This window comes from Streptomyces sp. NPDC003393 (assembly GCF_053589015.1).
In genome coordinates, this window is the sequence record NZ_JBSFRB010000035.1 from 55,842 (window position 1) to 96,919 (window position 41,078).

Annotated in this window: 29 protein-coding genes and 3 pseudogenes (1 of these 32 only partly in view); 12 read left to right on the top strand and 20 right to left on the bottom strand. The window is 69.9% G+C overall.

The annotated features are described in order from the left end of the window. Positions 1 to 480 carry the 5' portion of a MarR family winged helix-turn-helix transcriptional regulator gene (locus tag ACWDUZ_RS28085; RefSeq protein ID WP_451634582.1) on the bottom strand. Its footprint begins 9 nt before the window's first position, so only the first 480 of its 489 coding nucleotides appear in the window; the start codon lies at positions 478 to 480; its stop codon lies beyond the left edge, outside the window. 428 nt (positions 481 to 908) lie between these two features. On the opposite strand from ACWDUZ_RS28085, the gene ACWDUZ_RS28090 reads away from it, so the two are divergent. The 4 genes and pseudogenes from ACWDUZ_RS28090 to ACWDUZ_RS28105 all read left to right on the top strand — a co-directional run bounded on the left by ACWDUZ_RS28090 (position 909) and on the right by ACWDUZ_RS28105 (position 5,230). Continuing rightward, positions 909 to 1,220: a hypothetical protein gene (locus tag ACWDUZ_RS28090; RefSeq protein ID WP_451634583.1), complete on the top strand. Its 312-nt coding sequence runs from the start codon at positions 909 to 911 to the stop codon at positions 1,218 to 1,220. A 374-nt stretch (positions 1,221 to 1,594) separates the two neighbouring features. Then, positions 1,595 to 1,948: pseudogene (locus ACWDUZ_RS28095) on the top strand (VOC family protein); the annotation flags it as partial. 3 nt (positions 1,949 to 1,951) lie between these two features. Then, positions 1,952 to 2,443 (top strand): RidA family protein, encoded by a 492-nt coding sequence (locus ACWDUZ_RS28100; protein ID WP_451634613.1) that lies wholly within the window; start codon positions 1,952 to 1,954, stop codon positions 2,441 to 2,443. Between the two features lie 1,476 nt (positions 2,444 to 3,919). Beyond that, positions 3,920 to 5,230 (top strand): eCIS core domain-containing protein, encoded by a 1,311-nt coding sequence (locus ACWDUZ_RS28105; protein WP_451634584.1) that lies wholly within the window; start codon positions 3,920 to 3,922, stop codon positions 5,228 to 5,230. Positions 5,231 to 5,756: 526 nt separating this feature from the next. Here the strand turns inward: ACWDUZ_RS28105 and ACWDUZ_RS28110 are convergent. The 11 genes from ACWDUZ_RS28110 to ACWDUZ_RS28160 form a co-directional block, all read right to left on the bottom strand. Then, positions 5,757 to 7,205: an NADase-type glycan-binding domain-containing protein gene (locus ACWDUZ_RS28110; RefSeq protein ID WP_451634585.1), complete on the bottom strand. Its 1,449-nt coding sequence runs from the start codon at positions 7,203 to 7,205 to the stop codon at positions 5,757 to 5,759. Then, a complete protein-coding gene (locus ACWDUZ_RS28115; RefSeq protein ID WP_451634586.1) occupies positions 7,202 to 7,795 on the bottom strand; it encodes a phage tail protein in 594 nt (197 codons plus the stop codon). Before ACWDUZ_RS28115 ends, ACWDUZ_RS28110 begins: the two co-directional genes overlap by 4 nt. Continuing rightward, positions 7,795 to 9,756: a putative baseplate assembly protein gene (locus tag ACWDUZ_RS28120; RefSeq protein ID WP_451634587.1), complete on the bottom strand. Its 1,962-nt coding sequence runs from the start codon at positions 9,754 to 9,756 to the stop codon at positions 7,795 to 7,797. The genes ACWDUZ_RS28115 and ACWDUZ_RS28120 overlap by 1 nt, the downstream gene beginning before the upstream one ends. After that, positions 9,756 to 10,196, bottom strand: coding sequence for a GPW/gp25 family protein (locus ACWDUZ_RS28125; protein WP_451634588.1), 441 nt, complete (start codon positions 10,194 to 10,196; stop codon positions 9,756 to 9,758). The genes ACWDUZ_RS28120 and ACWDUZ_RS28125 overlap by 1 nt, the downstream gene beginning before the upstream one ends. Before the next feature lie 31 nt (positions 10,197 to 10,227). Next, complete coding sequence (locus ACWDUZ_RS28130) at positions 10,228 to 12,129, bottom strand: VgrG-related protein (protein ID WP_451634589.1); 1,902 nt, start codon at positions 12,127 to 12,129, stop codon at positions 10,228 to 10,230. Next, on the bottom strand, positions 12,129 to 12,854 hold the full coding sequence (locus tag ACWDUZ_RS28135; RefSeq protein ID WP_451634590.1) for a CIS tube protein: 726 nt from the start codon (positions 12,852 to 12,854) through the stop codon (positions 12,129 to 12,131). The genes ACWDUZ_RS28130 and ACWDUZ_RS28135 overlap by 1 nt, the downstream gene beginning before the upstream one ends. A 17-nt stretch (positions 12,855 to 12,871) precedes the next feature. Next, positions 12,872 to 13,294, bottom strand: coding sequence for a phage tail protein (locus tag ACWDUZ_RS28140; protein WP_451634591.1), 423 nt, complete (start codon positions 13,292 to 13,294; stop codon positions 12,872 to 12,874). A 3,357-nt stretch (positions 13,295 to 16,651) separates the two neighbouring features. Beyond that, positions 16,652 to 16,810, bottom strand: a complete 159-nt coding sequence (locus tag ACWDUZ_RS28145) for a DUF6760 family protein (RefSeq protein WP_451634592.1) — start codon at positions 16,808 to 16,810, stop codon at positions 16,652 to 16,654. Next, entirely contained in the window at positions 16,807 to 17,310 is a 504-nt protein-coding gene (locus tag ACWDUZ_RS28150; protein WP_451634593.1) for a hypothetical protein, read from the bottom strand. The genes ACWDUZ_RS28145 and ACWDUZ_RS28150 overlap by 4 nt, the downstream gene beginning before the upstream one ends. Continuing rightward, positions 17,310 to 17,756: a phage tail protein gene (locus ACWDUZ_RS28155; RefSeq protein WP_451634594.1), complete on the bottom strand. Its 447-nt coding sequence runs from the start codon at positions 17,754 to 17,756 to the stop codon at positions 17,310 to 17,312. Before ACWDUZ_RS28155 ends, ACWDUZ_RS28150 begins: the two co-directional genes overlap by 1 nt. Positions 17,757 to 17,810: 54 nt before the next feature. Then, positions 17,811 to 19,400, bottom strand: a complete 1,590-nt coding sequence (locus ACWDUZ_RS28160) for a phage tail sheath subtilisin-like domain-containing protein (protein ID WP_451634595.1) — start codon at positions 19,398 to 19,400, stop codon at positions 17,811 to 17,813. Between the two features lie 488 nt (positions 19,401 to 19,888). On the opposite strand from ACWDUZ_RS28160, the gene ACWDUZ_RS28165 reads away from it, so the two are divergent. Continuing rightward, a complete protein-coding gene (locus ACWDUZ_RS28165; RefSeq protein ID WP_451634596.1) occupies positions 19,889 to 21,334 on the top strand; it encodes an RICIN domain-containing protein in 1,446 nt (481 codons plus the stop codon). 69 nt (positions 21,335 to 21,403) lie between these two features. On the opposite strand, the gene ACWDUZ_RS28170 is transcribed toward ACWDUZ_RS28165, so the two are convergent. The 3 genes from ACWDUZ_RS28170 to ACWDUZ_RS28180 form a co-directional block, all read right to left on the bottom strand. After that, on the bottom strand, positions 21,404 to 23,407 hold the full coding sequence (locus ACWDUZ_RS28170; protein ID WP_451634597.1) for an ATP-binding protein: 2,004 nt from the start codon (positions 23,405 to 23,407) through the stop codon (positions 21,404 to 21,406). Then, complete coding sequence (locus tag ACWDUZ_RS28175) at positions 23,404 to 24,087, bottom strand: DUF4255 domain-containing protein (protein WP_451634598.1); 684 nt, start codon at positions 24,085 to 24,087, stop codon at positions 23,404 to 23,406. The genes ACWDUZ_RS28170 and ACWDUZ_RS28175 overlap by 4 nt, the downstream gene beginning before the upstream one ends. 142 nt (positions 24,088 to 24,229) lie before the next feature. Beyond that, positions 24,230 to 24,838, bottom strand: a complete 609-nt coding sequence (locus ACWDUZ_RS28180; protein WP_451634599.1) for a response regulator transcription factor — start codon at positions 24,836 to 24,838, stop codon at positions 24,230 to 24,232. A gap of 320 nt (positions 24,839 to 25,158) precedes the next feature. Here ACWDUZ_RS28180 and ACWDUZ_RS28185 point away from each other — a divergent pair, with 320 nt between their 5' ends. The 3 genes from ACWDUZ_RS28185 (at position 25,159) to ACWDUZ_RS28195 (ending at position 33,233) form a co-directional block, all read left to right on the top strand. Continuing rightward, entirely contained in the window at positions 25,159 to 27,933 is a 2,775-nt protein-coding gene (locus tag ACWDUZ_RS28185) for a LuxR C-terminal-related transcriptional regulator (RefSeq protein ID WP_451634600.1), read from the top strand. Between the two features lie 622 nt (positions 27,934 to 28,555). Further along, positions 28,556 to 29,542 (top strand): M23 family metallopeptidase, encoded by a 987-nt coding sequence (locus tag ACWDUZ_RS28190; RefSeq protein WP_451634614.1) that lies wholly within the window; start codon positions 28,556 to 28,558, stop codon positions 29,540 to 29,542. A 1,183-nt stretch (positions 29,543 to 30,725) separates the two neighbouring features. Next, positions 30,726 to 33,233 (top strand): DUF1963 domain-containing protein, encoded by a 2,508-nt coding sequence (locus ACWDUZ_RS28195; protein ID WP_451634601.1) that lies wholly within the window; start codon positions 30,726 to 30,728, stop codon positions 33,231 to 33,233. 1 nt (position 33,234) lies between these two features. Here ACWDUZ_RS28195 and ACWDUZ_RS28200 read toward each other — a convergent pair. Next, positions 33,235 to 33,399: pseudogene (locus ACWDUZ_RS28200) on the bottom strand (IS630 family transposase); the annotation flags it as partial. Between the two features lie 240 nt (positions 33,400 to 33,639). Between ACWDUZ_RS28200 and ACWDUZ_RS28205 the strand changes: the two are divergent. The 3 genes from ACWDUZ_RS28205 (at position 33,640) to ACWDUZ_RS28215 (ending at position 36,218) form a co-directional block, all read left to right on the top strand. Beyond that, complete coding sequence (locus tag ACWDUZ_RS28205) at positions 33,640 to 33,927, top strand: hypothetical protein (protein ID WP_451634602.1); 288 nt, start codon at positions 33,640 to 33,642, stop codon at positions 33,925 to 33,927. A 68-nt stretch (positions 33,928 to 33,995) separates the two neighbouring features. Further along, a complete protein-coding gene (locus tag ACWDUZ_RS28210) occupies positions 33,996 to 34,109 on the top strand; it encodes an excalibur calcium-binding domain-containing protein (RefSeq protein ID WP_451634603.1) in 114 nt (37 codons plus the stop codon). A gap of 198 nt (positions 34,110 to 34,307) precedes the next feature. Then, positions 34,308 to 36,218, top strand: a complete 1,911-nt coding sequence (locus tag ACWDUZ_RS28215) for a SpoIIE family protein phosphatase (protein ID WP_451634604.1) — start codon at positions 34,308 to 34,310, stop codon at positions 36,216 to 36,218. Here ACWDUZ_RS28215 and ACWDUZ_RS28220 read toward each other — a convergent pair. From ACWDUZ_RS28220 to ACWDUZ_RS28230, 3 genes and pseudogenes are all read right to left on the bottom strand, one after another. Next, a pseudogene (locus ACWDUZ_RS28220) lies at positions 36,212 to 37,079 on the bottom strand (IS630 family transposase); the annotation flags it as partial. The gene ACWDUZ_RS28215 and the pseudogene ACWDUZ_RS28220 overlap by 7 nt on opposite strands. Positions 37,080 to 37,133: 54 nt before the next feature. Next, positions 37,134 to 39,530, bottom strand: coding sequence for a SpoIIE family protein phosphatase (locus ACWDUZ_RS28225; protein WP_451634605.1), 2,397 nt, complete (start codon positions 39,528 to 39,530; stop codon positions 37,134 to 37,136). A gap of 51 nt (positions 39,531 to 39,581) precedes the next feature. After that, positions 39,582 to 39,767, bottom strand: coding sequence for a hypothetical protein (locus ACWDUZ_RS28230; RefSeq protein ID WP_451634606.1), 186 nt, complete (start codon positions 39,765 to 39,767; stop codon positions 39,582 to 39,584). 229 nt (positions 39,768 to 39,996) lie between these two features. Here ACWDUZ_RS28230 and ACWDUZ_RS28235 point away from each other — a divergent pair, with 229 nt between their 5' ends. Then, complete coding sequence (locus ACWDUZ_RS28235; protein WP_451634607.1) at positions 39,997 to 40,428, top strand: DUF3592 domain-containing protein; 432 nt, start codon at positions 39,997 to 39,999, stop codon at positions 40,426 to 40,428. Positions 40,429 to 40,587: 159 nt separating this feature from the next. Here the strand turns inward: ACWDUZ_RS28235 and ACWDUZ_RS28240 are convergent. After that, positions 40,588 to 41,078: family 1 glycosylhydrolase (locus ACWDUZ_RS28240; RefSeq protein WP_451634608.1), on the bottom strand; the 491-nt coding region annotated here is incomplete at its 5' end.

A 41,078-nucleotide genomic window follows, 5' to 3' on the forward strand; every position in this document is an offset into this window, starting at 1 on the left:
TGAGCGCAGGCCGTCCGCGGCGATCAGGAGGTTGCGCTCCACAACGAGCAAGTGGTCCAGGATCTGGGCCTGCTGATCGGGGGCGGCATCGCCGACCGTCAACTGCTCCAGACGACCCCACACCTCCTCCACCTGCCTGCGGAGCACCTGGCTGGCCGCTGTGGGTTCGATGAGGGAAGCGCGCTTGTCGGTGGGATCCGGGCTGCGTCGCACGAACCCGGACTTCTCAAGGCGCTGGATCGTTCGCGTCATCGTGGCGGCGTCGGAGTCGAGCACCTTGGCAAGAGCCGTCTGGCGCTGCGGCCCTGTCTCCCACAGATGCATCATGACCAGCTCTTGGCCGGGATACAGGCCCACATTCCGCAGCAGGGCGCCGGCGAGCATGCGGTGAAGGCGCGCGACACGAAAGATCGCATGACTGATTGGGCCACTCACTGCACTGCTTGGCTGATCAATTTCCTGATCAGGTGCATCGGCCATGACCACATCTCCCTCAGGACGATGACGTCCACCGTTCCGCGCTACCGGATAAAAATGTCCGGACAGGTAATTTACCTCAGTCTCTCATGGATGCGCCACCCCCTGTCACCGCCGCCACGGGAGGCACGCCCTGCCGTCAAGGAGCCCAGCGTCCCGACGTCGCGCACGTGCAGCTCTGTGGCCTGTGGTATCTGCGTCTCCGTGCCTTTGCGTACAGGCAGCTCACCCCCACCTCATTTACTTGCTTGAACATATAATGTACGTTTGCTTCGCGTGAGCATGCCGTTCCTGGTGCCGGCGGACGAGCGGCGGACGCTCGAACGGCTCGACGAAGGCACTTTTCCGTTCTGCTCGACAGCCGGGCGAACCAGGGGAATCTGACCGTCGGCCGCTTCCGGGTGGGTAAGGGGGAGGCTCCGCCCTTCCACATGCACACGTGTGAGGACGAGGTCTTCATGCTCATCAGCGGCACGTGCCCTGCTGTGGGCAGGGAGGAGCAGATGGAGATGACCGAGCGCGGCATCGTCTACCTCCCACGCAACATCCCGCACAGCTGTCGCATCACGTTCGGCACCGCCGATCTGCTCATGATCGCCACGCCCGGGGGCATCGAGGGCATGTTCCGCCACGCCGGACGTGACATCGGACGCCCCGGCCCGAAGACTTCAAACCGGATCCCGTCAAGATGGCCGAGGCTGCCGGCCTCTACGGCCAAGTCGTCCTCGGTCCGTTCCCGCTGAGAGGACAGACGACGCCCCCCGGCAGGCCTGCTTCGCCGGCCGGACCGGGGCCGGGATCACCCGGTCGACCGCCTGATCCACTGTGATGGCTGCCAGGCCAAGGCTGCCGCAGGTGTGCAGCAGTCGATGGGGGACGGCGCCTCGCCGGGAAGCGGCCCAGGAATCCGACGGATGGTCCTCGTCCCGGCGATGGTAGGGCTGGTGATCGGCGCTCTGTTCGTGGCCGTCTTCCCCACCATGATGTCGCCGAGCCGGGACCGTCGGGCATTCCATGAGAGTGCCCTCCAGGTCAGCGGCGACCCTTGGTCAGATTACCGTATTACGCTAATATCAAGTTCGAATCTGGCCGGTCAGTCCATAGAAGGTGGCACGTCATGCAGGTGGATCACTTTGACCACATAGTTCTGGTTGTCCGCGACCTTGACGTCACAACGGACTTCTACACCCGCGTCCTTGGCATGGAGTCCGTGACCTTCGGCGGCGGGCGGCGCGCCCTCGTCTTCGGGTCCAGCAAGATCAACCTGCACCAAGCGGGGAAGGAATTCGAGCCCAAGGCGCACCGCCCCGTACCTGGCAGCGCTGATGTCTGCCTGATCGTGCGTCAACCGATCGACGACGTCGTGACGGAGCTGGGGCAGCTGGGCGTGGAAGTCGAGGAAGGGCCTGTACGGAGGACAGGTGCTGGCGGACCCATCACCAGCGTCTACATTCGTGACCCGGACGGCAACCTTGTGGAACTCAGTACTTACAACGGTGTCAGCGCGGTGGAGGAGAGGATCGCGGCACTCGGCATGAAGCTGCCGGATGTTGTGCCGGCGCTGGCCGCGTACCAACCCGCCGTGCGCTCGGGTGCGTATGTCTTCACTTCCGGCCAATTGCCCATGGTAGATGGCGCACTGTCCATCACCGGCAAGGTCGGAGCCGAGGTCAGCGCGGAGCAGGCCAAGGAGCTCGCGACGGTGAGCGTGCTCAACGCGCTCGCCGCGGTGAAGTCCGTCCTGGGTGACCTCGACAGAATCGTGCGTGTGGTGAAGGTCGTCGGTTTCGTTGCCTCAGCTCCGGGCTTCACCGAGCAGCCCGGCGTTGTCAACGGCGCCAGTGAGTTGCTCGGGAAGGTGCTGGGCGAGAATGGCGTCCATGCCCGCTCCGCGGTCGGTGTGGCTGTGCTGCCCCTTGACGCCCCGGTGGAGATAGAGATCCAGGTCGAGGTTCGGGACCGGTGACATGTCCGACGGCTCCCTCTCGCGTCTCCAGCCGGGCGAGGGCGACCGTTCGCGCACAAGGCAGGAACACCCCACTCTTCGCCGACCCGAGGTTCATGCCTTCAGACTTCCCCGTTTGAGCTGGCTCGATGACGTTGCGCTGGAGCTCGTTGGTGCTCTCACCTACGTCATCAACGGGGTCTCACCGAAGTGGCATTTCGACATCGGCCTCGGTCGACCAGCCGTAACCGCCTGGAACGCGGACGGCGTTACCACAAGCGCTCGGCGGCGGTGTCCAGGTGTCAGGAGATGATCTTGTCGGTGTTCGGTCGGTGCGGATGAGCCGGTCGTTGTGGGCCCAGTAGCAGAGTTCGCGCGGTGAGGCTGCTGAGGGGGCGTTCCGAAGGGGGAGCTCGAGTCGAGATGCCGCGAGATGTTCCGGGTGTGCATGGCCTGGTTGGAGTTCGCGGCCAAGAGCTGGCAGACCTGGCCACAGCGGCCGGGGAGGACCCGGCCCGGGTCCTGCGCGCTGGGCAGGGCTGGTGGGTACACGGTGATTTCGATGGCGGTGATCGGGGTGCTGTCGCGTGGGCGCCCGTCGCGGTTCCAGATGTTGTGGCGGGAGGTTCCGCACCTGACGATGCGGGCGGACAGTCGCCTGCGGCACCCGGGAAGCAGCGCGTGCAGGACGCGGGCGCCGATGTGTCCCACCCGGTCGGAGCGGCTGCTCGGCCCTGAGGCCGTGGTTGCTCCGAGCAGACCGACCACCGTGTCGGGGCCCGCTCGTGTGTGTCCCATGGGCTTGACGTCACTGTCCGGCCCGGTCCCATCCGATGTACACGAAAGGAGTACTCCTGTGTCGTGCGCGGAGCACCTGCCCGGTGGTGAGGACGTCTGCCGGGAGCTCATTGATCGGCCCTCTGCGGGGCGTGTCCCTGATGCCGGTCAGACGGCCTCGGCCCGGCGGGGCTGGCACAACTCACAGTGGCCATCGAATGGCTCGCGCCACAAGCCATGCACCCGCCGGGACCGAGAGGTCACAACCCTACCGAAGAGGGCTGCAGAAGGGATGGTCCTCTCATGAGCGCCGCTCAGCAGACCCTCCTCGCAGCGCAGGACCCGGGCAGCGACCCCGAGGGGTCGACAGCGATGACGACACCAGTGGTGAATCCGGAGAACTGCAGCCGAAGGCCACGAAGCAGCAACTGAACGTGGCCGACGCCGCACTCTCGGCGGCCCGTGCGGTGCCGTGGCGGAGCGACCTCGAGGCGGCGGCGTCCCAGGCAGCACCAGCCGCCGGTGTGCACGGGCACCCATGAATGGCCTATTCCGCTGCCCTGATAGCCCTTCCAGCCCGCCGCTTCCCGTGCTTCGATCACCGCTTGACCGAAGCACGAGGACAGAGGGAACCCCATGCATTCCCACGAGCTTTCCCGCGATGCCGCGAGAGCGGCACCCCGCGCCCGGCCGCTGCCCGGGTCCCGCGCTGGTGCCACGATGAACATTCATCCAGACCGGACGATCACCCCTGACAACGTGCTTGCTCTGCAACGGTTCGCAGGAAATGCGGCGGTGGCCAGGTCACTGGAGGGAGAGCGTCACCGTCACGACGAGGGCTGCGGGCATGCACCAGCCGTACAGCGTTCGGCCGTGCACGAGGTGCTGCGCTCAGGCGGAACGCCTCTGGGCGGGCCTCTCCGCGCAGAGATGGAGGCACGGCTCGGAGCGGACTTCTCCGATGTGAGGATCCACTCCGGCCTCACCGCGCAGCGCTCCGCGGAGGAAATCGGCGCGCGCGCCTATACCTCGGGCAGCCATGTCGTCATCGGTGCGGGGGGCACGGACAAGCACACCCTCGCGCACGAGTTGACGCATGTCATCCAGCAGCGCAAGGGTCCGGTCTCGGGCACTGACAACGGAAGCGGACTGCGCGTCAGCGACCCCGGGGACCGCTTCGAGCGAGCGGCTGAAGACAACGCCAGGCGAGTGATGGCCGGCCCCGTGCCAGTGCGGAATGCCTTGGAGGCCGGCCTGGCCGCGCAGGGCGGCAGCAGCGAAGGCGCCGCGTGGAAAGAAGTTGAACCTGCTGTCGCCTCCACGGTGCAAAGGAGGCCGTCTGGTGACAGGAGGAACGAGCACTGGCGCAAGATGAACGATCCGTATCGAGGCCGGCCGGAGGACGAGGAGAAACCGTATGTGATTCGCCAGATATCGGCGGTGAATAAGCCGTACAACACCGACGCGATCACGCGGTTGCAAGAGCAGCATGCTCCGGGTAGCGCCCCGTTTGTGGTCGATCCTCAGCGTATCCGTACCATGCATGCGGGAATCGCCGACAGGTTCGCCGACGGTAGAAGCATGGATTCCACAACGGAATGGTTGAAGGAGGACCCGAAGCGAGCGAGGCACTTGCCCCCGATCGGGCTCGTCGCGACCGACATGCGACGGCATAAATGGGACAGCGACAGCGAACACAGTTCCCGGGAAAGTTCCCCTGCCCGACTCCCTGCCACAGGGACCAAGGATCCTGGGCTTGGTGTCAAGCCGGAACGCAGGAAGCGCCTCTTCTCTTCTGATCACCGGCGGGTGATCGCAGCACGAAATGCGGGCATCACCGAAATTCCGGCACAGTTCATGACGGAACCCACAGTCGGTTCGAAATTTACAACGCAGAACAACGGTCGCTCGGTGGAGGTGCGTAGCTACTTCAATCGGGAAGAGGGGGCGCACCAGGGGGGAAACCGTTCCACGTTTCCCAGTTCCGCGTACGTATACAAGGGCAAGAGTGCCCACGACGGCGAGGTCTGAGACGCCATCCTCTCACCTCCGGGTAGACCTGATCGGTCGCACACGGGTCCTCCTGTCCGGGCGATCTCTCGGTGGTCGGGGCATAAGGGAGGAGGCCGAATGGCAGATCGTCCTGGTGCTGCGGCCGGTCCCTGCGTAATGTGACTTTCCATCTGTCCAAACGCCGGCCCTCGCATGATGATTCGAGGCGCTGCCGACCGTCGTCCGGCTCTCGTCTGCGAACCCGGTCCGTCCGGGTCCCGCCCCACAATCAAGGACCTGGGAGCCGCCGCCGGGACGGGCACCCAGCGATCACCCACATCCACCAGCACAGACCCGCGCCGGACCAACCAGGTGGCCCAGGTATCCGAGGCCATCCGCGGATACCTCGTGCCGCACGCCCACGGAGCCGTTGGCGTGCGGCACGAAGTCCTCCTCGTCACCGACCGGAAGCCGCCCTCGCCGTCATTCTCCGGCAAGGACGGATCCCCCCGGGTTTGGAGCAGGAACAGGGAGTTGGTCCGGTCCGGTCGGTGGCGGCCTCGGATCAAGTCCTGCCGCTGTGCGACGGACCGAAGAACTCGATTTCGGCGATGGCCACCTGCTTCTGTGCGGAGATCCCGTAAGAGGACTCGATGGTGAAGCGGACCGCGATGACCTCGCCGACCCGGAAGGCGCGCCGCTGAGGACCCGCACCCTGGTCGAGGGTGATGCCACGCGTCTCGGTCTTTCCGCTGGGGTGCGTGATCCGGGCCTCGATGCGGTGCGGGAGAGCCGAGTGGGAGATCTTGTCGGCCCGGGGCGACTCTCCCGGCGTGATGATCAGGTCGAGCAGCCGGGTGGGCTGGTCGAACCGCGCTTCGATCCACTGGCCCTGCCCGGACTGGGACACCCCGGGGCCCCACCACGTGTTGTTGATATTGTCGAACGCCGACGCGGGCTTGTGGCCCGGGAAGGAGCGGGACGCGGCCCAGCGGTCCGGTGCGACCGGCGCACGCCTGGCGAAGTGGTCGCGGGTCGCTTGGACCCCCTTGGGGATGTTGACGGCCAGCACGATCAGCAGGGTCAGCACGACCGCCGCACCCAACCACCCGAGGATGCGGTCGAAAGCGCGGCGCAGCGGGGGACGCTCTCCCGCCCACGGGGCGTCACGATCGCCGCGGGCCAGGATCCGCCGCCACCAGGGCAGCCGCCCCGCGACCTGCCCGTCCCCGGCCATGGGCAGCGCACACCGGACACAGAAGTGCCGATCGGGCCGGTTGGGTGTGGCACACCAGGGGCACGGGATCCCGCCCAGCGCGCCCGGTTCCTCGCCCGGCCCCTGTACGACCTGCGGGCGCCGGGGGACCGGGCGGCCGGGCAGTACCGGGGTGACGGAGACGGGTTCATCGGGACGGGGCTCGGGGTCGGCGACGGGGACGAGCAGGCGGCGGGCACGGGTGGTCATGCCTTCCGGTTCGCCGGTGTGCGATGCCGGGCGCGCGGGTGCGACGGGCACGGTGGGGGAGGTGTCGTCCGAGGTCAGGGTGCCGGTGGGGTCGGGGAAGGTGTCACCGGGGCTGTCGGGACCGGAGGGGGCCGGTGACACCGAACCGCCGCCGGGATGCGGGGGTGCCGTGTCCGGGCTCAGCGGGTCGCGGGAGGGGGGAGACGGGTCCGTACCGCTGCGCGGGGAAACGCCGCCTCGGGCCGGTGACGAGTCGGACGAGTCCGGCGAGGCGGGGGCGGCAGGCTCGGTCGGTGACGCCACGGGAGACGTCTCGCCGGGGTCACCGCCGACCGAGCCGGAACCGCCCACGGCATCCACGGCGCGCACGTCCGAAGCCGCCACGGACGCGTGGGCCGTGGCGTGCGTAGGAGCGGCCCCGCCCCGGCCGGCCGCTGCCGCGGCGCGTTCCTGTTCTCCCCAGCTCAGCACTGCCCCGCAGGCCTCGCAGAACGACTGGCCCGGTTCCGCGCGGCTGCCGCATTCGGCGCAGCTCTGGGTGGTCGTCATCTCTCCGGTGTCCTTTCGGCAGATCCGGCGCGCGGGGCCGGTGGGGCAGGTTCGCCGGCGGTCACCTGGACCGTGTACGGCATGTGGGCGGGCCGGGCGGCGGCCACCAGGACGTTCAGGCGGTGCAGATCCGCGGGAGTCGGGTCGGACGTTTGGAGGCGCACGTGGAGCCGGGGACGGGGTTCGCCCGGTACCGGGCCGAGCGGGCGGGCGCTCCAGGCGGCGCCCCCGCTCTCGATGATCTCCGGTTCCACGCCGAAGGCGAGCCGTATCGCCTCAGCCAGCCCGTGCCGGGTACCGCGGACCCGGTGCAGATACGCGGCGGCGGCCACGGCGGCCCGCAGCCGCGGATCCGGTTCCGTGCCGTCCGTCTCGGCCCCGACCCAACCGCCCAGCCACTGCACGAAGTCGAGCGGGGCCAGGGACGGCCGGAAGTAGGTGTCGAGACAGTCGAGCACGTTCAGCAGCGGCGCGATCACGTCGTCGAGGCCGGCGACGAACCGCTGTGCGAGGCCGTCGTCGGCGAACACGCTGGGCAGCATTGCCCCGATCGGCATGGACGAGCCCAGACCGTCGATGGAGCCGCGCATCAGGAGTCGTCCCCGATCACGCGTACCCGGTGGTCGAAGGAGAACACCAGCGACGGCGGTGACAGATCGATCCGGTCGGTCGCCTCGCCGCGTTTGCCGGTCAGCGGATCGGCAGGGTGCAGCACCACCTGGTCGACCAGCTCCACCCCCGGTACGCGCTGCAGCACAGCGAACACCTCGCCGGACTGAACCGGGCGGCCGAACGGCCACCCGGTGCCGTCCGCACCGCCGGTGAGGGGGTCGAGGTGGCGGTAGAGGGCGTCGTGCGCCTCCCGCCGCACCCGTTCGCTCTCCACGCCGCGGAAAGCGTGCACCGTGGCCACCACCGTGACGCCCTGGTAGTACGGCGGCCCCACCGCCAGCCGCGTACCGATCAGCCGCCGTTCGTCCAGGTACCGAGTGATCCGGCTCAACAAGCCATCGCCGGGGACCAGTTGCTCGAAGCGGAGCCGGCCGCCCGGGTCCGGGACTGCCTGCGGCACCACCAGCACCCGTACGGCGTACGCCCCGTGCTCCTCTTCCTCGCCCTCCAGACAGGTGATACGGGCGGTCTCCGGTGCCGCACGGCGCGCCAGTTCCTCGTAATCGCGCAGGGTCACCGCGCGCTCCTGGGCGCGCAGCGTGATCGGCGCACGGACCTTCGCCTCGGCCACGGTCTCCCCGTCCACCCCGCCACGCGCCGCCTCGCGGTTGACGACCTCGGAGATGTACGGAATGGAGCTGCGCATGATCTGTACGGCGCCCCGGGCCACGTTGCCGGCGCGGCCGCCGCCGATGCGGTAGCGGCGGGCGCGGATCGGCGAACCCTTCGGGGCGACCATCCCGTACTGCCGCAGGGAGCCGTCCGGTTCGCGCACGGCCGGACCGAAGGCGATCTCTCCGGTCGTGGCGTCCAGGGTGATGTGCCGGTCGTGCGGTCCCGAGGCCGCGAAGTGCGGAACGACCTCCCAGTCGGTCCAGCCGTCGTGTTCGGCGGTCTGCAGCAGCACCGGTGGATCGTCACCCACCACGGGCGCGTGCGCCAGGCGCAGCCGCTGCCCGGGCAGCCCGGTGGACTCACCCAGCGCCTCGTCGTACACCGTCTCGGCGTGTATGACACCGGTGGTGCCGCCGATGGTGAAGGCTTCCGCCGAGCGGATCGTCGGGGAGGTGGTGTAGAAGGGCTGGCCCGGCAGCGGCTCGGTGACCCGGCAGCGCAGCCAGCCTGCCTCCTGACCGGCGTTGCGTGACAGCATGTGCCCGCCGGGCACGTGCAGGACCACCTCACCCGGGCGGTTGAGGCCGCCTGTGCCGTCCCGGTCGACCTCGCAGGGCCGCCAGCCGTCCGCCGTCCATGCCTCCCACACCAGCGGCGGCTGACGCGGGTCCACACCGACACCGTCCACCCGGCTGTCCAGGTCCAGCACGACAGCACAGTGCGGTACGGCGGCGGACAGGCCCAGCAGCATGCAGTCGCCGGGGTCGGGCGACTCGGCGAAGCACAGCACGTCCTTGTCCTGCTCGCCCAGGTCGTGGGTCCGCTGGACCGGCGACTCGCCCTTGTGCTGCACCAGCAGATGGCCCAACTCGCAGGGCACGATGGTCAGGTGCCGCTCGGTGGCGAAGACGACCGCGTCGTCACTTTCGGTCCGCACGGTGGCGACCTCGGTGGCGACCGGCACGGCCACGGGCTCCTCCTGAGGCGCCGACAGCCAGAACGTCACCTCCGTGCGGGCGGCGCTCGGCGGGAACAGGGTGATCCCCACCAGGTCCAGGAACGCCAGATGGTTCTTCTCCGGCACCCGGTTGAGCCGGTAGACGATCTGGTCGGCCATGTGGGCGACCGTCTCGACCAGGGTGACCCCGGGGTCGGATACGTTGTGGTCGGTCCACTCGGGGGCACGCTGCTGGATGTAGCGCTTGGCGTCGTCGACGAACTGCTGGAAGCGGCGGTCGTCGAGATTGGGGGAGGGCAGGGCCATCAGCGGTCGCTTTCAGGGGAGTCGCCCGCGCCGGGGGCGTCGGGATCCTCGTGGGACGGAATGACGTAGAACGGGAAGACGAGGGAGCGCGGGTTGTTGGTGCCGCGGATCGAGTAGTGGACATCGATGTAGAGAACGCTCTGGTCGGAGCCCGCCGTGACCTCGACGTCGTCGACCTCGATACGCGGCTCCCAGCGGTCCAGGCTCTCGTACACCTCGTGCTGGATGCGGCCCGCGGTCTGCTCGTTGACCGGAGCGAACACCAGGTCGTGGATCGCGCAGCCGAAGTCCGGCCGCATCGGCCGTTCGCCCGGCGCGGTGGACAACACCAGCCGGATCGCCTCCTCGACCTCCTTCTCTCCGCTGACCAGGGCGATCCCCCCGGTGGGCCCGATGCGCAGCGGGAACGACCAACCGGATCCCACGAACTGCTCGGCCATCAGAACCGCACCTGCCTTCTCTCACCACGGTTCACGGGATCACCATCGGCACGGGGATGGTGGTGACGCCGAAGACGGGGGACCCGACAAGGGTGGTCGGCGCCTTGATCGTCGTGTTGGCGGCCGAGGTGATCTGGACCGTGCCGCCGCCGGTGAGACTGGCCATGCCGGCGGCCGTCAGGTTCAGGACGCCCGCAGCGTTGACGCCGATCCGGCCCGCGGCGCGTACGTTGACCATGCCGCCGCCCTGGATGCTGAGCGGTCCGCCGCTCTTGATGGTCAGGCTGCGCCGGGCGGTCAGTGACAGGTCGGTGCCGGCCTCCACCGACACCGAACGGCTGCCCTTGATCGTGACCGTCCCCTTGCTGTCCACGACGATCTCGGTTTTCGTCCGGTCCAGGTTGATGGTCAGCTGCTTGTCGCCGGAGATCAGCCGGACCCCCTGTTTGCGCAGGCCGGTCTTCTGGCTGAGCAGGTCCATACGGTTCCCGTCCCGGTCGGAGATGGTGTGCCGGCTCGCCTTCTTGCGTGTGGCGTCGTGGAGCGGCTCACTGACGGCCGTCGGTTTGGCGTCGCCGTTGTACAGGCCGCCGATCACGAACGGATGATCGAGCGCCCCCCGGTCGAACGCGACCAGCACCTCGTCCTTGACGTCCAGCGGGAAGACCCCGCCGCCGTAGCTGCCCATCTGCACGGTCCGTGTCCAGTCGCTGATGTAGTTGTCGTCCAGCCACGGAAACCGCAACTTGACCCGCCCCTGCTTGAGAGGGTCGTTCACGTCGGTGACCACCGCGTTGGCCACGCTGGGCAACCGGGGGGTGGTGTCCGCGCCCCCGGAGGCCAGTCCGTAGAGCGAACGCCACTGCCGCCCGCTGACGGTGACCCACACCTCGTAGTGCTTGCCGTCGCCGAAGACGTGCCGTACGGAGGTGACGGTGTACTTGCCCTCGAAGGGCTTCCCGACGTGTGCCAGTGCCACCGGGACTCCCGGGCGCAGCTTGGGATTCCCCCGCGCGACGACCTCCAGTTCGGCGAAGGAACCGGTCACGTCGTCGGCAAGGGCCTCGGCGGCGAAGTTCACCTCGCTCTGCTTGTCGTAGGGCGTGCTCGTCTCGACGAGAGTGGCCGCCTTGAACCTGCCGGCTGCCGTGCCCGGCGTGGTGCCGATGCTGATGCCGGGGTTGGCGGTCGCGGGCGAGGTGGCGGTGAGCTGCTTCCCCGTGGTCACGTCCCACCCGCGGGCCCGGACCTTGGCCACCTGGTCGGCGGCGGTGACCGACGCCCGCAGCCGCAGGATGTCGTGACCGGCCTCCAGGACGAACGGGCTCTTGTCACCGTCGGTGTTGGGCGAGGGCGCGCCGGAGGCCGGCTTGGGACGGACGAACTGGAACTTGCCCATCGCGTCGATGGACATCACCATCTCGTTCTCGTCGGCGAGCCGCGCGAGGAAGTCCCAGTCGGTGACGTTGGACTGGCTGATGAACTCGTACACCGTCTTCGTCGGCTGGATCCGCCCGATCGGCACGCCGTCCATGGCGGCCAGTTTGCGGGCGATGTCGGACGCCTTCTGGTTGCGGTAGGCGGCCACCCGGCGCTGGCGCAGCAGGCGGTGCCCCAGATCGTAGCCGCGGACGACGGTGAAGGATCCGGTGCCGTCGTAGTCGGCCTCGAGGGCGGTGACCTCACCGGTCAGCAGCGGATCGGCGGCCCCCGCTCCGTCGGCCACCGGCGCGAGCACCACCTTGGTGCCGAAGGTGATGTTCAGCTTGCCGAGGAGCAGCCGGTAGGGGTCCCGGAAGGTGAGCCGGAAGGCGGCCGGGACTCCGGCGCCCTGGTCGACGTAACAGTCCACCAGGTCCGAGGCGAACTCCGTGGGCAGCTTGGCACCGCCGAGCCTCACCTCGACGACATTGGAATAAGCGGACTGCACCATCAGAGGAGCACCTCCTCACCGGCCGGCAGCACCAGTTCCCGGCCGGCCGGCAGGTGCGTCGGGTCGTCGATGTCGTTGGCCTCGGCGATGGCGCGCCAGGCAGCCGCGTCGCCGTACTCCCGCCAGGCCAGTGACTGCAGCGAGTCGCCCGCCACGACCCGGTGCACGCGCTGCGCGGTGAGCGCGCCGGAGGTCGGGTTCTGCCCCTTGGTCCGGCTGGGAATCTCGTGCAGCTGGAGCCGGCAGGTGGCCCGGATCGGGACACCGGTCGTCGAGAACAGCGTGTAGTTGGCCTCCACGGAACTGACGTACGCCGTGAACCGGGCCGTCGAGAACGCTCCCCACTGGAAGACGACCCACGGGGGCGAGGGCTGCTTGGCGCCCACGCTCGCGGTCGTCACTTCGCAGCAGGCGAGCAGCGACTCGACCCTCTTCAGGACGGTGTTGCTGCTCGGATCGTCGGAGGAGTCGAGGAAGATCTCGACGCTCATCTCACGTGGATCCGAGCCCATGAACTCCGGTAGCGGACCGCTCCGTTCGATCTGGGCCGGGGTGACCTTCCACTGGGCGCGGCGGGTCATCGACAACTGCGCCGGGTTGAAGTCGAAGCTGAATGTCTCGATCCTCCCGCCGGGCTTGCGGCTCTTGCCCTTCGGCGGTTGGCGGATCGCGAGCGTGGCGCGCACCAGGCTCTTGCCCGCTCCGTCCTTGCTGCCCTTGGCCATGTCTGCTGACTCTTCCCTCAGTCCGTGAACCCGTGGTGGGCGATCTCCAGCACCTCGTTGGCGACGGCCGGGGAGCCGGGGTCGAGGGTGGGGCCCGTCCAGCTCACCGGCAGCACCTCGATCAGTCCCCAGCGGGCCACTTCGGAGCCGTCCGCGCGTAGCGCCGCGATCTGGGCGGTCGGCCGCTTGATCCCGGTCTGTACGGACGAGATCCACCTGGCGACCTTGGCGGTGTCCGGGGTGAGCGGGCGGGTCAGCCGGATGGTGGAGAACGTGACCCGGGTGGGCAGCGCCCAGACGAAGCCGTTGTTGCCACCCTCCTGGCGGTGCTCCACCTCCACCTGGGACGCCAGCCCCTCGCATCCGTTGAAGTAGCCGAGGCTCTCGCCGTCGATGCTGAGGCTGAACCAGACGGTTGAGCCCGGGTCCTGGCGGGACATCGCGGATAGGCCTTTCTGTCGATGCTGTCTTGATCCTGGTCAGCGGCGGGGGTCGCGGAGCCGCCCGATCCGCTCCCGGTCCAGGCGCAGTTCGGTGCGCATCAGGCGGGTGATGCGGCCGGTGATCCGGTGCACGAGTTCGTCGAGCTGAAAGTCGGTGAGCTCGCGGGGGTCGAATCCGGCCGCCGGGATTTCCGCGTAGCCCGGTGGTCCGTCCTCGGACGGCGAGTGCGGGGGTGGTTCGTGCGCCGGTGGTGAGTACGGGAGTGGGACGTGGGGGCGGGACGGGGAGGCGCGCGAGGGCGTGATTCGTCGGGCGACGGTGACCGGTCCGGTCGGGCCGCCGGTGCCGGGGGCTCCGATAGCCGAGTGCGGTGCCGGGGACCTGGGCTCTTGGGGGGCTTCGCTGAGGCGCTGGGCGACCGGGAGCGGGGCGGGGGGTGCTGCGGGGTGCGGAGAGAGAGGGGCTACCGGACGACGTGATGCGCCGGTGCGACCGGACCTCTGCGTGAGGGGTGGCAGTGGCGCCGGGAGCGAGGGCAGCGGGGGGTGCACGGGCGCCTGCACGCCGGGTGCCGTCGCACGCTGAACTGCAGGAGTGCCGGGTGCCGTCGCATGCTGAACGGCAGGAGTGCCGGGTGCCGACGACGCCGGCCGCGGCGTGACAGGTGGGGGAGCCGCGGGTGTGAGAGACGAGGGGGCCGTGAGGAGGGCGGGCTGGGGCGTCGGGGGAAGGGCGCGTTCCACTCCTGCCGGAAGGACCCGAGCCGGTGTGCGGGGTGCCGGGGCGGGAGTGTGGGCCGCCGGAAGGGAGGGATCGGCCACGGGCACGGCTCGGGCGGGCCGCGTGAGCAGGGGAGCGCCGAGGCGCGAGCGGGGGCGAGTGGGCCTGGTCGTGTCCGTGGTCGTGGTGAGTGTCGTGGTCGTGGTCGTGGTGGGCGTGCGCTGGACGGGGGGAGCCGCGTGTGCGGGATGGGGGGCAGCAAATCCGGCGGGCGGAGAGACGGGAGCGCCGGCCTGCGATGCGGGCATGGCGGGCGTGCCCGGGTCGGAGGAAGGGGTCCGTGAGGTCGACGGGTTCCTCGGACCGGGGCCGGCCGAGAGGGCCGGCCGCCCCGGAACGTTCAGTCGGGTGGACGGCTGCCGCCGGGCCGGAGCGCCGGGCTGGACCGGTGAGGTCGTCCGGGTCGCGGGGGCGGGCTGGACCGGTGAGGTCGTCCGGGTCGCGGGGGCGCGCTGGACCGGTGAGGTCGTCCGGGTCGCGGGGGCGCGCTGGACCGGTGCTGTGGATCCGGTCGTGGGCGTTGTCCGGGACGGCGTCATCCGCTGGACCGCCCCGCCGGGACCGGACAGCGGAGCAGCCTGCGCAGCCGGGTGGCCGGTTGGATGTCCATGGGGGTTCTGCCGGGGCGCGGGGGACGGGCGAGGGGAGTGGAGTCGCTGGATCGTGGGGTCCGGTCGGGCCGGGGTACTCGGCTGCGCTGGTGGGATCGTTCCCGTTGCGGGGGGCGACGGGATCTGTGCGTTCGTTCTGGCCGAAGGACTCGGTCGGTTCGAAGAGGGGCTTGGCCGGGGCGACGCCGTCGGCTGAGCGGGCTGGGCCGGGCGAACCGGCGGGCTTTCGGCGGCGGGCCCTGCGGAGATCGGCGCCCCGAGGCCCAGGCGAGGGACCGGGCGGCGGGTGGCGCTTCGTTGAATAGACCGTGTCGGGGCGGCCGGAGCGGCGGCCGGCTCCTCGGCCGGACGACGTCCGGCCGAGGACCCGCTGCCGCTGCCGGAGTCCGTCGGTGTGGCTGGAGTTGTCCGAGCAGCCGATGTGTTTGCTGTGTTCACCGTGCGTGCGGAGCCGGTCGTGAGTGATGATGGTGCGCTCGCCGGTGGCCCCGGGGGAAGCGCGGCCCGCTGTACCTCGACGACGGGCTGCCCCAGGGAACCATCCCGACGGCGATCACCGGCCGATTCCGATGCCGGAGCGGGATGGCTGGACGTCGCCGCAGTGGGATCGCCGGACGTAGGGCCGTCGGGGACGATGGAACGCGACACGGCGGTGGTGGGGGCCGGACGGTCGGAGCGGGACACGTCTCCGGTCGACACGGCGTCCGCCGTACCGCCGACGGACCGGCCGGAAGGGGCGCGTCCGTCGGATCGGCCCGAAGGGTTGAGCCCGTCGGACCGGCCGGAGAGAACACCCGCGGCGGACTGGGCGGAAGGGCCGCCCTGGTCGGCGCGGCCGGTCATGGACCTCTGGACAGGAACGCGGCCCGCTGCCGGGCCGTCCACCGCAGGAGTGCCGGCTTCCGGTGGCCCGGCGACGGCGGTGGAGTCAGTCACCTCCGCCCCCAGGCCGACGGGGGCCGTGGCCGATGCCCGCGGTACGTCCGGCACGGCTTCGGCGCCGCGGGCCCGGCCGTCCGGGCCGTTGCCCGCCGGCGCCGTACCCGCCTGCTGTGCCGGCCCGCCCGCGCTGGGCGCGGACCTCGCTACGGAGGCCGACCCGCCCGCGGGCGTGGGATGCGGTCGGGCAGCCTGCAGCGTCCGCCGCTGCACCGCCGCCGGAAGGGTCCGCGCCTTCGTCAGAGTCCTCGGCGCGGGCGCCGGGCCGGACGGGACTGGTGTCACCCGGAGACCGGAGACAGACGGCCGTGGGGTCGCCGCGGGGGCGGACGGCAGTTGTGGCGACACGACGAACGTCTCGGGTCTGGTCACGCCGGACGCCCGTACCGGTGCGGTGGAAACCGGATCGTCCGGGATCCTCCGCTGGACCGATGCGGTCCGGCCGGAGGAAGGCCCGTTCTCCTGCGCCGCATTCGCGGCAGGTGTCCGGCCGGCGGCTCCTGGCGCGTCCGCGTCGTTCCGCACCGCCCTCGACGTCGCCGCGAACCCGGTGGTCGGCACGCGCGTCAGTGCCTCCGCGCTCGTCGCCTCCGGCGCGACCGCGGACAACGGGACCACCGGAGCCCGCTGCACCGTGGTGCCCGGCGTTTCCAGGCCCGCCAACGACAAAGTCCCCGCAGGGTGTTCGAGACCCGCTACGGAGTCTCCCGACCTGGGGTGTGTCGCGCGGCCGAGGACCGTGCTCGACCGCCCGTCCAGGACCGCGTAGGACTTCGCGCTCATGAACGATGGGTTCTGCCAGGTCGGCAGCCGCCCGCCGAACCCGGAGTCGGCCACTTCGACACGACCGGTGGTGGCCGCGGCGCGCTGGATGGGCGGCAGCCCCCGCCAGGAGGCGACGCCCACCGCCGGAGTACCAGCATCCGTGGGCCCGTCTGCCGGCGTGGTCCGCCGCGGCGACGATGCCGCGCCGTCAGCACCGTCGCCCGTTCGCCTGCGGAACCGGTCCAGGAAAGACACCGCTCAGCCCTCCGTCTCGGCCCGTGTCACCAGGGACGCGATCTGTTCGGTGTAGCGGCGGCGGTCGTGGTGTTCCAGATCTAGGATCTGCTCCAGGCTCCAGTGGAAGTGGTAGGCGACGTACGCGATCTCCTCGTGCAGTCGGTCGGTCGCGTACGTCACGATTCCCCCAGGCGGCTCCCGCCGAGTTCCACCTCGAACGGCTCTGCACAGTGCGGGCACTGGACGGTGGCGCGGGTGTGGCCCTCCGCGTTGATCTGGCGGTAGAAGTCCTGCAGGAAGGCCAGGTCGGAGGCGAACATGTTCTCCACGATTCCGTCGTGGACCATGGGGAGCGTGCCGAGGCGCGTGATGACCCGCCCGAGCAGCACCACCGACAGGAAGGCGGGGTTCTCCTGGACCCGCATGTCCCGCAGCGGGATGAGTTCGTCCCGAGCCGTGGACAGACGCATCAGGCCGTCCCGGTGGACAGTGCCCTGCTCGTCGACGTAGCCCCGGGGCAGCTGGAAAGGGAACTCCGTGCGCAGCCGCTCGGATTGCGGCGGTTGCGCCACCGCGGATGCAGGCGCGGTGTCCGGCGCCGGTGCCACCGCTTCCGCGGACGCGAAGGCGTCCGCACCGGAGTGGGTGGCGGCGCCGGCTCTGGCAGGCGTACGCCGCATTACTCGATGACCAGTTCTTCGAAGCAGATGGTGACGGTTTCGGTGAGCGGGGAGGCCTCGCCCGCCTTCAGCGGGCTGGCGTCGATCTTGCTGCACCAGGCGTTGCGCAGGTGGTAGCGCTTCACCGGGTTGTTCTGGTAGTCCATCGCGATGATCGAGGCGTTCTTGCGGGCCGTTGCCATCTGCCCGGTGATGGACTGGTTGATCCACTGGGTGAACGAGGCCGACTGGGTCATACCGCGAACGACCGTGCAGATCCCGTTCTTTTTCACCCCCGGCATGTTGACCGGTGTGTTGTGGCCGCTGGTCCCGCTGTTCTGCTGGTACGAGATGACGTCCTGCTCGATGGTGAGACCGCTGACCTCGGCGAGGTACTCGACCATCACCCCGTCGATCTGCAAACCGAAATTGTGTGAGGTGAGTGAATCACCCGGCTGGAGGCTCATGTGCTCGCTGTCCTTCTGGAAGTCACTTCAATGGGAATGGGAGACGAAGGCGGCCTACTCCTCCAACTCCCCGCTACCGCTGGAGAACTGGGCCAGTCGGAAGATCACGAACTCCGCGGGTTTGACCGGCGCGACACCGATCTCGCAGATGACCCGCCCGACGTCCACCGACTCCGGAGGGTTGGTCTCCTCGTCACACTTGACGTAGTAGGCCTCCTCGGGACGCTGGCCGAACAGGGCTCCGCTGCGCCACTCGTTGACGAGGAACGCCGAGATGTTCCGCCGGATACGGGCCCACAGAGCGTGGTCGTTCGGCTCGAACACCACCCACTGGGTGCCGATGAGGATCGACTCCTCCAGGTAGTTGAAGTACCGGCGAATGTTCAGGTAGCGCCAGGCCGGGTCGGAGGACAGGGTGCGCGCACCCCAGACCCGAATGCCGCGTCCCGGGAACGCGCGGATGCAGTTGATGCCGATCGGGTTGAGCAGGTCCTGCTCGCCGCGGGTGAGCTGTATCTCCAGGTCCACCGCTCCACGGACGACCTCGTTGGCCGGCGCCTTGTGGACACCGCGCTCGGAGTCGTTGCGGGCCCAGACGCCGGCGACGTGCCCACTCGGCGGGATCAGTCGCGACTGGCCGCTGGACGGGTCGAAGGTCTTGATCCAAGGGTAGTAAAGAGCCGCGTACTTGGAGTCGTAGCCCGCCGTTTCCTGACGCCAGACGCGGATCTGTCGGGCGTTCATACCCGGTGGTGGGTCGATGATCGCGACCCGGTCGCCCATGAGCTCGCAGTGCGCGATCAGGCCGAGCTGGACCGCCTTGACGGACTCCAGGTCGATCGCGCCGCGCTGGTAGGCGGCCATCAGGTCGGGCACCGCGACCATGGAAACCTCGTCCACGGCCTCCAGGCCGCCGAAGCCGGTGCGGTCCGCGGAGTCTCCAAGGTACTGGGCCGGGCCGGGATGTGAGTCCTCCCCCGTCCTCTCCGGTACGGAGGGCGCGGGTGCTGGAGCCTTCAGGACCACCGTCTGGTTGTCGGGGCGGACCAGTTGCGCGGCCGGTGCGGCCTCGGTGACGGTGATGAGCTTCGAGCGCTCCTTCACCTGGGTGACGACGTAGTTGCGGCTGCCCTTCTTGGCGGTCACGTCGAAGCTTTCGACGGTCTTGTCGCCGTCCTTGACGACCAGCTTGAACCGCTCGGCCGGACCGTCGCCCTCCGGGTCGGCGACCTCGATGCTGAGCGGGCCGCTGCTGCCGGGGGTCTTGGCCGTCACGGTGAACGTGCCGAGCTGTGCGGGCTCGGCCGCGGCCAGTTCGCCTTTGGCGGCGGAACCGTTCACGGCGGCCGGCGCCGAGCCGTTGACGGTGGCGGCCTCGGCGGAGCCGCCCACGCGGACGACGTAGGCCGCCGTGCCGCCGTTCTGGAAGAAGCCGTAGACGGAGTGGGCGAGGTGGTACCCGTCGGTGAACTCGCCGAAGGCCGTCACGTACTGGGTCCAGTTGGTCACCAGCGTCGGCTCGTTCAGCGGGCCGGTCGGGGCGAGCCCCACGAAGGCGGCGACCGACGTGCCGACGCCCTCGATGGGGCGCGAGCCACTGGCCACCTCCTCGACGTAGACGCCGGGCGACAAGTAGGACGGCATGCTCTGCTCTCCTCGGGGGTACGAGTCAGGTACCTCCGCAGCCTCACGCGCGCGGGAATCGGCTGGGAACGGTCTCAGGTGTCTGCCCGGGTGCAAGACGTGTGCACATAAGGGCAGTCGCGACCCCTCTTCCCTGTCCGAACAGATGCCCTCACGTCTCTCCGCACCACGAGGACCCCCGCGCGACACTGGGACGTCAGTGCCGGAGGGAGAGGGAGCGGCATGCGGGGGAGCTGACAGGTCGCCCACGGTGAGTCCGCCGGGACGGCCGACCGGGAACACCCCCACCGCGACGCGGCTCGGCTCCTGGGCCGCCGAACGGCGCGGATCCACGCCGGCCGTCCTGCGAAGACCCGGGAGACGATCACCGCCACTGTGTACGAGTCGATGGGCTAAGCGGTGTACGGCCAAAGCCGGTCGTCGGACATCGTGAAGTGACCCGGCGGCAGACGGTAAGAGAAGCGGCAAAGAGAAGCGTTGGCACCTACATGACCCTTTGGACCTCCCTGGAGCCCGCGTCCGCGACGGTGGGCCCCGGTGGCAGTACGACGGTGCGACTGCGGTTGCGCAACACCGGCGACGTGGTGGACGAGTACCTTTTCGAGCCGACGGGGCCGATCGCTCCCTGGACGAGGGTGGTGCCGCAGACCCTACGCCTGTATCCCGGGACGACGGGGACGGTGGAACTGACCTTCGAGCCGCCCAGAACACCCGACGCGACCGCGGGGCCGAACCCGTACGCGGTACGGATCACGCCGACAGAGCATCCGGAGGCCGTGACCGTCCCCGAAGGGAACCTGACCATCACGCCCTTCACGGAGGTGCGGGCCGAACTGGTGCCGCCCGCCGTGAAGGGCCGCTTCCGCGGGCGCCCCCGGCTGGCGGTCGACAACCTGGGCAACACCAAGCTCACCGCCTCGGTCAGCGGCAGCGACACCGGTGACCAGTTGTCGTTCGACATCCGTCCCAGCAATGTGCAGCTCGAGCCCGGCCGTGCCGCCTTCGTCAAGGCGACCCTGAGGCCCCGGCAGATCATCTGGTTCGGGTCGAAGGAGCAGCGGCCCTACGTCCTGTCCGTGCTCCGCTCCGGAGCCGAGCCCTTGCCCGTGGACGGCATGTACATCCAGCGCGGTTTCCTGCCCCGCTGGCTGGCCACCTTCTTCGGCGTGCTCCTCGCCCTGACCATCACCTTCGTCATGCTCTGGATCGCCTACGCACCACAGATCAGCTCAAAAACCGTCGAGAAGATCGCCGAGGCGGGCACCACCCTCGCGCCGTCCCGGCCGCCCACCCTCCCAGCCGCCCCGCCCCTCAGCTCCGCTTCTCCGCCCGGGCATTCCCCGGTCGAGCCGTCCCCGGCCGAATCACCGAAGGCTCACACCGCCGGTGGCGGTGGTGAGGGCGGTGAGTCCACCCCGCCGCCCGTCGTACCGGCGAAGAACATCCTGCTGCGCAACACCCACAGCCACAAGTGCGCCAACATCCCGTACTACGACGGAGGGCAGCCCAAGGATGCCGTCGACCAGTGGACCTGCGACGCTACCGATCAGGACAACCAGCTCTGGAACCTCGATGTGAAGGACAGGAACGGCGGTCCCGGCGGGCGTCCCCTCTTCCTTGTCGAGAACGCCAAGGCTCCCCACCTCTGTATGGACTTGGACGGCCTCGGTGCCCAACCGCACACGACACCGGTCCAGATCTACACCTGCGACGGTACGACCGCCAACAATCAGCTCTGGTGGCTCGACAAGCAGTCGAGCGGCGCCTACTGGATCCGCAACTACGCCAGCTCCAACCTGTGTCTGGACGTGAGCGGCCGCGCCGACGGCAGTGACGGCAAGGACGACACCGCGGAGGGTGAAAAGCTCACCATCTACGACTGCAGCAACGACGACGACCAGGAGTGGGAGATCGTCCGTCCTTCCCATGGCTGAAGCCGATCCGACAGACCCGGCTGGTGCGGTAGCGGCCCCGGCCCGCACCCCGACGTGACGGCCGGGCCATTACCAGGAGCCTTCGCCCGGCACCAGGCGGCCCGCCTTGCGGTACTCACGGCGAGCCCCCTCCGTGAGGTCGGCCGCGGTGACGACGTCGTCGCGGCCCGCGGCGAGGTATGCGGCGGTCACGACGGCACTGCGGATGGAGCCCCCCGCCAGCTCGAAGCCGGCTCCCAGCGGGCTCAGTTCGATTCCGTCCGCGCAGGGCACATGAGACAGACTGTGCTGCCACAGGGCGAGGCGCTGAGGAACGTCGGGGAACGGGAAGTCGACGACCAGGTCCAGACGCCGGGTGAAGGCCTCGTCGATGTTGGCGCGCAGGTTGGTGGTGAGCAGTGCGATGCCGTCGAAGGACTCCAGGCGCTGGAGCAGGTAGGCGCTTTCCAGGTTGGCGTACCGGTCGTGGGAGTCCTTGACCTCGGACCGCTTGCCGAACACAGCGTCGGCCTCGTCGAAGAGAAGTACGGCGTCGGTGCGGTCGGCCTCGGTGAAGATGCGCTCCAGGTTCTTCTCGGTCTCGCCGATGTACTTGTCGACCACCGAGGACAGCTGGACCACGTAGAGGTCCAGGCCCAGGTCCGCGGCGACGACCTCCGCCGACAGCGTCTTGCCGGTGCCCGACTCGCCGGCGAACAGGCCCAGGACGCCCCGGCCCCGGCCGCCGCCCGCGCTCAGGCGCCAGTCGCCGAGCACCCGGTCGCGGTGCCGGGCGCGCAGGGCGAGCTCGCGCAACTGGCTCAGCGCCCGTTCGGGCAGCACGAGGTCTGTCCAGTCGACGGCGGGCCGGATCCGCCGTGCGTGCTGTTCAAGGCCCGAGGCGGACTGCTGGCGGGCGGCGAGGCGCATATGAGTGGGGGAGAGCGGGGTGCCCTCGAAGGCGGCCAGGTCCCGGGCGGCGCGTGCGGCCCGCGCGATGTGGTCGTCGGGGAGATGGTACGGCGTGACGGTGGCGAGCAGATCGAAGGCGGGCTCCTCGTCCAGTGCCGCCGACCAGGCGTGCAGCGCACCGGCACGGCGCCTGGGCACCTCGAGGATCAGCGGGTCGATGCGGCACCACCGGGGGTCGTACGGGCGCGGCCCGGTGATCAGCACGGGGACGTCCACGGCCGCGGCCAGTTCCTGGAGCAGCGGCCCGGGGTCCTCCGGCAGCCCGGTGACGACGACCGCTCGACTGCTCAGCCGGGCCTCCCGCAGCAGCTCGGGCACGCAGGCCTGGGGACCCGAGAAGCGCAGGGCCGGGACCCCCGCGATGTTCAGGGCGGCGCAGGCACAGGCGAGACCGTCGCCCTCCCGGCCCTCACGGAGATAGGCGGTCAGCGAGGGACCGGCCGAGAGGCGGTCGGCCAGCCGGTGAGTGAAGCGGGTGAACTCCTCGCCCTGGTCCGGCAACCGGGGTGGCTCGGGCAGCGGATGGAGGTGTCCGGCGAGTGCGGTGTCGAGGGTGTCGTCGCCGAGGAGGTGGGCGACCAGCCGGTCGGGTACGCGCAGCGAGCGGCTGAGGAAGGGGCGTTCGGGTTCTTCCACGGTGAGCAGACCGAGTGCGCACAGCGGTGCCGTGGGGTGCAGCCGGGCCCGCGCCGCCGCCGAGTGGACGGGGATGCCGCACAGATCGAGGGCAACGGCGACGGTGGCCCGCCGTCGGCTGACGTCGTCATTGAGGTAGCCGTAGAGCGACTCGAAGGCACGGTCCAGATCAGGTGCGAGGGCGATCAGGAGGAAGGCGGAGTCCAGCTCGGTCAGCCCGAGGCGGGCGCACAACACGGCCAGGCGGTCGTCGGGCCGGTCGTCGGGCTCGGGCAGAACACGCCGTGGTGGCCCCGCCGGGCGCAGCAGATGCTGTACGGCCTCCTCCGACAGGTACAGGCCGCGCAACGGGTCGGCAGCCGTGGGGTCATCGGCGGAGCGCTGCTCCACCAGCAGGGCGACCCGGTTGCGCAGCACGGCCAGGCCGGCGAGCAGCGCACCGGCCGGGCCGGTCTCCGTCTCCGCTTCTTCGTACGCCGTTGTCATGCCGGCCGCCCCGCACCACCGCGCCCGGAGCGCTTCCGCCGGACCTCCTGGGCCACCGCCACCTGCCGGGGCCGGTGCGCGCGTTCCTCCGCCTCGGCGGAAGCGTCGCCCAGGGCGCGTGCGCGGACTGTCGCGCCCTCGGTGACGGGTGGGCCGGCGTCGTATTCGGGGGAGGCCGGAAAGGGCGCGGTGACCACCACGTCGAGGGACGGTTTGAGTTCACCGCCGAGCGCGGACCAGATCTCCGCGAGGGAACGGGACTCGGACTGGATGCCGGCCACTGACAGCGGCACGGTCAAGCCCTGCGCCCCGAGTGCGCCCGGGAGTTGGGACGGCAGCAGCAGCTCGCGGGGGAGCAGTGTGGTCAGTACGGCGGACAGCAGACGGTGTTCGTCCTGGGGCTGCTTGGTCCAGGCCGTCACGAGGTACGACAGCCGGAACCAGCGGGGCGGCTGGCGGCGTTTGACGACCACGTCCCGCTCGTCGGGCACGGCGAGGTGGCCGCGCTGCCGGCGGTGCACGTCCTCCCGGATGTCGTACAGGTAGGCGTTGATCGTGGGTGAGTTGCGGCGTACCGCCCAGTCGCGGGTGGGCGCGTCGAAGGTGACGTCGATACCGGAACCGGCCAGCGCGCCATCGCTGAGCAGGGTCTTGAGGACCTCGTCCACCTCGTGGATCAACGTCGTGCTCCGCCCTGCTGTCCTCGTTGTCCGGCTCTCACGGCCGTCGACCTCTCCGATCCTGCCCGCCACCGCGCCGTCCCCACAGGTACGACGGGGCAGAGCTTCCTGTCCCCAGGACGGGTTGGGCTTGTCCGTCCGGTCAGAAGTAGCCCTCCCTTATGGCGTACGCCACGGCATGCGCCCGGTTGCGCAGGTGCAGCCGGGTTGTCAGTCCTTGCACCACGTTCTTGATGGTTCGCTCGGAGTAGGACAGCTTGTCGGCGATCTCCGAGGTGTCGAGCCCTTCGGAGATCAGCCGCAGCACGTCCACTTCACGTGGCGTCAGGCCCGAGGAGGGCAGGCCGTGCCGGCCGGCCGCGTTGCGTTGCAGCGTGCCTACCTGGTTGAGGAGCCGGCCCAGCAGGTCGGCGGGCAGGTCGCCGTCACCGCGGGCGGCCGCGAGCACGGCCTGCACCAGTCGCTGCGCGGTGGCCTCGTGCCGCCACACGATCGCGCCCACTCCGCACTCGATCACCTCGAGGAACTCGGTCTCCCCCAGGGACCGGACGACGAGCACCGTCCGCGCGCCCTCGCTGCGCACCACTCTGCGCAGCTTCGTCATCGTGCTCTTGTCGAGCAGGTCCTCCACGAACAGCGCCACGGTGCCGGGACCCGACTCGGTCTCCTTCCTCACGTCGACCTCCGGGTACCGGCGCAGTTGGCCGAGAACTCCCTCGCGCAGGATCGGGTCCGGTGTGTGCACCACCACGGATGTCCGGTCCGCAGACCCTGCCGTACCGGCGCGGACGGTCCGCGATGAGCTGAGCAAGCCGTGTCCCCCATGTTCACGTGGCGTGCCACTCGTGAGAGGTCAGTGTCACGCGGGTACTCCTCATGTTCTTGTGGCGCAAGGGTCCCGCGCAATCTTGAGGCACCACGAACCCGACCACGAGATCGGCCGGAACAGAACCACGAAGGCCGTTCGGACGTAGGAAAGCCGGACGGTCGCCCGGCCGTCCGTTTTCCGTGGCCGCACAACCGAGCGCGATGCGTCCTCGGAAGGCATCAGGACCCATCAAGGAGGCAGGGATGTCCGCACTGCGGGGAGTACCGCTGCGCGAACACGAGAAGGCCATCGCATTGCTGACGGCCGGGGCTGCGCGGGCCCGGGCGGGCGCCGGTGGTCTGGTGCTGGTGCGTGGTGCCACGGGAACCGGGCGGACCACCGTCCTGGAGACCGCCGCCGAGGGCGCTGCCGCGAGCGGCATGCGGGTCCTGCGCGCCCGCTGTGCGCCGGGCGACGCCGAAGTGCCCTTTGCCGCCGTGTTCCGGCTGCTGGGCCTCGAAGCCGGGTGCGAGCCGTCCGGCCCGGCCGACGACGAGCGCGAGCAGGCCGCCCGGCTGTGGCAGGTCCTGTGTTCGTATGCCGAGGAGTCCCCGCTGTTGGTCGCCGTGGACGACGTCCATCTCGTCGACACCCCCTCGCACCGCTGGCTGGTGGAGTCGGCCCGGCGGATCGGCCGGTCAGATCTCCCGGTACTGCTGGCGGTCACCGAACGCAGTCAGTACGACGTGGACCCGCCGTCGCCGCACTTCACTCACACCCTCTCGCGCGCCTTGGTGCACACCCACACCCTCGTCCCGCTCACCGCGCGGGCGGCGGGCGCCGTGGTGCGTGCCCGGTTCCCCGGCGCGCCCCGCCCCTGGACCGAGGCGTGTGTACGGGCCTCGGCGGGCAGCCCGCTACTGCTGAACGCGCTGCTGGAGGACCTGGACAGTCTCGGCGATCCCGGCCGCGGGCCGGTGCCGGAGACGACCGCCGCACTGTACCCGGGCGCGTACCCGGCCGCAGTGTCCTGGTGGCTGGACAGCGCCGGGCCGGCAACGGCGGAGGTGGCACGGACGCTGGCCGTGCTGGACGAAGGATGGGAAGGCACGGAGGACGGGCCGGCGGGCAGCGCCGAGGAGTTGGGCGTGCTGCTCGCCGGGTTGACGGGTGCCGACCCGGGGCGCGTGACGGGCTGGCTCACCGCGACGACCGGCCTCGGCCTGCTGCGCAGGGAGCCCGGCGGCCGCCTCCGCTACGCTCATCCGCTGCTGCGGGACGCCGTCCTCGCCGGTGTACCCCCGGCCCGGCGCCGCGTCCTGCACCGGACCGCGGCCGAGGTGATGCTGCACGGTGGCGCCTGCGCCGATACGGTGGCCCGGCGGTTGCTGCTGTGCGGCCCGGTGGGTGAGGCCTGGACTCCCGGCGTGCTCCAGGCCGCCGCCTCGCTCGCCGTGCGCGACGGTCGCGTCGACGACGCCGTCGCCTTCCTGCGCCGGGCGCTCGAGGAGCCCCTGCCCGTCGAGCGTCGCCAGCGGCTGCTGACCGAGTTGGGCTCCTTGGACGCCGCGAGTCCCGGCTCCTCGTCCGGGATTTCCCGGCTCACCGAGGCGCTGCGGCTGCCGGCCGCCCCGCAGGACCGGGTGCGCGCGGCCGTCGCCCTCGGCACCGCGCTGGCCGGGCGCGGCGAGGCCCGTGCCGCCGTGGAGATGCTGCGCTCGCTGAGCGGGCAGTTCGACGACCGTCCCGATCTGCTGACCACGCTGCACAGCGCCTCAGCCCTGCTGTCCGACCGGGACCAGACGGTTCGCCGCGAGGTGTACGGGTGGCTGTGCGAGGCAGCCGAACACGCGCCGGAGCAGAGCGGCCCGGCCGTCCGCGTCCTGCTCGTGCGGTACGCGGCCACCGCCGGGCGCGCCTCGGCCGCGGAGGCGATGCGGCAGGTGCGCGAGCTCCTCGCCGAGCCGGCCGACCCGCTGACCGAGCCGTTCCTGTTGGGCGCCGCCGCCGCCGTCGCCCAGTGTGCCGACGAACTCGACGAGGCGGAACGGCTCGTGGAGCGTGGCCTGGCCGGTCAGCGACCCGACCTGCTCCACCCGACGCACGAGGCGCTGCTCAACACCCGGGCCGACATCGTGGCGGCACGCGGCGCGTATGTGCGGCTGACGGGCGAGCCACCCGTCCTGACGGACGCCGAGCCCAGCAATGTGCATGCCCATACTCTGATCGCCCTGGTGGAGCTGGGCCGCGCGGCCGAGGCGCGACGGTTCGCCGACGGCGTCGACCTTCGCAACGCACCCGACTCCTGGGGACTCAACCGGTTCCTGTACGCGCGGGGCGTGCAGCGCGCCGCCGCGGGCGACCCGGCGGGAGCGTTGCACGATTTCCTGGAGTGCGGCCGCCGGCAGAGTGCCCGCGAGGTGGTCAACCCGGTCGTCACCCCGTGGCGCACGGCCGCCGCCGAGTGCCGCCTCGCGCTCGGCGAACCCGAGGCGGCGCTCGCGCTGGCCGAGGAGGAGCTGCGACTGGCCCAGGTGTGGGGCACGCCCCGCACCGTGGGCCGCGCCCTGCGGGTGCTCGGTACGGTCACCGGCGGCCACAGGGGTCTGGAGTTGGCCGAGGAGGCCGTACGCCTGCTGCGCTCCGCGCCGCCCGTCACGGAGCCGGAGTTGGTCGCCGCGCTGGTCGTGCAGGGCCGGATGCTGATCACCGCGGGGGATCGCGGCCGGGCCCGGGAGTGCCTGCGCGAGGCGGCCGGGCGTGCGGAAGGCCTGGGCGTCGTGCGGTGGGGCACACTCGCCGAGGAGGCCCTGCGCGAGGGCGGCGCCCGCCGTATCGCCGCCCGCACGGGTGTCGGCTCCCTCACCGAAGGCGAGCTGCGTGTCGCCCGACTCGCCGCAGAGGGCCGCACCAACATGGAGATCGCCGACCGGCTGCACCTCGCCCGGCGCACCGTGGAGACCCATCTCACCAGCACCTACAAGAAGCTGGGGATACGGCGGCGCACGCAGCTCGGACAGACGCTGGGCCCGCGCTGATCGGCGGATCACCGCTGGCAAACCGGACAGTGTTCTGCGCGATCGTGTACGCGTTGACCGCCTCGTGTGCTTGGCGTCGCTTGCCCCCCGCTTCGGCGTGTGCCCGGCCACTGAGCACCCGGGCCACGTCGGTTGCCGCTGATCCGGCCTCGTTCTGATGCCTTCCGCCGGCAAAGGGGCGTCTCCTGCAGTGCTGTGCGACGTACCGCCTCCAACGCGCCGCCGCAGGCTGATGTCCGCCCATCGCAGCGACGGTCGCACGGCACCGTCTCACCGCAGCCGCCACGGCAGATCTGCGGCCGTCTCGACTTTCTCCGGAGGACGCCGGCGTGCCGTCCGGGAGCGCCGAGGTTCCAAGGGAAGCGGTGTCCGTGACAGGACGGCCCGAACACTGCCCTTTGGGGCAGGGATGTCGGGCTCGGGGAGCGGCGACGCCGTAGCGGTGGGTGCTTATTCTCGGATCGTGACGGAAGGCGCTCCCCGCACCCTCGAGGATCCGGTCGCGGACGAACAAGCGGATGACGCAGGTGGTGTGTTCAGTCAGCCTTCTCCGGATCGGGGCCGTTCGGATCAGCGTCGCCGTCGTGGCCCCGGCCCCTTCGCACTCATCGTCGCACCGGGTCTGGTCGCGGTGACCGCGGTGTCGGCGTTCATGGCCCTGAACGGCGGTCTCGGCCCCGCGCCGTCCGACGGGGCAGGCACCACGGGGACGGTGACGAGCAAGGTCGACGGCTCCTACGTCCCTTGGCTGCGCCGGGCGACCAGCGCTTGCCCGGTCTTCACGCCCGCGGTTCTCGCCGCCCAGATCGATCAGCTCTCCGGATGGAGCGACGACACCTCCAGTCTCTCGGAACAGGGCATCGCCCGTTTCACCCAGGCCCGGTGGAAGACATGGGGCCGGGACGACGACGGCAACGGGCGTTCCTCACCACGCGATCCCGTGGACGCGATCATGGCTCTGGGCCGGCAGGACTGCTCGCTCCTGCGGGAGGTGACAGCTCTCAGGACCCGCGGCACGGTCGACGGAGAGCTCGTCGACCTGACCCTCGCGGCCTACACCGCGGGCACCGACGCGGTGAGCCGGGCGGGCCGGGTGCCCGCCACAGCACGCCCCTTCCTCGACGCGGTCAAGGCCCGGCTCCCGCAGTACGAATCGCTCGTCCGGCAGAACCCCGAACCGAGCGGTGACCGGAGCACGTCGGCCATCCTGTCCCCTCCGGTCGGCACACTCACCCTCACCTCACCCTTCGGGTCACGGAAACACCCGCTCGTCGGAGTGACCAAGCTGCACACGGGGGTGGACTTCGGCGCGCCTGAAGGAGCGCAGGTGTCCGCAGCGCGCGAGGGCCGGGTGGAGTTCGCCGGAATGACCGCGGCGTACGGCAACCGCGTCGTGATCGACCACGGAACCATCGAGGGCAAACGGTTGCAGACGACATACAGCCACCTCTCGGCTATCCAGGTGACCCAGGGCCAGTCGGTGTCGAGGGGCTCCCCCATCGGACACGTCGGTTCCACCGGCCTGTCCACAGGCCCCCACCTGCACTTCGAGGTCCTCCTGGACGGGCAGTACCTCGACCCCGTCCCCTGGCTCACCGTGGCCGACTGATCAGTCACCCGACAGCGGTCGCCGTGTGCGTCGGCGTGCAACACCCGGTCGACGACCGGAAGCGGCGGGTGGGACAGTACCGCCCGGCCCGTTGCGGTGCGTTGTCGGAGGCAATCCACGCTGTGTCAGCTTTCGCTTGACCGTGGACAGTTGCTCGACGACCTTCGGTGCATCCCTCGAACCGCCATCCCGGACCGCGGAAGACGGCGAGCGTGTTCTGCCGACCGGGCGGGAGGCGGAGCACCTCAGCCTTGATCACGAGCTGTTCCTCCTCTACGGCTGCGACCTGAGGTTGTTCGTCCTGTTGCTGCTGGTTGGGTTGTGCTAGGGGGCCTTGGCTGAGGTGGGGTGGGGCGGAGTTGGATCGGGTGCGGCCGTTTGCCGGGGTGTGTGTTTGTGGGGAGGCGGTCGGTGTGGTGTCTCCTGCCCAGGACTGCCGGCGGCGGTCGTTCGACGCGCGCTGTATTGCGGCGGTGACGGCTTTGTTTCCTGCTTTGGCTTGCAAGGAGGCGAGGGTCGACTGAGGCTCTGGATGATGGCGCCGCGCTGGATCGGCAGCGTCCGCGTTACGTGCTTGCGCTGTGCGCGGGCGATCCAACACGGAGAAAAAGGTCACCTCGGCGTAAAATACCTAATGTGGACACATCGGGTGACTTCCGAAATGAATAAAACATGGCGGAGTTTATTGCCTTGTCGATCGAGTTTGGTCTTCCATTACCTCGAATTTAACCTTCAACTGGCCTGAGATTCCTGAACGTTTATCCAGTGCTGCGCGGTGGCGCGAATTCAACTGCCGGCCGAAGGCGTCGGCGACGCCATACAAGCCGCACAACACGTCAGCCGAGGTCCGCGTCGACGTCTGTCGTCACCACGGTGTCCGCCGCAGCATGGACACGTTCGATCGAGCTACGACGATGCTCTTGCCGAGTCGTCCTGCCAGGGCCTCGAGCGGGAGTTGATCCCATGCACGCATGGCGCTGAACGTCGAAGACGCGAACACACCTGGAGCGTGCCGCCAACCCCCTACTACCTTCGTCACCGAAGGCACTCCGTTCTCGGCGCGACCACCTGGCGTGCCAGAGATGGAACGAAGGCACCTTCGTCCGCGAGTTCCCCAGTCACCGGTCGGCCCGCTATCCCCCCGACGGCAAGTGCGTAGTGTCCGACTTCGTAAGATCCCCGCATGTCACAGGATGAGACAGAAGAGATCAGGGACGGTCGGCTCCCGACAGGTACACCGACCGACCTCGCATCCGCGGTGCGCACGTGCCTCGCGCCGCTGAAGTTAGAACACGTTTTCGGCGACGCGGTCGGGTATGTCCTGCACGGCACGGGACCGGAGGTCCTGACCGCGCTGGAAGCCCTGCCATCCACGCAGGGCGGCATGATGGTGTCCAAGGGCGGCAGCTGGCCGGACGACCGTGTCGCCGCCGTCGCGGATCTGCAGCCGGGATGGAGTCCAAAGGCCGCTGATGCCGCCCGGCTCGTCGTCTACGGTGACGCATCGGCCGACGTCCTCGCCCGGTTCGGGCATGTGCTGGGCGCGATCCGCACCCCGCACCGGATGGGTCGCACCACGTGGCTCACCACGCTGACCGACGACGTGGTGAGAGCCACCACGTCCGAGGAGTCGCGCGCGCGATGGACCCCCCACCTCGTGTGCGAAGTCGCCCGCGCCGGAGGTGCGCCCGGCCGCACGCCCGTGCACGCGACGCTGGAGACGCTGCTGAACATCGGTCCCGGCGCCCACGGGAGCCTCCAGCACTTCCTCCTTCAGACCGACGCCGCCGACACGTTCCTTGCCCGGCACGCCGATGTCCTCGCCGAGATCGTCACCTCGGCACGATCCGGCAACCGCAGCTTCGCGGTGCTCCGGTGCGCGCGCAACGTCGAGCGGCATGCCGAACTCCTCGCCGCACTGGCCGTCGACGAGGACTGCCACGTGCGGGCCGAGGCGCTCGCCGTGCTGGCCTGGCTGGACGGGTCCCGGCAGGTGGAACTGCTGCGCCCGCATCTGCGGATCGCGCCACCGGACCGGCTCGCCGGGGTCCTGGGGCGCCTGGCCGACCTCGACGGCGGCCCCGCGGCGATCGAGTACGCACGGACAGCACCGGAAGGACAACCGCTCGATGTGGAGCGTGCGGAGTTGCTGCGCCGGACGGCCGACCGAGTGTCTCTCGCAAAGGAACCGGGCGCCGTCGTCCCCGTCCCGTCGGCCGAGTGGCCGGCTGACGCCGACCTCCGGGCGGAGCTGGGCACCCGATCTGCCGCCGCCCGCCTGGAGGGGGATCACTTCTGGCCCGGCATCGAGCGGTGGCTGATGCGGGTATCCGATGTCCGCATAGTCCGGGACGCGCTGCGACAGGCCGGGATGACCGACGCCGACCGCCGGGTCGCGGCGCTCCTGACATCCCGGACGACCGGTGCGGGGGGCCGGAAGATCGGGGCCTTCCTGACGGCGGAGGAGGCGAGGCGGTGGTGGCCGCTGTTCGCCGAGCGGCCGGATCTGGCCGACGAGTACCTGGACGGCAGCGACTCCAAGAAACACCCCGACGATGTCCCCGTCGACACGACCCACATGATGTTGCAGATCCTCGAGTGCTTCCCGGAGGCTCCGAAGACGCTGCTCCCGCGCCTGACGTCGCTCGCGCTCGGTACGTCACGGCACCGCCTGGCGGCGCGACGGGTGCTCGGCGACCATCGCGCCGCCCGGGCCGCCGCTCGGGTGGCGCTGGACGGCGCCGAGGCGCTGGCGCGCGCGTCGGCGGCGGAGTGGCTCGCCGGACTGGGAGAACCGGGTATCGTGCCGCCGATACCCGGCTGGGAGTTCGGTGAAGGAGTGCTGTCCCCAGCCGTCCGGGCCTTGCCCGCCGCAACGCTCTGGTGGCTCGACCGCTTCAGGGAGCAGGCCCTGGAACGCGGCGTTCCGGCGCCGGACGTGAATCGGTGGCTCGGGCTCGCACGCCCGATGCTGCGTACCGCTCCCGACGGGAACGGACCGGTGATGGGCAGGCTCGGCGGGCCACTGATGCTCCCACCCGACGTCCCGACCCCCGCCGACAGCTTCGAGGAGATGGGCGAGGAATACCAGCTGGAGCACCAGCTCATCGTGACGCTCGATCTTTCCACCATCCCGGATGGGGCGACCGACCTCCCGCTCCCGCTGGACGGCTCGCTGCTCCTCTTCGCCAACGCCGATCTGGAACCCTGGCCCGCGGGCGGCGCCGTGTACGTCCCGGCAGGCGTGCCGGTCGAGGAGCGGGAGTACTCCCCCGACTATGAAGTCTACGAGTACAACACCCCGGAGGATCTTGACGCAGAGTTGCGCGAAGTCGGCGACCTGCGGCTCGTGCCTGGAGTGTCGTTGCCGACCACACCGCCCGACCAGGAGGTGCTTGCCCGCCACCCCTACGCGGAAACCCTGCGGGAGGTCTGGTCCGACCAGACCGACGGCGGTGGCGAGTGGCAACTCGGCGGCCACGCCGCCAACTTCGACGACTACGGCGACCCGGTGGCCGCCTCCGCGTACCTAGAGGAGGATGAACGCTTCTCGGCCCCCGACGACTGGGTTCTGCTCGCACAGTGGACAGCGGGGTTCCCCATGGCGTTCCTGTACTGGACCATCACCCGCCAGGATCTTGCTGCGCTCCGCTTCGACCGGGTGGCCGTCCAGATGCATGCCAATCCTTGAGTTACTGAGGTTGGAGGCGTGGTGTCGTTGGGGTGAGGCAGCCGTCGATGAGGTCGCTGCGGTACTGGAGCTTTTGGAGGCCGCGGCACAGTACTCGGATGAGGTGCTCAGGGTCGGTGAAAGCAGTGTTGGCCTGGCAGCTGCGTTGCAGCAGTGACCAGATGCCCAGCGGATCCGAGGCGACCATGCGGTCGACGACTGCACCGGGGTACGCGGGAAAAACCACCGGCCTGGGCTCCGCGGCGGACCACGCCCCGGCCACCCCGGTCGGGGCCACACCATGGCCCCGACCATGAGGCCGACCACGCCCCCAGCTGCGCCGTACAGAGCCCCGGTCATGCCTGGTGAGCGTGATCGGCAGGTGTCCGAGTCGACAGCAAAATCGAACACGCGATCTAATGCGGGTGTGGATGCGACCGACTTCCCTGCCGACCTGGTGCAGACGCAGTACGCCTTCAACGCCGCCTATGAGGCGCTCGCCGCGTCCTGTGCCCGTGATACCGCCGGCCTGCGGCGTCGTCTGCTGCGGCTGTCCGTACGGCTGTGGTGGCACCCCTACTGGGCGACCGTCCCCTCGGTGCCGGCGGCGCGCACCGAGTTGCGGCAACTGGCCCGCGCGGGGGAGCCGTCGGGACCGCGTGACGCAGGCACGGGGGAGTGGAGAAGGGGGTCGGTCGGGCGGTGTGGTCCGTAGGCTGGAGGTGCTCGGGGCTGGGAAGCAGCAGCGGCAGCGCGGGCGCCAGCGGTGGTGGGGGTGGCAGCGTGTACTACACCAACTGCTCCGAAGCGCGCGCTGCGGGGGCCGCGCCGATCCACCGTGGCGAGCCTGGGTACGCCTCCCGTCTCGACGGCGACGGCGTCGACTGCGACAGCTGACACAACAGCGCCCGCCACGAGGGGGGATGCGTGGCGGGCGCTACAGCCAGTGTGGCTGCTTCGGTGGGCACCCCAGCCGACCGCTCCCGCACTGCGACCGAATGGGTGACGCGACACCGTCCATCAGGCCGGCGATGCCCCGCTCCGAGGGCCCAAGATCAGCACCGTGACCAGTGACATATCCAGGTTGCCGGATCGGTGTTCTTCACGGCGGGCTTCACCGTCCTTGCCTCCGGCGTGCTCGCCGCCGTGGCGGGATGGCCGCCGGGAGGGAATGAGGAGACCGGAGCGAGGCAGGGGTCGAGCGACCGGGAGCCGGAGGTAAGAAGCTTCTCCTCCCGGGCGCTCACCTCCGAGGGAATCTGTAGTCTTCAGGAGACGGTCTCGATGGACATGTCGGAACGAGACATTATAAACGACTATGATGTTATACGGGGCATCATAAAGTCATCATTCTCTGATTCCTATCTTGACTTCGTCTCCAAACCAGACGTGCTGTTCGATCAAACGCCAGTCGCCTTGATCGTCAGCGACCGTGAAATGCGTGCGTGGCGCGTCAACGCGGCGTTCCGCGCGCTGCTTGACCTTCCGGACGAGGTGGTCATCGGCCGCCGTCCTTCGGAGGTCGACAGGGGCTTGGACGCAGCCTTGCTCGAACGCACCTACGCCGAGCAGGTGATAGGCAGGGGAGTTCCCGTAATCGACGCGCACCTGGAGTGGACCGTGGCAGGCAAGTGCCGGGTCCTCTCCTGGTCGGCGCACCCGGTCATGGAGAACGGCCAGGTGCAGGGGGCCCTGTGCTCGTTCGCGGACATCACCGGCCAGGCAACATCGCTCCGGCAGGCTCATGACCTGCTCGAACGAGCCGGTCACCAGATCGGGACCACGCTCGATATCCACCGCACGGCCGCAGAGCTCGTCGACCTGGCCGTGCCCGGCCTCGCCGACCGCGTCACCGTCGGCCTGCTCGAGCAGGTGCTGCAGGGCGAAACCCTTCCCCGCCCCGGCTCAGGCGCCCTGCAGTTCCGCCGGGTGGCGGTGAACGACGCTACAACCAAGGACAAGGTCGGCTACACAGTGGGCGACCTGATCACCGCGCCGCTCACCAGCCCGACCACTTCGGCGGTCTGGCGGGGGGAGCCCCTCCTGGCGCGGAACCGGGCCGAGATGGGCAGACGGTTCACCCATGTGCCCGGCTATGCGGACGCCCTGCTCGCCCGGGGGGTGCACACGGCCATGGCGGTGCCGCTGATCGCCCGGGGCGTCACTCTGGGGGTGGTCTCATTCGCCCGGGCCGAGCACCCGGAGCCCTACGGTGAGGCCGATGTGCGGCTGGCCAGCGACCTGGCCGCCCTTGCGGCGGTGCACATCGACAACGCCCGCCAGTACGCGTACGAGCGCCACACGGCCGTCACCCTGCAGCGCAGCCTGCTGCCGCGGTGCATCCCGCGGGTGCCGGGACTGCAGGTCGCCTACCGCTACCAGCCCGCGAGCCGGACCGCCGAGGTGGGCGGCGACTGGTTCGACGTCATCCCGCTGAACGCTGGCCAGGTGGCCCTCACCGTCGGCGACGTGACCGGCCACAACATCCACGCCGCGGCGATCATGGGCCAGCTCCGCACCACCACCGCCGCTTTGGCCCGCCTCGGGCATCCCCCGGAGGAGATCATGGCCCAGCTCGACCAGGTGGTCGCCGGGGACGGCGAGGAGACCGGCGCCACCTGCCTGTACGCCGTGTATGACCCGGCGTCCCGGCGTTGCCGCCTCACCAGCGCCGGGCACCTTCCCCCCGCGCTGCGACACCCCGACGGCAGCACCGAATTCCCCGACACCCTGGGCGGGACGATGCTCGGCGCGGGCCCCAGCCACTACCCGGCCATCGACATCGAACTTTCCCCGGGCAGCGTGCTGGCCCTCTACACCGACGGGCTCATCGAACACCCCGGCCAGGACATCACCACCGGCATGTCCCGGCTCGCCCGTACCCTGGCCGCCGGCCCGGCACGATCGCTGGACGAACTGTGCGACAGCGTGCTCGCCGGCCCCGACGCCCGGGACGACATCGCCCTGCTGCTCGCCCGCACCACCACCGAAACAGCCCGCTACTGAGCTTGTTGACGCGTTGTCGTCGTGCTGAGTCTGGTTTCGGTGAGGCATCCGTCGATGAGGTTGTTGCGGTATTGGACCTGACGGAGGCCGTGCCGGAGGGTGCGGATCAGGTGGCCTGGGTCGGCGAAGGCGGTGTTGTTCTGGCTGCTGCGTCGCAGCAGTGACCAGATGCCCTCGACGGGGGTTGAGGCCGGGTGCGTAGGCCGGCAGAAAATAGCAGGTGATCCAGTCGTGGGCGTCGATGAACGCTCTCAGCCGGGCGTCCTTGTGCACGTTCAGATTGTCCCAGACGAGCACGATGGGGGCACCGAGTTGCCGGTGGGCGGCGATGAGCAGGTCGCGGTAGTCGGTCCAGGTGAAACTGCGTCTGCCGCCCCGCTTGTGATCGACATGCTGCACGTTCGCCTGACTTGTAGCAGGCCATGGCGGCGATGGAGAAGCGGCGCTGGGAGCGTCCCCGCACCCGGATGGCGGGTGTGTGTCCGCGCCGGGCCCAGGTGCGGGTGGTCGGCGGCGTCATCGAGAAGCCGGCTTCGTCTTCGAAGCACAGCCAGGCCCCGAGCGCCCCCACCGTGTTTCCACGCGGGGCCAGGTCTCCTTCACCCAGCCGGTGGCGGCTTCCTCGTTGCGCTCCAGAGCGCGGCGGGCGGGAACCTGGTGGCTGAAGCCGTGCCGGTGCAGCATCTGCGCGATGGCCGAGAGGGTCATACTCTTGTGGAACCGGCGCCCGATCAGCGTCTTGATCCGCGCCAGCGTCCAGGTCTGGTCCGGCCAGCCATGCGCGACCGGGCCCTTGGCCAGCTCCTGTTCCGGTACCGCGAACAGCTTCTCGTTCAGTTTGGGCAGCGACACCGGCCCACGGACCACCGAACGCAAGTTCCCGCACATTGTCGCCGGGGCATTCGGCGTGTGTGCTCATGCCTCGCTCGGTTCGAGGTGTTGCTCGGTCCAGACGGTCTTGCCGTCCGGGGTGTAGCGGCTGCCCCAGCGATGGGCCAGCTGGGCGATGAGGAAGAGGCCCCGGCCGCCTTCGTCGGCCAGGCGGGCCCGGCGCAGGTGGGGCTGCGACTGGCTGTGGTCGGAGACCTCGCAGACCAGCCGGTGGCCCTTGGCCAGGCGGAGGCCGATCGGGCCGCTGGCGTAGCGGATGGCGTTGGTGACCAGTTCACTGACGATCAGTTCGGTGGTGAAGGCCATATCCTCCAGGCTCCATTGTGCCAGCTGGTCCGAGACCAGGGTGCGGGCCCGCGACACCAGGCGGGGGTCGGCGGACAGCTGCCAGAACGCCGTATCAGAGGGTGACACCCGTTCGACGCGGGCGAGGAGCAGCGCGAGGTCGTCGTTGCGGGGTTCTGCGCGCAGGCGGGACACGAGGCGCTCCGTGATGTCCGTCAGAGGCTGGTCGGTGTGCGCGCCGTCCCGCGCGCTTTCGCACAGGTACTTCGGGTCCGCCCCGGCAGGTCCGCTCAGCGGCCCGCTGTGGAAGGCGAGGACGTCGCCCGGTTGCAGGAACAGTGTGGTCGTCTCGAAGGGCTCACTGCCTTCGCCCAGAGCCGGAACGGGCTGGAGGGACACCTTGTCCACGGTCCCCGTGTGCCTGCGGGCCAGCACGGGGCCCGGATGGCCGGCGGCTGCGACCAGGCACTCTCCGGTGACCGGGTCGTAGGTGGCGTACAGACACGATGCTCCTCGCAGTGACCCGGCGATCTCGATGCCTTGGTGGGTGTCGTCCTCGCCGATGCGGGTCACCAGATCGTCCAGGTGGCTGAGGAGTTCCTCGGGCGGTGGATCCAGATCCGCCAGTGTCTGCACCGCCGAGCGCAGCCGGCCCATCGCACCGGCGGCGTGCACTCCGTGCCCGGGAACCCTGCCGACCACGAAGGCCGTGCGGACGCCGGACAGCCGGATCACGTCGTACCAGGTGCCGCCGGTACCGGCGGCGGTGCTCGCCGGAACGTATGCCCCTGAGGTCTGCGCCGCCACCATCTCCACCACAGGGGGTGGCAGCAGGCTGCGCTGGAGTGTTTCGGTGATGCGCCGCTCCCGGGTGTAGCGCCGGGCGTTGTCCAGGCTCAGGGCGGCGCGTGAGCCGATCTCCTCGATCAGGGGGACGTCGGCGTCGGTGAACGGCGCCCTGCCCGTGGTGCGCCACAAGCCCAGTACTCCGAGTACGTGCCCCCGGGCGAACAGCGGAACGAACAGGGCGGAGACGGCCGGAGAGGGCCACAACAGCCGACGCCGTTCGGTGTCCAGCTCCAGCCCTTCACAGTGGGCGGCCAGGTCGGACGCCAGGACCGTGCCGCCTTCGCGTAGATTGCCGATCTCCGGCTCGCGGGCACACACCGTCTCGCCCTGCTGGTAGGTGTCCGCCGGCCACACACCGTCCGACGAGGCCACCGCGACGCGGCTCAGGAGCGTTCCAGGCAGAAGCCTGGCGGAGTCACCGCCTTCGAGTACCGGCTCGGCCAGATCCACACACGCCAGATCCGCGAATCCGGGCACCAGGACCCCGGTCAGCACCTCGGCGTTGCGTGTCATGTCGAGGGACTGACCCAGCCGTGCCGCTGCGGCATGCAACAGACCCAGCCGTCGCTGGGTGGCGTGATGCTCGGTGACGTCGGTGAAGACCGAGGCCACCCCGATCGGACCGCCTTGCGGGTCCTCGAGTCGGAACACCGACAGCTCCATCACCCGCTCCCGCTCGGGTTGGGTGCGCCACCTGAACGAGTGCTCCCAGTCGATCAACGGTTCACCGGTCTTCAGAACTCGTCGCATCTGTTCGCTGAACGCCGCGGCGTCCTCGGGCACGAGGACGTCCTCCGGCCGCAGATCGATCGGTTCGTCCTCGCCTCGGGGCATGTCGAGACGGGGGAGTGGTGGTTCGAAATTCATCCGTCGGGCCACCAGATCGGTGTCGTGGACCGCGAGGCCGACCCGGCCCTGGGAGAACAGGGCCCGGACCAGTGCCTGGTCCTCCATCCGGCGTCGGCTGTCGGCGCAGGGAACAGCGAAGACCAGGCGGCGGGGGACGGCCCCGGCGGGCAGCGGCACCACTTCCACGTCCACCGCGACCGAGGCCCCGTCCCGGTGTCGCAGAGGCACGCTGAACTCCAGGCAGCCGGCGCGATCGAACTGCTGTTCCCAGGACCCAGGGCGGGCAGTCAGAGCCCTCATCGGCCGCCCGCGGACCTCCTCTGCCGACCAGCCGAGCAGATCTCGAACAGTGGCCGTGCACTGCACCACGATGCCGCGCTCGTCCAGCATGAACACGACGGGCCCGCCAGACGGGTGGTCGGCCTCCTGAAACTGCACGTCGGACTCACCCCACTGCCTCACTCCGCGCACCGACGCTCTTCCCGCCATTCAACCCGAGCCCTCTTCGCCACGCCCGACGGCGACACTCCGTACCCGTCCCGCCGGCACGAAGTGCATGTTGTTCAGCGCAACAATTGACCGGGCGATCATGTTCGCCGTGACCAGCCGGACCGGCGAGTCGGCGCCGGCGCCCGTGCCCGCAAGGGTGAGCAGAGGATGGCCGGCGCCGGCCATGTTTGCTCGGCGTCTCCCGGAAGAAGTGGCGCACCCACTACGCCCGCAACCCACTGAGTCACCGGAAGCGGTGGCGTACCCGGCAGGCTGTCCACCGTGCTCTTCATCGACCCCGGAACGGTTCACCCACTGATGAGATCAGCTCCTGAGCCAGGTCCACGGCAACCCGCGAGCGGGGTAAGGGCGTCTTTCATCCGGCTCCACCAAGACGCAAAGGGACGGGGACGGAATGTCGGATCGCCTGTTGGTGAGCGCAATCTGCGGCGTCGGCGGAATCGTCACACTTGGCTTCTACCTGCGCAACGTCGCGTACCTGTGGCGGTTGTGGCGTCATGGCGTACGCACCTCGGGGGTCGTGATCGGCAACAAGGCCCATGAAATGAGTTCGGGCACCGAGTGGCAACCGGTCATCGCCTTCCGCGACCAGCAGGGACGCCGGCTGGAGATCGAGCCGGTCGTTCGTATCGACGAGAGAATGACGCAGGGTCGCGTAGTACCCGTGGTCTACCTCGCACACAATCCGGAAGTCATGCATGTCTGCACGCGCAGGCACCTCGTACGGCCGCTGTTGAGCTACTGGCTCGTGCTGGTGGTAGGACTGTGGTTCTCGGGCCTTGCTCTGGCTGTGGCGACGGGAATGGTCCACGTCACCAGTTCCTGAACCGGCGAGGGCGGACCGAACCCGGCCGCCCCAGAGGGATATGCCACTTCCTTCAGAACGCAGACATCTCTGGGACGACGGCCGATGAGTTCGACCCTCCGGGATGCCGCCGTGACCACGACGGCATCCCGGAGGCCGGGCGAACGCCCGTTGTTCTGTCTACCTTGCGGCCGGCAGGGCGTTGTTGCGGATGACGTCGGCGTACCAGTGGGCGCTGGTCTTGGGGATGCGGCGCTGGGTGGCGTAGTCGACGTAGACGGCGCCGAAGCGCTTGGAGTAGCCGTAGGACCACTCGAAGTTGTCCAGCAGGGACCACAGGAAGTATCCGCGCACGTCGGCTCCGTCGGCGACGGCGCGGTGCACGGCCTGGAGGTGGGAGTGGAGGTAGGCGATGCGCTGGGGGTCGTTGACCCGGCCCTCGGGGGAGACGTAGTCGTCGAAGGCGGCGCCGTTCTCGGTGACCATCAGCGGCAGGTTCGGGTGCGAGGCCGCCAGGCCGGTCAGCAGGGTGTGCAGGCCGTCGGCGTCGATGGCCCAGTTCATCGCGGTCAGGTTGTCGTTGGCGAGGTGGAAGGCGACGTCCTCGCAGCCGGTCCAGGGGGTGTGGTCGCTGGCGCCGTGGCCGTCGTTCTTGGTGGACGCGTCCGTCT

Bases quoted from the DNA above. Each gene is read 5' to 3' on its own strand.
- ACWDUZ_RS28090 (WP_451634583.1), top strand. From the start codon at position 909: ATGCACACGTGTGAGGACGAGGTCTTCATGCTCATCAGCGGCACGTGC.
- ACWDUZ_RS28105 (WP_451634584.1), top strand. From the start codon at position 3,920: ATGAACATTCATCCAGACCGGACGATCACCCCTGACAACGTGCTTGCT.
- ACWDUZ_RS28110 (WP_451634585.1), bottom strand. From the start codon at position 7,205: ATGACGACCACCCAGAGCTGCGCCGAATGCGGCAGCCGCGCGGAACCG.
- ACWDUZ_RS28115 (WP_451634586.1), bottom strand. From the start codon at position 7,795: ATGCGCGGCTCCATCGACGGTCTGGGCTCGTCCATGCCGATCGGGGCA.
- ACWDUZ_RS28120 (WP_451634587.1), bottom strand. From the start codon at position 9,756: ATGGCCCTGCCCTCCCCCAATCTCGACGACCGCCGCTTCCAGCAGTTC.
- ACWDUZ_RS28125 (WP_451634588.1), bottom strand. From the start codon at position 10,196: ATGGCCGAGCAGTTCGTGGGATCCGGTTGGTCGTTCCCGCTGCGCATC.
- ACWDUZ_RS28130 (WP_451634589.1), bottom strand. From the start codon at position 12,129: ATGGTGCAGTCCGCTTATTCCAATGTCGTCGAGGTGAGGCTCGGCGGT.
- ACWDUZ_RS28135 (WP_451634590.1), bottom strand. From the start codon at position 12,854: ATGGCCAAGGGCAGCAAGGACGGAGCGGGCAAGAGCCTGGTGCGCGCC.
- ACWDUZ_RS28140 (WP_451634591.1), bottom strand. From the start codon at position 13,294: ATGTCCCGCCAGGACCCGGGCTCAACCGTCTGGTTCAGCCTCAGCATC.
- ACWDUZ_RS28150 (WP_451634593.1), bottom strand. From the start codon at position 17,310: ATGCGGCGTACGCCTGCCAGAGCCGGCGCCGCCACCCACTCCGGTGCG.
- ACWDUZ_RS28155 (WP_451634594.1), bottom strand. From the start codon at position 17,756: ATGAGCCTCCAGCCGGGTGATTCACTCACCTCACACAATTTCGGTTTG.
- ACWDUZ_RS28160 (WP_451634595.1), bottom strand. From the start codon at position 19,400: ATGCCGTCCTACTTGTCGCCCGGCGTCTACGTCGAGGAGGTGGCCAGT.
- ACWDUZ_RS28165 (WP_451634596.1), top strand. From the start codon at position 19,889: ATGACCCTTTGGACCTCCCTGGAGCCCGCGTCCGCGACGGTGGGCCCC.
- ACWDUZ_RS28170 (WP_451634597.1), bottom strand. From the start codon at position 23,407: ATGACAACGGCGTACGAAGAAGCGGAGACGGAGACCGGCCCGGCCGGT.
- ACWDUZ_RS28185 (WP_451634600.1), top strand. From the start codon at position 25,159: ATGTCCGCACTGCGGGGAGTACCGCTGCGCGAACACGAGAAGGCCATC.
- ACWDUZ_RS28195 (WP_451634601.1), top strand. From the start codon at position 30,726: ATGTCACAGGATGAGACAGAAGAGATCAGGGACGGTCGGCTCCCGACA.
- ACWDUZ_RS28230 (WP_451634606.1), bottom strand. From the start codon at position 39,767: ATGGCCGGCGCCGGCCATCCTCTGCTCACCCTTGCGGGCACGGGCGCC.
- ACWDUZ_RS28235 (WP_451634607.1), top strand. From the start codon at position 39,997: ATGTCGGATCGCCTGTTGGTGAGCGCAATCTGCGGCGTCGGCGGAATC.